This is a genomic window from Stutzerimonas sp. S1 (assembly GCF_025966695.1).
In the GTDB taxonomy this organism is placed as follows: Bacteria; Pseudomonadota; Gammaproteobacteria; order Pseudomonadales; family Pseudomonadaceae; genus Stutzerimonas.
The window spans coordinates 166,508-207,253 of the sequence record NZ_JAOEIY010000008.1; the positions used below are offsets into that span (position 1 = coordinate 166,508).

38 protein-coding genes and 1 tRNA gene (1 of these 39 running past the window's edge) are annotated in these 40,746 nt (G+C 63.3%); 12 read left to right on the top strand and 27 right to left on the bottom strand.

What is annotated here, in order from left to right; genetic code table 11:
- The 22 genes from N8H22_RS18430 to N8H22_RS18535 form a co-directional block, all read right to left on the bottom strand.
- Positions 1-270, bottom strand: the start of a protein-coding gene (locus tag N8H22_RS18430; protein WP_264591951.1) for a PP2C family serine/threonine-protein phosphatase. The gene continues 462 nt to the left of window position 1, outside the view; 270 of the gene's 732 nt are visible here — the first part of the coding sequence; its start codon is at positions 268-270; the stop codon falls past the left edge of the window.
- A complete protein-coding gene (gene tssM, locus N8H22_RS18435; protein WP_264591952.1) occupies positions 270-3,809 on the bottom strand; it encodes a type VI secretion system membrane subunit TssM in 3,540 nt (1,179 codons plus the stop codon). The genes N8H22_RS18430 and tssM overlap by 1 nt, the downstream gene beginning before the upstream one ends.
- A gap of 1 nt (position 3,810) precedes the next feature.
- Positions 3,811-4,692, bottom strand: a complete 882-nt coding sequence (icmH, locus tag N8H22_RS18440; protein ID WP_264591953.1) for a type IVB secretion system protein IcmH/DotU — start codon at positions 4,690-4,692, stop codon at positions 3,811-3,813.
- Positions 4,693-4,697: 5 nt separating this feature from the next.
- Positions 4,698-6,029, bottom strand: coding sequence for a type VI secretion system baseplate subunit TssK (tssK, locus tag N8H22_RS18445; protein WP_264591954.1), 1,332 nt, complete (start codon positions 6,027-6,029; stop codon positions 4,698-4,700).
- A gap of 2 nt (positions 6,030-6,031) precedes the next feature.
- A complete protein-coding gene (tssJ, locus tag N8H22_RS18450) occupies positions 6,032-6,514 on the bottom strand; it encodes a type VI secretion system lipoprotein TssJ (RefSeq protein WP_102820430.1) in 483 nt (160 codons plus the stop codon).
- 4 nt (positions 6,515-6,518) lie between these two features.
- Positions 6,519-7,715 carry a type VI secretion system-associated FHA domain protein TagH gene (gene tagH, locus N8H22_RS18455; RefSeq protein WP_264591955.1) on the bottom strand — a complete coding sequence of 399 codons (1,197 nt, stop codon included), beginning with the start codon at positions 7,713-7,715 and terminating at the stop codon, positions 6,519-6,521.
- A gap of 20 nt (positions 7,716-7,735) precedes the next feature.
- Positions 7,736-7,870 carry a type VI secretion protein gene (locus N8H22_RS18460; protein ID WP_264591989.1) on the bottom strand — a complete coding sequence of 45 codons (135 nt, stop codon included), beginning with the start codon at positions 7,868-7,870 and terminating at the stop codon, positions 7,736-7,738.
- A gap of 212 nt (positions 7,871-8,082) precedes the next feature.
- Positions 8,083-9,591, bottom strand: a complete 1,509-nt coding sequence (locus tag N8H22_RS18465; protein WP_264591990.1) for a sigma 54-interacting transcriptional regulator — start codon at positions 9,589-9,591, stop codon at positions 8,083-8,085.
- A 10-nt stretch (positions 9,592-9,601) separates the two neighbouring features.
- Complete coding sequence (gene tssH, locus N8H22_RS18470; protein WP_264591956.1) at positions 9,602-12,193, bottom strand: type VI secretion system ATPase TssH; 2,592 nt, start codon at positions 12,191-12,193, stop codon at positions 9,602-9,604.
- A gap of 11 nt (positions 12,194-12,204) precedes the next feature.
- On the bottom strand, positions 12,205-13,212 hold the full coding sequence (gene tssG, locus N8H22_RS18475) for a type VI secretion system baseplate subunit TssG (protein ID WP_106157174.1): 1,008 nt from the start codon (positions 13,210-13,212) through the stop codon (positions 12,205-12,207).
- On the bottom strand, positions 13,176-14,966 hold the full coding sequence (gene tssF, locus N8H22_RS18480; protein WP_264591957.1) for a type VI secretion system baseplate subunit TssF: 1,791 nt from the start codon (positions 14,964-14,966) through the stop codon (positions 13,176-13,178). Before tssF ends, tssG begins: the two co-directional genes overlap by 37 nt.
- A gap of 55 nt (positions 14,967-15,021) precedes the next feature.
- Positions 15,022-15,384 carry a hypothetical protein gene (locus tag N8H22_RS18485; RefSeq protein ID WP_264591958.1) on the bottom strand — a complete coding sequence of 121 codons (363 nt, stop codon included), beginning with the start codon at positions 15,382-15,384 and terminating at the stop codon, positions 15,022-15,024.
- Positions 15,371-16,015, bottom strand: a complete 645-nt coding sequence (locus tag N8H22_RS18490) for a DUF2931 family protein (RefSeq protein WP_264591959.1) — start codon at positions 16,013-16,015, stop codon at positions 15,371-15,373. The genes N8H22_RS18485 and N8H22_RS18490 overlap by 14 nt, the downstream gene beginning before the upstream one ends.
- Positions 16,002-16,655, bottom strand: coding sequence for a DUF2931 family protein (locus N8H22_RS18495; protein WP_264591960.1), 654 nt, complete (start codon positions 16,653-16,655; stop codon positions 16,002-16,004). The genes N8H22_RS18490 and N8H22_RS18495 overlap by 14 nt, the downstream gene beginning before the upstream one ends.
- Positions 16,652-18,580, bottom strand: coding sequence for a DUF2235 domain-containing protein (locus N8H22_RS18500; protein WP_264591961.1), 1,929 nt, complete (start codon positions 18,578-18,580; stop codon positions 16,652-16,654). Before N8H22_RS18500 ends, N8H22_RS18495 begins: the two co-directional genes overlap by 4 nt.
- Before the next feature lie 11 nt (positions 18,581-18,591).
- Positions 18,592-18,999 (bottom strand): type VI secretion system baseplate subunit TssE, encoded by a 408-nt coding sequence (tssE, locus tag N8H22_RS18505; protein ID WP_264591962.1) that lies wholly within the window; start codon positions 18,997-18,999, stop codon positions 18,592-18,594.
- Positions 19,000-19,003: 4 nt separating this feature from the next.
- Positions 19,004-20,482, bottom strand: coding sequence for a type VI secretion system contractile sheath large subunit (gene tssC / locus N8H22_RS18510; protein WP_008567242.1), 1,479 nt, complete (start codon positions 20,480-20,482; stop codon positions 19,004-19,006).
- A gap of 26 nt (positions 20,483-20,508) precedes the next feature.
- Complete coding sequence (tssB, locus tag N8H22_RS18515) at positions 20,509-21,015, bottom strand: type VI secretion system contractile sheath small subunit (RefSeq protein ID WP_008567243.1); 507 nt, start codon at positions 21,013-21,015, stop codon at positions 20,509-20,511.
- Between the two features lie 16 nt (positions 21,016-21,031).
- On the bottom strand, positions 21,032-22,591 hold the full coding sequence (gene tssA / locus N8H22_RS18520; RefSeq protein WP_264591991.1) for a type VI secretion system protein TssA: 1,560 nt from the start codon (positions 22,589-22,591) through the stop codon (positions 21,032-21,034).
- 357 nt (positions 22,592-22,948) lie between these two features.
- Complete coding sequence (locus tag N8H22_RS18525) at positions 22,949-23,851, bottom strand: D-hexose-6-phosphate mutarotase (RefSeq protein WP_264591963.1); 903 nt, start codon at positions 23,849-23,851, stop codon at positions 22,949-22,951.
- Positions 23,852-23,958: 107 nt separating this feature from the next.
- Complete coding sequence (locus N8H22_RS18530) at positions 23,959-25,302, bottom strand: sigma-54 dependent transcriptional regulator (RefSeq protein WP_264591964.1); 1,344 nt, start codon at positions 25,300-25,302, stop codon at positions 23,959-23,961.
- A 34-nt stretch (positions 25,303-25,336) separates the two neighbouring features.
- Complete coding sequence (locus N8H22_RS18535; RefSeq protein WP_264591965.1) at positions 25,337-27,100, bottom strand: ATP-binding protein; 1,764 nt, start codon at positions 27,098-27,100, stop codon at positions 25,337-25,339.
- Positions 27,101-27,461: 361 nt separating this feature from the next.
- Between N8H22_RS18535 and N8H22_RS18540 the strand changes: the two genes are divergently transcribed.
- Both N8H22_RS18540 and N8H22_RS18545 read left to right on the top strand, forming a co-directional pair.
- Positions 27,462-28,949, top strand: coding sequence for a SulP family inorganic anion transporter (locus N8H22_RS18540; protein ID WP_264591966.1), 1,488 nt, complete (start codon positions 27,462-27,464; stop codon positions 28,947-28,949).
- A gap of 14 nt (positions 28,950-28,963) precedes the next feature.
- Positions 28,964-29,815: a universal stress protein gene (locus N8H22_RS18545; protein ID WP_264591967.1), complete on the top strand. Its 852-nt coding sequence runs from the start codon at positions 28,964-28,966 to the stop codon at positions 29,813-29,815.
- 39 nt (positions 29,816-29,854) lie between these two features.
- On the opposite strand, the gene cfaB is transcribed toward N8H22_RS18545, so the two are convergent.
- Positions 29,855-31,036, bottom strand: a complete 1,182-nt coding sequence (gene cfaB, locus N8H22_RS18550; protein ID WP_264591968.1) for a C17 cyclopropane fatty acid synthase CfaB — start codon at positions 31,034-31,036, stop codon at positions 29,855-29,857.
- 146 nt (positions 31,037-31,182) lie between these two features.
- On the opposite strand from cfaB, the gene N8H22_RS18555 reads away from it, so the two are divergent.
- On the top strand, positions 31,183-31,557 hold the full coding sequence (locus N8H22_RS18555; protein WP_264591969.1) for a DsrE family protein: 375 nt from the start codon (positions 31,183-31,185) through the stop codon (positions 31,555-31,557).
- On the top strand, positions 31,554-32,018 hold the full coding sequence (locus tag N8H22_RS18560) for a glycine cleavage system protein H (RefSeq protein WP_264591970.1): 465 nt from the start codon (positions 31,554-31,556) through the stop codon (positions 32,016-32,018). Before N8H22_RS18555 ends, N8H22_RS18560 begins: the two co-directional genes overlap by 4 nt.
- 44 nt (positions 32,019-32,062) lie before the next feature.
- Here N8H22_RS18560 and N8H22_RS18565 read toward each other — a convergent pair whose 3' ends face one another.
- Positions 32,063-32,380 carry a hypothetical protein gene (locus tag N8H22_RS18565; protein WP_264591971.1) on the bottom strand — a complete coding sequence of 106 codons (318 nt, stop codon included), beginning with the start codon at positions 32,378-32,380 and terminating at the stop codon, positions 32,063-32,065.
- 485 nt (positions 32,381-32,865) lie between these two features.
- On the opposite strand from N8H22_RS18565, the gene N8H22_RS18570 reads away from it, so the two are divergent.
- The 8 genes from N8H22_RS18570 (at position 32,866) to N8H22_RS18610 (ending at position 38,400) form a co-directional block, all read left to right on the top strand.
- Complete coding sequence (locus N8H22_RS18570) at positions 32,866-33,501, top strand: hypothetical protein (protein WP_264591972.1); 636 nt, start codon at positions 32,866-32,868, stop codon at positions 33,499-33,501.
- A gap of 82 nt (positions 33,502-33,583) precedes the next feature.
- Positions 33,584-34,012, top strand: coding sequence for a hypothetical protein (locus N8H22_RS18575; RefSeq protein ID WP_264591973.1), 429 nt, complete (start codon positions 33,584-33,586; stop codon positions 34,010-34,012).
- Positions 34,013-34,822: 810 nt separating this feature from the next.
- Positions 34,823-35,044: a DNA-binding protein gene (locus N8H22_RS18585; RefSeq protein WP_138411637.1), complete on the top strand. Its 222-nt coding sequence runs from the start codon at positions 34,823-34,825 to the stop codon at positions 35,042-35,044.
- Positions 35,041-35,256, top strand: coding sequence for a hypothetical protein (locus tag N8H22_RS18590; protein ID WP_165594146.1), 216 nt, complete (start codon positions 35,041-35,043; stop codon positions 35,254-35,256). The genes N8H22_RS18585 and N8H22_RS18590 overlap by 4 nt, the downstream gene beginning before the upstream one ends.
- Complete coding sequence (locus tag N8H22_RS18595) at positions 35,249-35,635, top strand: hypothetical protein (RefSeq protein WP_264591975.1); 387 nt, start codon at positions 35,249-35,251, stop codon at positions 35,633-35,635. The genes N8H22_RS18590 and N8H22_RS18595 overlap by 8 nt, the downstream gene beginning before the upstream one ends.
- Positions 35,636-35,743: 108 nt before the next feature.
- Positions 35,744-36,034 carry a hypothetical protein gene (locus N8H22_RS18600; RefSeq protein WP_264591976.1) on the top strand — a complete coding sequence of 97 codons (291 nt, stop codon included), beginning with the start codon at positions 35,744-35,746 and terminating at the stop codon, positions 36,032-36,034.
- A gap of 57 nt (positions 36,035-36,091) precedes the next feature.
- On the top strand, positions 36,092-37,372 hold the full coding sequence (locus N8H22_RS18605) for a hypothetical protein (RefSeq protein ID WP_264591977.1): 1,281 nt from the start codon (positions 36,092-36,094) through the stop codon (positions 37,370-37,372).
- Positions 37,372-38,400 carry a tyrosine-type recombinase/integrase gene (locus N8H22_RS18610; protein ID WP_264591978.1) on the top strand — a complete coding sequence of 343 codons (1,029 nt, stop codon included), beginning with the start codon at positions 37,372-37,374 and terminating at the stop codon, positions 38,398-38,400. The genes N8H22_RS18605 and N8H22_RS18610 overlap by 1 nt, the downstream gene beginning before the upstream one ends.
- Positions 38,401-38,438: 38 nt before the next feature.
- Here the strand turns inward: N8H22_RS18610 and N8H22_RS18615 are convergent.
- From N8H22_RS18615 to N8H22_RS18625, 3 genes are all read right to left on the bottom strand, one after another.
- Positions 38,439-38,534, bottom strand: a tRNA-Sec gene (locus N8H22_RS18615).
- A gap of 8 nt (positions 38,535-38,542) precedes the next feature.
- Positions 38,543-39,583, bottom strand: a complete 1,041-nt coding sequence (locus N8H22_RS18620) for a tyrosine-type recombinase/integrase (protein ID WP_264591979.1) — start codon at positions 39,581-39,583, stop codon at positions 38,543-38,545.
- The coding region (locus N8H22_RS18625; RefSeq protein ID WP_264591980.1) for a hypothetical protein at positions 39,583-40,746 on the bottom strand (1,164 nt) is incomplete at its 5' end. The genes N8H22_RS18620 and N8H22_RS18625, both read right to left, overlap by 1 nt.

Consider the following 40,746-nt stretch of genomic DNA (forward strand, 5'->3'; position numbering starts at 1 on the left):
CAGTTCCTGACTGAGGCGGCGATTCAGCTCATGCAGGCAGCGCCGTAGCGCCAGCAGCCGCTCGGGCAGATCGCCGCCGCTGGAAAGCTCGGCCAGCTGCTCGACGATCAGGCGACTGGCCAGGGCGCCGTTCTGATGCCCGCCCATGCCGTCGGCCACGGCCCAGAGCCCGGCCTGTGGCAGGTCGAGAAAGGCATCCTCGTTGCGCGCACGCACCTTGCCGGTGTCGGTGCGCGCAGCGCTGCGCCAGCTGCACGCCGTTGCGCTCATCACAGCGTCGCCGGCAGCTTGAAGCCGCGCAGCAGCGCGAGGTCGAACGGATTCGGCGAGCGCTGCGCGTGCAGGAGGTAGTTGGCGCGCAGGCCGCCGAGGTCGGCCTTGAGCATCAACACGTCACGGCCGCTGTGGTAGTCGACCTGCATCAGGTCGATCAGGCGGAACAGCGACCAGGGCCCGGTGTTCTTCTCGATACCCACGCGGCGACCGCCGAGCTCTTCCACCACCAGGCTGGTGCGTCCGTCGTCGGCTTCGGCCGGCCAGCGGAATGCGGTCTGCACGATCGGGCCGTGGCGGTACTCCAGCTGCTGGTTGCCGAAGCGGAAGTCGGCCCGGCCGAGGCTCGAATCCAGCGAGTACGGCTCCAGCTTGAACAGGATCAGCGGCTCGTTGGGGTTTTCGGCGAAGAAGCTGCGGCGAATGGTCTGCGCCCGGCTCATCTGCGCGAGGAACTGCTCGGACAACGGCAGGCCGCGGCCATCGACTCGGCGCAGCTGGTACTGACCGGCGCTGCCGCTGACGAAGGGCTTGAGGTAGCGCTCGAAGAAGCTGTCCGCCAGGCCCTGGGCCTTGAAGAACTCGCGGAAGTCAGCGAGGGCGACGTCGCTGGCGCTGTGGGCGCTGAACGGATAGCGCGCGCGCAGGGCACCGCGATAGCTGGCATAGAGTTCGTTGCGATAGCGCTGGTTGAGGTAGTGATAGGCATCGCTGAGCACCAGCGACCAGCTGTCCTCGGCCAGCAGCCCCAGCCACTTGCCCAGCGGCTGCGGCAGCCGTGCAGCGCTGTTGCGCAGCTGGTTGATGGCGTCGCGTTGGCCGCCCATGCGTGCCTTGGCCATCTCGAAGGCGGCCTGTTCCGGTGCGCTGGCATGGGCCAGCGAGGCCAGCTGCAATTGCAGGGCGTCGAGGGCCTGCAGACTGGCGCTCAACTCCGGGCCGGCTGCGCCGTTTTCGTCCAGCAGCTGGTGCAACGGCGCGAAGCGCCGCTCCAGGGTCTTGCGTGCGGTGTCGGGTACGTTCTTCAGCAGCGCAGCCTGGGTCTGCTCCGCCGCGGCAGTGGCCAGTTTGGCCGCCTTGCCGAGCTTGCCACCGGCATCTTGCGCCGCTTCGGCCAGCTCGCCGGCCTCGGCGGCCGCTTCGGTCAGACCGGCGAAGCGGGTGTTCTCGCGTATTTCCAGCAGCAGTTGCAGCAGCGGCGAGTTGGCCGCGGTGAGCCCGGCGAGCTGTGCAGCACCCTGCGCCGCGCTGGCGGCCGGGAGAATGTTCAGCTGGGCGATCGCTTCGCTCCAGTGCGCGGCGTAGTCGCGGAAATACAGCTGCTCCATTTCCGTCAGCAGGCGGCTCAGGTCCTTGGCGCTGAGGCTGTCGCCTTCGCCCAGCACCCAGTTGTCGCGCAGAATCTCACTGACCAGATCGGCGCCCTGAGCGACGAACAGCTTGTGATAGCCGCGCTGGGTATAGAAGCCGGGAATCGCATAGTCGCCGCCGACGAACAGCGATGCCTGCGGACCGAGCTGCGTGTTCAGACGATAGTCGGGAAGGTTGCGCGCCTGATCGCGCAGCATGCGGTACACCACTGCCGCCAGCGATTCGCTGCGCAACTGGGCGCGGGCCTTGGCCACCAGTTTTTCGTTCAGCTGATACGGCGCGAAGGATTCCTCCAGCAGGCGCGCAAAGTGCGTGTTGAGCCCCTGCTGCGCCACGGCATTGCCCGGATGGCGCAGCGACCAGTCGGCGGCCAGCCAGTCCTTGAGAAACGCAGCATCACGGCGTTCGGCCAGGTTCAGCATGAGATAGGCGCGCAGGCTGCCGAGCAGTTGCTCGCGGTCGTTCAAGTTGGCGCGAATCTGCGCTTCCAGCTGCCGGCCGACACGTGGCAGCAGCAGTTTCTCCAGATCGCGGCGGTAGGCCTCGTGCAGCGTCGGGTCGACCGCCTCGCCCTGATACAGGCCGCCCCGGCGCAGCCAGGACACCTCGTCTTTCGGCGGGAACACCTCGGTCGCCGCATAGCTCGCGTCCAGAGCCTTGAGCGTGCGCAGAGCCTCGTCTCCCGCCTCGATGGACTTGCGCTCGCTGCCGAGTTGCTGGGCGATGCCGCGCAGCTGTTCCAGGCGCTCGTGGTTGCCCGAGAAGTTCAGCGCCCAGGCGCCGCCGATCAGCAGCAGGCAGCCGAAGGCGCCGGCATAGAGGGCACGCTGGCCCCAGTCGATGCGGCGCACCTCGCGTTGGTCGAGGCCCGCCAGTTCGGCTTCCGGGAAGATCACCCGGCTGAGCAGCTGATTGATGAAGCGCGCACGGCCGCTGCGGAAGGTTGGCAGTGCACTGCTGGCCAGGCCGAGCTGACGACCGATGCCGGCGGTGAGCGGGTCGAGACCTTCGCGCAGTTGCGGCGCGCTGGTCAGGTAGAAGCCGCGCAACTGGCTGGCACGCTGGTAACGGTTGCCAGCGAAGGCCAGTTCGATGAACAGGCTCAGATGCTCGCCGATCTGCCCCAGCTGATGGGGGAAGTCGAGGATGCGGCCACGGCGCTGGGTATCGCGCTCCTGATGCATGCGCAGGATCACCTGGCTGTTCAGCCGGCGCAGCAGTTCCTCGAACTCCTGGCGCACGACCTGCGCGTCGCTGCCATTCTGTTCCTTGCGGAAACTCGCGCCGAGCACCTGATCGCTTTCCTCCCGCGACAGCTGCTCGAAGAACTCGTCGAAACCGAGAATCCGATCGGCCTTGCTCAGCACCAGGTAGACCGGCACGTCCACGCTCAGACGTTGATGGATCTCATGCAGGCGCTGACGGGTCTGGCGGGCAAGGTTCTCCAGCTCCAGTTCACTGCCGCCCTGCAGCTGGTCCACGGGCAGGTTGACCAGCACGCCGTTGAGCGGCCGTGCACGACGCCTGCGCAGCAGACCGAGCAAAGTATCCCAGGCGCTGCCGTCGACGGCAGCGTCGGGCTGGGTCAGGTAGCGGCCGGCGGTGTCGATCAGCACGGCATGATCGGCGAAGTACCAGTCGGCATAGCGAGTGCCGGAGACGTCCTTGGTCAGGCGCTGCTGTTCGCTGCGGTTGAGCGGAAAGTCCAGGCCGGAGAAATCCAGCAGGCTGGTCTTGCCGCTACCCTGCGGGCCGATCAGCAGGTACCAGGGCAGCTCGCTGCGCCATTTCTCGCTGCGCCCGCGATAGAGGCTGGAGGTCTTCAGGGTGCGCAGCGCCTGTTTGAAGCGATGGCGCAACTCCTGTTGCTCTTCGCCGATCAGGCCGTCGCGGCGCAGTTGTTCCTGAACGTCCTGATCCTCGGCGTCGCGCTTCTTGCGCGCGCTGGCGCGCCAGCTGGCGAAGACCATGGCCAGGCCCCAGCCGAGAAACAGCACGCTGATGCTCAGCAGGCGGGCGGTCGCCGCCTCCCAGAATCGGTAGTCGTCGACTGCCAGCAACGGCCCGACGAACCACACCACGACCGCCAGCAGCAGGACCAGCAGTAGGCTCCAGACCCAGGTCCGGCGCAGCACGGCGCCGAGTTTGCCGAAGAACGTCTTCATCTCATTTCATCCCTGACAAGGTGGAGTCGCCGGCATCCATGTCCAGCGAGCGATAGGGTTGCAGCACGCTCTCTCGTTGTTCGCCGAGCACCCAGGCGAAACCGCCGTAGATCACCCCGAGGCACATCAGGGTGAACAGCGCGACCATCCACCAGGGCACGATGCGCACCAGGCGCCGGCGGGTGTCCTTGAGGCCCTCCCAATGCGGCGACAGCTCGCGCGGGATGTCGCCGCGCATCTGGCGGATCTGCCGGTAAAGGCTGTCGCGTACCGCTTCCAGTTCGAGCATGCCGCGCGGCAGCACGCGGTACTTGCCCTCGAAGCCAAGCGACAGGCAGAGGTACATCAGTTCGAGCATCGGCAGGTGCTTGACCGGGTTGCGCGATAGCCGCTCGAGCAGCTGGAAGAACTTCTCGCCGCCGAAGGTCTCGTTGTGAAAGGAGGACAGCAAGCTCATCTGCGACCATTCGCTCTCGTTGCCCCAGGGCGTGGTCACCACGGCCTCGTCGAGCACGGTGCAGAGCACGTAGCGCGCCGCCATTACCTGGCTGCTTTCGGCGCCGTCATGCAGCGCGCGATGCTCGAACAGCTTGATCGCGCTGCTCAACTGGCCGTGCAGGGCCTGCAGGTCTTCGCTTTCCAGGCTGTGCTTGAAACGCACCACTTCCGACAGCAGCGGCGAGGCGGCGGCCACCAGCGGGTTGAGGCTGATATTGAAGGTCTCCGCCGGGCGCAGGCGCGCAGCGTAGATCATCCGCTCTTCCAGCTGCTCGAAGCGCGGCGGGGTGTCGAAGTCGGTCAGCGTGCTCTGCGCCGGCGCTTCTCCCGCTCGATTGACGATGACCGTGCGCTCGTCCTGTCCGTAATCCATTTCCTTGATCATGTCGCTCAGTCCCTGACCGCCCAGAATTTCAGTTCGAGCCCGGCGAAGTCACCGGACACATGGAAGGCAAAGCCGCCGGAACGCTCCAGTTGCGCCTGGTCCTCGGCGTTGAGTTCCAGCGCGAAGTAGGTCTTGCCGGCATGGAAGGGGATCTGCCGCGGCGCCACCGGCAGCGGCTTGAGGCGGATGCCCGGCAGATGCAGGTTGACCAGCTGGCGGATGCGCTCCACCGGACCGATCTTCAGGTGCGCCGGCAGGCGGGTGCGCAGGGTTTCCGAATCGCACTGGGCGCTGGCGGCGAGCACGAAGGACGCCGTGCCGAGCAGCTTGTGGTCGTGCAGCGGCGATACCTGGATGCCGTACTGACGCTGCTGCAGCAGCAGTTCGATGGCGTGCTGCTCGAGCACCATCGACAGCACCTGGCGGATCGCGTCCATCAGCTTGCGGAAGCTCGCGCCCTGGTCGCTGTGCTGGTAGCGGCCATCCAGGCGCGGGCGCTTGCTCTCGCTGGAGAAGGTCGCCAGCTCGCCGAGCAGGCCAAGCAGGTCGCGGTAGATCTGCTCCGGATGCACCTGCTCCACGCCCAGGTAGTGGCGTAGCACCGGTTCATGACGGTTGATCAGCTGCAGCATCATGAAGTCGCCGACCTCCGCGCCACCGACCTTGCCGGTGGCGCTGATGCGCTCGGCAAGGGTGTCGCCGCGGTGGGCGAGCATGCTGATCACTTCCTTCAGGCAGGACAGCAGGTAGCCCGAAGCCTGGAAGTTGACGTAGGTCGGAATGAACTCCGGGTCGAGGCTGATGACCCCGTCCGGCGTGGTGTCGAGCACCTCGCACAGCTGCAGCTTCACGTAGGCCTGGTCGCTCTGCTGCTCGCCCAGCAGCAGGCGGAAATCCGGCAGGCCGGTGCTGACCTGGCTGGTGCTGCTGTCGCCGGCATTGGAATCGGCGACCTCCAGCTCATGGGCGGTGTAGCGCGCCAGCACGTCCTTCTGCTCGGGCCGGCGGGTTTCGATGTGGTTGCCGGTGACCAGCGGCAGCGCGAGATAGACCAGGGTGCTGCCGGTGTTCGGCGGGATGTCCAGGGCCAGTGGCTCGCGTTCGCTGCCCAGCTCGAACAGGGTGCCGTCCGGGAGGATGCCGCTGGCCTGGCTGAGCACCAGCTTGCCCATGTTGAGGAACTGGCGGTCGATCTCCAGGTTGAAGAAACCCCAGGCATAGCTGCCCAGCTTCTGGGTGCGCGCCTTGAGCTGGTGGTCGTAGTAGCGATCGCTTTGCTGGAAGTGCTGCGGGCGCAGCAGCATGCCTTCCTGCCAGACAACCTTGTGCAGGCTCATGCTTACTGTCCTTCTTCGGCGAGCGGATCGAACAGCGCGATGCCGCGCTCATCCAGGCTCAGGGCGACATGGGTGCGCTCCTGCGGCGGCAGGGCAATCACATAGCGCCAGCTGGCTTCCGGCAGGTCGCGGTAGGCGGCCAGCACGCCGACGTAGCGGCTGCCGTCCTGCACCGAGAGCTTTAGCTCGCGGCTTTCGCCGGGACGCAGTTCCAGTTCCTCGGAGGTCACCAGGTCCGGTGCCAGGGCTTCCTTGGGCCGCTGGTAGAGGGCGAAGAAGTCGCCGTTCTCGAACGCCACCGGATGCTTGAGCTCCAGCAGGCGCAGCACGATCGGCGACGGCCGGCCGTTGAGATCGGGGTTGAGGCGGTCGCTGCCGTGCAGTTCGAGGTCGAGCTTGGTCAGCTTGGAGTACGGCGACAGCGCCGAGCAGCCGCCCAGCACGAGCAGCGAGGCCAGCATGGCCAGGGTTATGCGACGAGGCATGGGATCATCCTTGATGGGTTGAATCGAGCGTGGCGATCAGGCGCACCTGCTCCTCATAGGTCTTGGCGAAGTCGCGGGCGAACAATCGCTCGCTCCAGTCGGCATCCTGGCCGAGGCTTTGATGCAGCCGGCGATAGGCGCGCCAGCGACTGCCGGCAGTGGCGATCAGCGGTTTGCGGCCTTCACGTTCGAAACGCAGCGCCAGCTGCTCTGGTGCCAGCTGCTCGAACATTGCGTGAACAGCCGCGCGGCTGGCCGCCAGCAGTGCCACCTGATGCGCCTGCAGGTCGCGGAAGGCGCGGCCGATGGCCTGTTCGGCCGGCAGCTGGCCGGGCTTGCCGCCGCGCAGCAGGGCGCTCAGGGCCTCGCCGGCATCGGCGCTGTGCTTGAGCGGGTTGTTGCCGGCGCTCTGCACGGTGGTCAGCGCCAGGCGCAGCTCGTTCTTCAGCTCGCTGCGGGTGCGCAGGCTCTGCTGCAGGCCGCCGACGCTCTGCTTGAGCAGGCGGGCGGCGTTCAGCGCCAAGGCCTGGCGCTGCTCCTCGTCGAGGTCGTCGAGTTCGATGCCCAGCGCTTCGCCGAAACGTGTCCAGAATCCCTGTGTCAGTCGTTCGGGCTCGGCTTCGTGCTTGGTTTCGGGCGCCGCCTGCGGCATGACCAGCTCCGGCAACGGCAGGCTTTCCATGTCGATGCGTGCGTAGTCGCGCTGCTGGGCCTGGCGCTGTGGCGCAACCAGGGCGAGGTCGAGGTCGTCGACTTCGGCGTAGATGCGCTCCTGCTGGTCCATGGCGACCAGCGGATCGAGGTCGAGAAAGGCATCGTCGGGGATGATGCTGCCGGCCGGCTGCGGGCGGCCGATGTCCCCTTCGAACAGCGCCGGGTCCTGGATCAGCCGCGCGCGGATCTCGAAGTCGCCCAGGCAGTAGACGCTGCCATGCTCGATGCGCTGCGGCTGGCCCTTGACTAGGCTGGCGCCACTGTCCTTGAGCTGGATGCCGTTGCTGCTGGTGTCGGTGAGGAAGAACGCCCCATCGCGGTAGCTGATCATTGCGTGGCGCCCGGAGAGGACGCGCTTGCGGTCGGGGATCACCCAGTCGCAGCCTTCTGCGCGGCCGATCACGCCGCCGGCCTGCTTGAAGGTTTTGGTGGTCAGCAGACCCGGCACGAATTGCTGGGCGCCTACCATATCGAAGACCAGTTCCATGGTCGTGTCGCTCCTTGCGGTTATTGGCCGCGATTCAAGGCTTGCGGGTCGCCCAGCGGACGATATTGGTCATCGTTGAATTTGTAGTTGCCGGTGCAGCCGGTGAGCAGGGCTGCGGCGATGAGCGAAACGAGGGCGTAATAGCGCACGGGCACGCGATTTCCTCCTTGAAGTCGTGTGTGGGGAGCGAGGTGCGCCTGGCGGCGCGACACGGGCGGCACATTGAAGTTCAGTTGTGGTGTTTGGCAGGTGACCCGGTTCACAGAACATCCGCCGGATGCTGCCGAAACGCGCAGACGGTCAGATATGCCCGCGCGGTTGCGGATGCCGGCGCCGATGCGGCGCGTGCCTGGGCGTCCGTGCTGCATCAGAGATCGGCCGGGCTGATATTCAGCCGTTCCATGCGATACAGCAGCGTGCGCCGTGGCAGGCCTAATTCGCGGGCGGCCTGACTCTGGTTGCCGCCGTTCTTGCGCAGGCAATCCATGAGCAGGCTGCGTTCGACCCGCTCCATGCGTTCGCGCAGGTTCAGGCTGCTGTCCAGGCTCGCTTCCACATGCAGATTGAAGTGCTCCGGCAGCAGCTCGCCGCCCTCGCAAAGCAGCACGGCGCGCTCCACCAGCCCCTTCAATTCCCGCACGTTGCCGGGGAAGGCATAGCCTGCCAGGCGTTCGAGCGCGGCGTCGGACCAGCGACACAGATCGCGCTGGAGGAAGGCGCAGGCCTTGTCGGCGAAATGCCGGGCCAGGCGCAGGATGTCCTCGTCACGCTCGCGCAGCGGCGGCAGTTCGATGGGGAAGTGCGAGAGGCGGTAGAACAGATCCTCGCGAAACAGGCCGTTTTCCACCTGGCTGCGCAGGTCACGGTGGGTGGCGGCGACGATGCGCACGTCGACCTTGTGGGTTTCGGTGGAGCCCAGCGGGCGCACTTCGCCTTCCTGCAGCACGCGCAACAGCTTGGCCTGCAGCAGCAATGGCATGTCACCGATCTCGTCGAGGAACAGCGTGCCGCCGTTCGCCGCATCGAGCAGGCCGCTGCGGTCGCGGTCGGCACCGGTGAAGGCGCCCTTGCGGTAGCCGAACAGCTCACTTTCCAGCAGCTGCTCAGGCAGCGAGGCGCAGTTCTGCACGATGAAGGACTTGCTGCGGCGAAACCCACAATCGTGAATGGCGCGCGCCACCAGTTCCTTGCCGGTGCCGGTTTCTCCCGTGAGCAGCACGTTGACCGGGCTGTGCAGCACCTTGCCGATCAGCTGGTAGACCGCGCGCATGCGCGGGCTGTCGCCGATAAGGCCGTAACCGCTGGCGCACGGGCTGACTGTAGCGGCAGGTGGCGTGGTGCTGCCGGGCGCGCGCAGGCGTTGGAGCAGATGCAGCTGGGCGAGGCCGAAGGCGCCGAGTTGGGCCAGCGAACCGCTGAAGCCGTGCAGCTCGCGCGATTCGGTACTGGCCGTGAGTAGCAGGCCGGCGACGCGCTGCCGCTCGTCCTGCAGCGGCAGGCAGAGCAGGCTGCGCCAGGGAGCCGGGCTGTCCGGCAGAAAGCCCGAGGCGTGCAGGCTGCTGTCCAGTTCGCTGAGACAGAGGGTCTGGTTCTGGCACAGGCAGTATTGCAGTAGCTGTTCGCCGTCATAATCGCTCGGCAGGCTGGTGGCTTCGCGTGGCTGCAACAGGCCGTTGTGCCACTCGGCCGAGAGCGTCAGGCGGGTATGGGTGGCGTCCAGCAGATAGAGCTGGCTGAGCTGGCAATCGCTCAGCTGCGCCGCGGTTTCCACCAGCCCACCGAGCAGGCTGTCGGCGTTCGCCGCGCGCGCCAGTTCGGCGAAGCGGCCCAGCAGGGCCTCGGCATAGCGCAGCGGCTGTGGCACCTGATTGAACATTGCGGACATCTCAGGCGAACTCACAGACTAGTGCACCCTCGCCATCCAGCGTGGCATGTACCCGCTGCAGCGGCTCGCCACTGGCCATGGCATCGAGCAGGCGGTCCACCACCAGCGGTTGCAGGTGCTGCTCGATCAGATGGTCGATCAGGCGTGCACCGCTGTCGCTGCCGCCGCAGCGCTCGGAAAGGTGCGTGACCAGCGCCGGGCAATGGCTGAACTGCAGCTGGCGACGCTGCAGCCGCTCACCGAAGCGCGCCAGCTTGAGCGCAACCAGCTCGTCGAGCACCTCACCAGCGATCGGGTAATAGGGCACCACGCGCATGCGCCCGAGCAGGGCCGGCTTGAAGTGCTGCGACAGCTGCGGACGGATGGCGAGTTCCAGATCCTCGGCCGCCGGTCGCTGCCCGGCGGTGCAGAAACTGGCGATGCGCTCGCTGGCGAGGTTGCTGGTCATCAGGATCAGGGTGTTGCGGAAGTTGATCTCGCGGCCTTCACCGTCATTCGCCACGCCCTTGTCGAAGATCTGGTAGAAGACGTTCATCACATCCGGATCGGCCTTTTCCACCTCGTCGAGCAGGATCACTGAGTAGGGTTTCTGCCGTGCCGCTTCGGTGAGCATGCCGCCTTCGCCGTAGCCGACATAGCCGGGAGGCGCGCCGATTAGGCGGGAAACGCTGTGCTTCTCCTGGAACTCGGACATGTTGATCACGGTGAGGAAGCGCTCGCCGCCGTACAACAGGTCGGCCAGGGCGAGGGCGGTTTCGGTCTTGCCGACGCCGCTGGGGCCGACCAGCAGGAACACGCCCACCGGCGCGTCGGGCTTGTTCAGCCCGGCCGCTGCCGCGCGCATGGCACGATCCAGCGCCTCCACGGCCTGTTCCTGACCGCGCACCCGGGCGCGCAGATCGGCGGCGAAGCTGGCGACCTGGGCGTTGTGCTCCCGGGCCAGCTGCGCCAGCGGCACGCCGGTCCAGTGACTGATCACCTCGGCCACCAGGCGCGGGCAGACCTCATGGCTGACCAGTCGCTGCTCGGCCTGGGCTGCCGCAAGTTCGGCCTGCACGGCGCGCAGCTCGGCCTCCAGTTCATCGAGCGATGTGGCCACGCGGTCCTCGATCGCATCGCCGCGGGCTTCGGCGGTGCGTTTGCGCAGGTCGAGCAGGCGCTCGGCGAGCAGGCGCTGCCTGGTCCAGCGGGATTCGAGCAGCTCGATCTCGTCCCCCGCCGCGATCAGCCGTTGCTCCAGCCGCTCCAGGGCAGCCGTGTCGACCGGCAGGCCGGCGGCCAGATCGCGGCGCATGGCTTCACGCTGGCGCTCGCCTTCGGCGATTTCGCCACGCAGGCGTTCCAGCGCCTCGGGCGCGGCGGCGAGGCTGATGCGCACCCGCGCGCAGGCGGTATCCAGCACGTCGACGGCCTTGTCCGGCAGCTGCCGGCCGGCCAGGTAGCGCGCCGACAGCTCGGCGGCGGCCGTGACCGCATCGTCGCGCAGGTAGATGCCGTGACTCTTTTCGTAGACCGGCGCCAGCCCGCGCAGGATGGTGACGGCTTCCGGAACGCTCGGTTCGTGCAGTTGCACCGGCTGGAAGCGCCGGGCCAGGGCCGGGTCCTTCTCGAAGTATTTCTTGTACTCGCTCCAGGTCGTTGCAGCGATGGTGCGCAGCTCGCCGCGTGCCAGTGCCGGCTTGAGCAGGTTGGCCGCATCGCCGCTGCCGGCCTGGCCGCCGGCGCCAATCAGGGTATGGGCCTCGTCGATAAACAGGATGATCGGCTTCGGTGAACCTTTCACCTCGTCGATCACGCCCTGCAGACGGCGTTCGAATTCGCCCTTTACGCTGGCGCCGGCCTGCAGCAGGCCGAGGTCCAGGCAGAGCAGCTCGACGCCCTTCAGTGCCGCAGGCACTTCCCCGCTGACGATGCGCAGCGCCAGGCCTTCGACGATGGCGGTCTTACCGACCCCGGCTTCGCCGACCACGATCGGATTGTTCTTCCGCCGCCGGGCAAGGATGTCGATCATCTGGCGGATCGCCGAGTCGCGGCAGAGCACCGGATCGAGCTTGCCGTCACGGGCCTGTTGGGTGAAGTTGTGGGTAAAGCGCGCCAGGTTCGACTCGCCACCGGCAGCAGGTTTGCCAGTGCTGCCTTGCGACTGCTGGCTGAGGGCGAAGTCGCGCAGGCGCTCGGCATCCAGCCGGGCCAGCAATGGCTGGTAATGACTGCCTGCATAGCGCAGCGGATTGCGCAGCAGGGCGAGAATCAGCGCGGCCTGGTCGATCTGGCTCTGCGCCAGCTCCAGGCTCGCCACCAGCAAGGCATCCTGCAGCCATTGCACCAGTTCGGTGGAAAACACCGGGTTGCGCGACTCGCTGTGCTCGCCGCGCGGTTGCAGCGCCTGGGTCAGTGCGCCGGCATCCACCTCGGCATCCTGCAGCGCCCGCGCCAGCAGCCCTTCGGAACGCTCGAGCAGGCCGAGCAGCAGGTCCTCGACGAGGATCTTGCTGCCGCCACGTACCACGCAGCGTTCGGCTGCGCCTTCCAGATCCTGTTTACTGGGGGCATCCAGGGCTTGCACCAGTTGCTGTAAGTCGACGTTGATCATGTCCATCTTCCTTAATGAGTCTTGCTGCCCAGGGTGACCAAGCCGTCGGCGCGTTCGCGTCCGAGCCAGCTGGTCCAGCCGAGGCGGCAGTTGTTGTCGGCGCCGATGCGCAGTTCACGGATCTCGTCCGGGCGGAGCTCCAGGCGCAGGTCGTAATCCAGCGGATCGCGCAGGGTGAAGCGCACCAGCGCACAGAGCGGCTGGTAGCCGCTGCCAATGGGCAGGAATTCGTGGAAGCGATTCCAGTCCAGCTGGCGGATATGGATGCGGAACTTGCCGCCGCGGTCGCGGACCCGCTCGCCGAGCACCAGGCTCTCGCCCAGCTGGCTGTTGGCCTGGCCGAGGCGGTTGCGTTGTTCGCCGAGGATTTCCACCTGGCGCTCCAGGCATTGTTCGATGTTCAGCTCGGCGTGCTTGAAGTAGTAGCGCAGTACCGATTCGATCAATGCCGCTGAATGTGCGCGCAGGCTGAGCAGGCCGAGATAGGGCAGCAGGCGCTTCCAGTTCAGTTCCGGCGCGCTGCGGATGGCCTCGCCGCTGAGCCCGACCAGGGCGAACAGCTGCTCCGAGAAGGGGTCATGGGCGCCGCTGGTGAAGCGAGCGCGGTATCGGTACTTTTGCCAGATCGGCAGCAGCAGGCGCTGTAGGCGGTTGTTGAACAGGTCGAGGAAGTCGCGGGTCGGGTTGCCGTCCTCGCTGTCGCCAAGTGCTTGTTCGCCGTAGAAGGCCGGCAGCGGCGAGCCGGCGCCGAAAAGACTGACCAGGTTGATGCGCAGGCGCGCGCGCCACTCGCCGTGCTCCTGGAAGAACTGCACCTGCTCGATATCACTGCCGGGAAAGCCCAGGCTCGGATTGGCCTGGAATTCCAGGCGCTCGTAGAGCGCCTCGTCATCCAGACCGGGATTGAGCTGGCGCAGGCGATCGAGCACCAGCAGCACACCCTGGAACAGGCTGTACTCGCGGATGCCGCGGTTGAGCGGTTTCAGAGCAGCGGTTGCTGACCCATGCGCGGCGTCCATTGGTACACCTCTCCCTGTGTGCTCTGTACGCGCAGCTCGTGATACGAGTTGAGGCTGGCGTAGAGGGCGAAGAATTCGTTGAGCACCGAGGCGAAGAGGAACAGATCGCCCTCACCGATGAAGCCGTCCTGGTTCATGGTCAGTTCGGTACGTACGCCACGCACCGGCAGCCCGCGATGCAGGCGATCGACGTGCTGGTGGGCGATGTGAGTCAGGCCGCCGAGGCGCCGCCGGCTGACGTTCTCGGCGTGCTTGTCGTAATAACGTGGTAGGTCGTAGGTCTCGAGGATCACCTTGAGCGCCTCGACGTTGGCCAATGACAGGTAGTTCAGCGACATGTTGCTGATCAGTTTCCACAGATAGTCGCGCTGCAGCGGCGGCGCGTAGCTCGGGGTGACCGCCGAGATATTGCGGAAGCTGAGGAACTCCGGGGTGTCTTCGCTGGGCTTGCAGATGTCGCCGAGCTTCAGTTGGCGCGGCAGGTTCTGGTTGGTGCAGGTCAGCTCGATGGACAGCGTCTCGTGCTGGTCGAGGTTGCGCAGTCCGAAGCTGAGCCAGGTTTCCTGTCCTTCTCCGAGCAGCGAAGGTTGCTGGCGCACGCTGTAGTGCGGCCGCGCCACTGGCACATCGAAGCTGGCGTCATGCTCGAAGGACTCGAACGGTACGTATTCTTCGTAGCCCATGCCGCCGGGTTTCCAGCCGGTCACCCGATCCACCGAGAACACGCCGCATTGTTGCGTATCGTACTCGGCTGGCAGCAGCAGGTACTGGTCCTGCTTGCCGTCCAGGCGGATCGGGATGGCATCGTGCGGGAACAGGTTGACCACCGGCGTGCAGTACAGGCGCACGTTGTCCAGCGTCGGACGTATGCGCTGCACGCCGGCCTTGCGAATGTCGAAGCGCAGCTCCAGGCCGCGGGCCTGCTTGAGCAAATCTTCGGGGATGCGCTGAATGATCTCCAGGCCCTTGAGGTCGACGAAGAGAAACTTGTCCGGGAAGGCGAAATATTCCTGCAGGTAGCGATAACCGCGGAATGTATTGAGCGGGTAGGGGATCAGCGCCTCATCCTCGGCGAATCCCACCGGTTCGACCTGCTTGGCGTTGAGCTGCAAGGGCGTCAGCGGTCGGCCATCCGTACCGGTCAGCGGATGACCCTGCGCGTCCAGCGGCACCAGCTCGATGCCGCCCAGATGCCGCAACAGGCTCAGGTAGAGCAGCTGGCTGATATAGGGCTCGCCTGCCAGGTGCAGGCGCAGATGGTTGAGACCGATCTCGCAGAGATGGCCATCGGCGCTCATCTGCAAGCGCAAGCTGAGCAGCGCCCCGGTGCCCTTGACCGAATACTCCAGCGCCTGCAACGCCAGCGGCAGCACCTCGGTGGCGTAGGCGGTACGAAAGCAGCAACTCACGCCCTGCACCGGATTGGATTCCACCGGCGTATTGCGCGGCACCGTTAGCGCCGGGCCGGGTCGCTTCAGCGGATCGAACTGCAGCATGCTGAAGGCCGGCAGCGGGCGCATGTAGTTCGGCCACAACAGATGCATCAGCGAGTGGGTCAGCTCCGGCAGCTCGTCATCGAGCTTCTGCCGCAGCCGCCCGGTGAGAAAGGCGAACCCTTCGAGCAGCCGCTCGACATCCGGATCGCGCCCGGCCTGCCCGAGGAATGGCGCCAGCGCCGGGCTGCGCTCGGCGAAGCGCTTGCCCAGCTGGCGCAGGGCGGTGAGCTCGCTCTGGTAGTAATGGTTGAAAGACATGTCTAACGATTCATCCTTGTCGTTTCGTGTCCGGCGCGCTTGCGCGGCGGGGCTTCTAGCGTCGGCGATAGCATCCCGTGGAGGTGTCCATGTTCACGAGCAGGCAGTTGCCGTGTGGCTTCAGCCTCATCCCGTCGAAAAAGGCCCTCGGCCCGCGTTCGCGCAACTCGATCTGCCCGTCCACCATTGCCCAGTGCCCTCGACCCTGGATGTCGAGGCTGCCGTAGTAGAGCACCGCCTCGAACGTGCCCTGTTCCTGGAGCAGCAGCTGTGAGCCCATTTCCATCACACCGATCAGTTCGTAACGCCCGGCCAGTTCTCGCGGCGGCGGGGAAGTGTTGGTGCAGGCGGCCAATATCAGCGCGAGGGCGGCGAGCGCCAGGCGGGCGCAGCGTGAGGAGGGTTTACCACGAGCCATAGGGCACCCCGTGTTGCTCGATATAGGCCTTGGCCTCATCCGAGAGGAAGTAATAGTGCCCATCGGACTTGCCGCCGTATGGTCCGACCTTGCTGATAGCCGCCTCGAAGCGGCCGATTTCGATGGAGTCCAGGCAGGGGCCGCCGACCCAGGCCTTGGCGATACCGCCGGGGGCCAGGCCGATGGTGATGACCTTGCGATACATGCCCTCGACGATGCGCTTTTCTCCAAGACAGTAAGGAGCATGTGGCTTGAGCATTTCCTCGCGCACCCATTTGGGAATATTGATGCGTACGTTGTAGGTCTGCGGCTCGACCAGCGATTGCCAGCGCACGAAGATGATTTCCGGCAGGTCGATACCGGGCAGGTTCTTGCCCTTGCCTCCGGATACTCGATCAGGCCAGCCGGAGGAGCTGCCGGTATAGGAAACGATACCGCTATAGACTTCGCTGTAGGCCAGCCCACGGCGATCGATCACGTCCACGCTTTCGACCCAGACCTCCATATGTTCGGGAGCGCCAAGTCCGACGAACCAGGCACGATAGGGCAGTCCGGGCTGGCCCTGGCTGGTGGCACAGCCGCCGAGTAGAAGCAGGGCGCAGGCGAGGAGGAAGGTTTTACCAGGAGCCATAGGGCACCCCGTGTTGCTCGATATAGGCCTTGGCTTTGTCGGAAAGCGGACGATGTTCTCCGTTGGATTTCCCGCCGTATGGTCCGACCTTGCTGATAGCCGCTTCGAAGCGACCGATTTCAATGGGCTCCAGGCAGGGGCCGCCGACCCAGGCCTTGGCGATACCGCCGGGTGCCAGACCGATGGTGATGTCGTGTCGGTACAAACCGTCGATCACCCGCTTGTCCGCCTGGCAATAGGAGGAATGCTGCTCGAGCATTTCTTCGCGTACCCATTCTGGGATGTTGATACGCACGTTGTAGGTCTGCGGCTCGACCAGCGATTGCCAGCGTACGAAGATGATTTCAGGCAGGTCGATGCCCGGCAGGTTCTTGCCGGCGCCGCTACCTACGCGCTTTGGCCACCCTCGTGGATTGCCGCTGTTGTTGGAGGGGGACTGGATTGCCACGATGCCGCTATGCACTTGTTCATAGGCCAGTCCTCGGCGGTCGATCACGTCCACGCTTTCCACCCAGACTTCCATATAGTTGGGCGCCAGCAGCCCAACGTACCAGGCATTAAATGGCAGCTTTGGCTGACTCTGGCTGGTGGCACAGCCGCCGAGCAGGAATAGTGCGCATGCAAGCAGGAAGGTTCTCATTCGGGGTAACCCTGTTGCGGCTTGTTGTTATAGGTCAGGCGGACGTTGGGGGCTGGCTTGCTGATCAGCAGGCCACTGCTGGGCGTCCAGTGAGCTGAGAGGTGGATATAGCGTGACCAGAGCAGGCGCTCGTCCTCTTCGTCCAGGCCGTATCGGCTCCCTTGGGCATAGGCCAACAGGTGACTGGCAGTCTTTTGAAGCTCAGCGGGTATTGCGGTTGTGCTTTCCTGTTCGTCGATAAAGTCGAACGGAACGCCGTATTGCACAGCCAGCTCTCGCATTACTCTCAGATAGATAAGCGACAATTCGCCACGAACCTGCCGTTTGATGGGCAGCAGGCCGTAGACCACGTCCTCCGGCGGCCGCTTGAAGCCGCGCTCGTGAAAGACAGGTTTACGACTGGGCCAGACCTTGGGTTCCTTCAGCGCTTCGTCAGGCAGGCCGAGGGCCTTCCATTGGTGATATTGCCGCCAGGTCTCGCGCGAGGCATGGGTCTGTTCGGGTGGCGTATTGGCCGGCACTGTGGAGCTGAGCGGACGACTCAGCAGCAGGCGCTCGAGCATTAGGGGGCGGTAGCCGCCGCCAATATCCGAGTGCGCGCCGGGCAGGCAGATTTCCTGGTGATCCGGGGCGACCCTGTTGAGGGCGAAGTTCCAGCGCTTCTCGTCGCGGGCGGTCAGTTGCAGCACCTTGCGCGCGCAGCCGGGCGGCAGATAAAGGTTGATGCCGGGGTTGAGGTGGTTGGCTGGTTCATAGTCGCCGTTCAGCGGGTCGATCACGGCAGCCACGGTATCGAACAGGCCGATAAAGTTGATACGGGCATGGGCAGCCCAGTCGAAGTTGTCGACCAAGCCGAACTGGCCGGGTTGCAGGGGGCCTGCCAGTACGCCGCCGCCGGGCTTGAGCAGTTCGTTGGCGAAATGCCGGGCCGCCGCTGCACCGCGGCTGAAACCGAAGATATCGAACTCCAGAGTGTCGATTTGCAGGTCGGGGGTGTTTTCCAACAAGCGGCGCAGTTGCTTGACGATTTCATCGGGGCTCTTTCTCACTCGCGCCTGTATTCCGGTGTCGCCCCGCCCGGTGATCTGCCCATAAAGCGAGTCGGCTTCGCCACTGCTGGTGCCGATACCTTCCATATAGATACGGACAACAGCGGATTCGGCATTGGTTGCTAGAGGTTGGTCGGTATCGTCCCGATACAACCCATACAACCGTGCCACATTGCTTGGCGCATTGCCGTAGCTGCCGTCGGGAGCCTGCGTGAAATAGCCGTCACCGTTGCTGCCGCTGAAACCATGGCTTTGGCAGTACTCGATGACTTCCTGCAGGGTGCGCTCGCCCACCAACTGCAGATCGTCCTGGCGACATTGCTCGGTGACGGCGGCGTTGGCCAGGTTGTTGCCGGTGCCGTCGAAGAACACGCCGATTCGCAGGGTGATGCCCTGGCGCGCCTGTTGCTGCGGCTGCTCGACCAGCTCCTCTTCCTCATCTTCTTCTTCCAGGCCCAACGGCGCGAGGTCCCCCGGCTCTTCCTGCCAGGCGCGGGCTATCGGTTCAGATGAGCGAAAGGCCTCGGCGGCAGCGGCCGCCGCAGTAACTGCCTTGGCAATTCCAAGGGCAGCGGGGGCAAGGAAGGGGGCCGCGTTGTGGCTGCTGCCGATGACCACGGTCCCCGAACCCGCGGTCACGGTATTGCCATGACTCCCCACACTGCCCACCACCGCAGCCGGTTTGCCGTCGATCAGCACATTGGGAATCACTGCGCTGGCCATCGCGCCGCCGCAGGCGGAGGCGTCGCCTTGGCGCGCGGCCGGCAAGCCGTCGAACAGCACGTCGGGTGAGCCGACGGCGATGGGGTTGGTGCCATGGCCTGTCTTCGGACAAGCAGTGGGGTCGCCGAGGCGGGCTGCGGGTTTGCCGGACATCCGTTGTCTCCTTACTGGACCTTGACCTGTCCGCTGCCATCCAGGCTGGCGGAGAAGCTGACCTGACGTTTTAGACGATCTACTTCGAGCAGGCCTTCGATGGTGAAGGCGAGGGTCAATGGATCGTGGGTGCGCGGCAGCGACAGCACGCGAACCTGGGTCAGCCTGGGTTCGTACGCTTCGATGAAGCGTTCGATAGCGATACGCGCCTGCTGCAGCGAGTCGTGCAGCGACAGGCGCATATCGTTGAGATCGGGCAACCCGTAGTCGGGCAGCGTTTGCACGCTGCCCGCTCGGGTGCTGAGCATCTTGGCCAGATGGGCAGCCACCGAGGCCATCGCCGCGACTTCGCGGCTCCAGCCGGAACGTCGCGCGGCGTCACCGCCGAGGCGTTCGAAGAGGCTGCCGTATCCGTTCAAGTGCTTACTCCTTGTCCAGCTTGCCGACCAGCGACAGGGTGAAATCCGCGCCCATGTACTTGAAGTGCGGACGCACGCTGAGGCTGACGCGATACCAGCCCGGCTCGCCCTCGACATCGCTGACGTTGACCTGAGCTGCACGCAGCGGACGGCGGCTGCGTACTTCGGAGCTCGGGTTCTCCTGGTCGGCGACGAACTGGCGAATCCACTTGTTCAGTTCCAGCTCGAGATCGGTGCGCTCCTTCCAGGCACCGATCTGCTCGCGCTGCAGCACCTTCAGGTAGTGCGCCAGGCGGTTGACGATGAACAGGTAGGGCAGCTGGGTGCCGAGCTTGTAGTTCAGCTCGGCGGTCTTGCCTTCCTCGCTGTTGCCGAAAAACTTCGGCTTCTGCGCCGAGTTGGCGGAGAAGAATGCGGCGTTGTCGCTGCCCTTGCGCATGGTCAGGGCGATGAAGCCTTCTTCGGCCAGCTCGTACTCGCGACGGTCGGAAACCAGCACCTCAGTCGGGATCTTGGTCTCGATCTCGCCCATGCTCTCGAAGTGGTGCAGCGGCAGGTCTTCCACTGCTCCACCGCTCTGTGGGCCGATGATGTTCGGGCACCAGCGGAACTTGGCGAAGCTGTCGGTCAGGCGGCTGGCGAAGGTGTAGGCGGTGTTGCCCCACAGGTAGTGCTCGTGGCTGCCGGCGACGTTTTCCTTGTAGACGAAGCTTTTTACCGGATTGTCTTCCGGGTCGTAGGGATTGCGCAGCAGGAAGCGCGGCACGGTCAGGCCGACGTAGCGGGCATCTTCCTGTTCGCGGAAGCTCTGCCACTTGGTGAACTGCGGGCCTTCGAAGTGATCCTTGAGGTCCTTCAGGTCCGGCAGGCCGGTGAAGCTTTCCAGACCGAAGAATTTCGGGCCGGCAGCGGCGATGAAGGGCGCGTGGGACATGCTGGCGACGCTGGCGACGTACTGCATGGTCTTCACGTCGGGCGCGCTGGGGTCGAAGAAATAGTTGGCGATCAGTGCACCGACCGGCTGGCCACCGAACTGGCCGTACTCAGCGGTGTAGATGTGCTTGTACAGGCCCGACTGGACAATCTCCGGGCTGTCCTCGAAGTCGTCGAGCAGGTCCTGCTTGGAGGCGTTGAGCAGCTCGAGCTTGATGTTCTCGCGGAAGTTGGTGCGATCGACCAGCAGCTTGAGGCCGCGCCAGGAGGACTCTAGGGCCTGGAACTGCGGGTGGTGAAGGATCTCGTCCATCTGCTGGCTGAGCTTGGCGTCGATCTCCGCGATCATGCGGTCGACCATGGCCTTCTTCACCGGCTCGTTTTCGTTTTGCGGCTTGAGCAGTTCTTCGATAAAGGCCGAGACGCCGCGCTTGGCGATGTCGTAGGCCTCGTCGTCCGGTGTCAGGCGGGTTTCGGCGATGATGCGGTCGAGGATGCCGCCTTCGGCGAGGTGGTTGCCGTGCTCGACGGCGGCTGCGCTAGTGGTCATGTAGATGTGCTTCCTTGTCGGTGATATCAGGCGTCCAGCTTCTCTTTGGCCGCCAGGCCCAGTTCGCCGAGTACGCGGTCACGCGAATCGTCATCGGCGAGTACGCTTTCGATGGCCTTGCGGAAGGCCGGGGCATTGCCCAGCGGGCCTTTCAGGGCGACCAGGGCGTCGCGCAGTTCCATCAGCTTCTTCAGCTCCGGGACCTGCTCGACCAGATTGGCCGGGTTGAAATCCTTCATCGAATTGATGCGCAGCTGCACGGCCAGCTCGTCATCGGTCTGCTCGTCCTGCAGACGGTTCGGCACGCCGAAGGTCAGGTTCAGTTCCTGCTTGGCCAGGACCTCGTCGAAGCTGTTCTTGTCGATGGCGATGGGCTTGCGGTCTTCGATCTTGCGGTCGTCGGCGCGCTGGGTGAAATCGCCCAGCACCATCAGCTTGAGGGGCAGCTCGACCTCTTCCTGAGCGTTGCCGGTGGCCGGCTTGAACGTGACGTTGATGCGTTCCTTGGGTGCAACCGAGCCTTCTTTGGCCATGGTGTTCTCCTTTGCGTTAATCCAGCACCACTTCGAGATCGAGGTGGCACAGCCTGCGGTAAATCTCATCCTTGCTTTCACGCACGGCGTGGTTCTGCGGCAGCAGCTCGCAACAGCTGTGCAGTAGGCGCAGTACCTCGAGGGCGAGATCGGGTTCCCAACTGCCCAGGCCGCTGGCCTCGAGCTGCTGGTCGAGTGCTTCGAGCTGGGTTTTGGCCAGCTCGTATTTCTTGGCCTGGTAGCACAGGCGGGCGAGGCTCAGCTGCCAGAAGAAACGCTCGCGGCCGCCTCGGGCGCGTGCCAGGCCCTGTTTGAGCTGCTGTACGGCAGGCTTGAGGCCTTCCTTGCGCAACAGCGGCAGCGCTTCCTGCAACGCCAGCTCCCAGCTCGGCTGTACGCCGCCCACGGCAGGCGGTTCTTCCTGTCTCGCGGCGGCAGGCTGCACATGGGGCAGGACCTGGCCGCTGATCCAGGCGCGGGTTTCGGCGTCGGCGAACGGGGTGCCGTCGTGAAAGCGCAGCTCCTCCAGGCGCGGCAGGCGTTGCAGGAACAGTGCGAGCTGAATCTCCACCTCGCGCATGGCCTGTTCGGCCGCCAGCTCCTGCAGGCATTCCCAGGCCAGGCGCTGGCCGTCCAGCCAGAACGGCGCACGCGAGGTGCTGTTTTCCAGGTCCACCAGCAGGTCGGCGTACTGCCCCTGAGCGAAGCGTTCGCGATAGCTGGCCAGTTTGTCGGCGGGTACGCCACGTAGCGCGGTGATCTGCTCGCTGTTGTGCTCCGGCAGGCTGTCGATGCTCAGCCAGAGCAGGGTTCGCGCCAGGCGCAGGGGGCGCAGATCGCTGGTGCGCTGCTTGAGCCACCAGGCGGTCAGCGGGCGCGCCTGCTCCTGCAGGTTGCGCACGGCCTTGAGCGCTTCCTTGTCGTTTTCGATCGGTGAACCGGGAGCGAAGACCTGGCTGGCGACCTGCTTGACCTGCGCGATGGCCGCGCCGACCGTACCGGGCTGCGCTTGTCCCTGGCTGGCACGCTTGACCATGCCGTCGAGCTGACGGCACAGCGGCAGCAGCAGCGGTGCGTCTTCGCCCAGATGGCCGGACAGGCACTGCTCCAGCGCATGCAATTGCTCGGCGAGGCTGCGAAACAGTGGCAGCTGTTCGCCAACCGGGACGTCTTCGGAAAAGGTCTGTTCCAGCCGCGGCAGCAACCAGTTGATGGCGGCGGCGCGGGTGCGCGGCTTGCGTGGATGCAGCTCGGCCCAGTGATTGCTGCACAGGTACTGCAGCAAATTCAGCCCCGCCTGTAGCCCGGCGAAGGACTCGCGCTGGAACAGGCTCCAGGTCAGCCAGGCGGCGGCGCGCAGGTCCTTGGACTGCGAGGCGAGCAACACCTCGCTGCCCTCGCGGACCTTTTGCCAGTCGATGCCGGTAGTCTGGTGCAGCGCGCCGGCCTTGGCCAGTTCGGTTTCCAACGACTCGAACTCGCTGCTGTAACGAATATCGTCACCGGCGAAATTGCTGTCATTGACCGGCTTTCTGGCGAGTTCCAGATAATGCTGGCTGAGTGCGCTGGCATGCATGGGGTCTTCCGTGACGCTCAAGTTCTATCCGTGAACTTTTGAAACGCGTCTTCATATATTGCAAGGCGCGTTTCTCGAGAGGGGTGTGCAACTTCTTGCGCACTTTTGTTGCGCAAGTAATTGCGCAGCAACCTCATGGGGTGGGCATCCTAGGCGCATGGAATGTGCCATTCAAGGCAGAAAATGTGACCCGACTAACATAGAAAAATATTAATCGGGTTAATGCGGAACTATTTGAAAGGGGGCCGAAATGAACGCCGCGCGCAACAACTTACGCTGTACGAGATGCGATAACTTCATGTGCGAAATGACTTACAGGCAAATAGCTACTGCATCACGGACGGTTCGGAAAAGTTGTTATAACGCGCCCTTTATTGCCTGAACTTTCAAGCCAATGCGATGGGTTTGGCCGGGCTGCAGTGCTACGGCATCGTCCATCACGTTCGCCGTTTCGATGCAGAGCATGCGTCGCCAGGCATCATCGGCGAAATTCGATAGGCGTTGTGCCTTGGCGATCCACGGGTTCCACAGCACGGCCGACGAGGAGCCGCTGCTGGTGAGCTGAATGCGCCGGTCCCAGCCCTCATCAATCAGGGTGAGGGTGTCAGGCAGCTCGAGGTAGATGCGGTCGGTCTCGCCGTTGAAATGCAGAGCGCCGTGCTGCTGGCGCTGTTCCCACTGCTCCAGGGTTTCGATATAGGGCCGGTCGGCGAGGCCTGCAACCTCAACCCGCTGGATGTCGCTGACGGCAAAATAGCTGTGCAATGCCTGACTGATGACCACCGGTTGATTGTCGCGGTTGTGGCTGCTCAGCGTGAGCTGCAGGTCGTCGGCGAGGCGGACCTGCAGCGTGAGTTCTACTTGGTGTGGCCAGCCCGGCAGTTGCCCGAGCGCCTGCGGGCAGTGGAACTCGAGTACGGCGGCATCGCCTTCGCTGCGCTGTTCGCGCAGTAGCCAGGGCAGCGCACGCACCAGACCGTGGAAAGGTGCGGCTTGTTCGCCATGGTAGCTCGCCTGCACGGCCTGCGGATTGCGCGCCAGGTCGCCAAACCAGGGCCAGCAGATCGGCACGCCGCCGCGTACCGACTGACCGTGCTGGAAGGCGGCTTCTTCGCTGAGCCAGATGATCGGTGGCGCCTCGCCCTTGCGGTAGCTGAGGATCTGCGCGCCCTGTTCGGCGATCAGCAGTTCGTCATCGCCACGGCGGATGCGCCAGCAGGCGAGTTGGTCCATTTCGATGCGTTGGATGTCGATAGGCATGGGGCTCTCTGGGATGTTCTGTGCAATGAGGCGGACCTTTCTGACTACGCCGCGGCCGTGGGATTCCGCTGCCCGGGCGGCCGGCAGGGGTGCGGCAGCGCGATGGATCAGCCGTCGCTGCTGCCGGCCGGCAGGTAATCGCCGCGACTCAGGCCGTGACGCTGCATCTTCTCATTGAGGGTGCGGCGCGGTAGCTGGAGCAGGGCCATGACCTCGGCGATGTTGCCTTTGCATTGGTGTAGGGCGTTGTGCAGGCATTGTGCTTCGAAGGCTTCCATCTGCTCGGCCAGCGACTGGCCGCCGCTGCTGGCGGGTGCCGGTGTACTGAGGCCAAGGGCATGGCGTTCGGCGGCGTTGATCAGCTCGCGCACGTTGCCCGGCCAGTCGTGCGCGAGCAGCTGGGTCAGCTCACCCGGTGTCACCGGCGGGGCGGCACGGCCGTGGCGCTGGGCGGCCTGGCTTACGAAATGCTCGAACAGCAGTGGAATGTCCTCGCGACGCTCGCGCAGCGGCGGAATGTGCAGCTCGGCGACGTTCAGCCGGTACAGCAGGTCCTCGCGGAAGCGGCCGCCGCGCACCTCTTCCAGCAGGTCGGGCTTGGCTGCGCTGATTACCCGCAGGTCGACCTCGATGCTGCGGTTCGAGCCCAGGCGTTCAAGGGTCTTCTCCTGCAGCACGCGCAGCAGCTTGACCTGCTGGGCGAGTGGCATGCTCTCGATCTCGTCGAGGAACAGCGTGCCGCCAGCGGCGTGTTCGATGCGGCCGATGCGCTTGCCCTGGGCGCCGGTGAAGGCGCCGCTCTCATGGCCGAACAGTTCGCTCTCGAAGATGGTTTCTGGAATCGCCGCGCAGTTCAGGGCGACGAAGGGGCCAGCGGCGCGCGGACTGAAATCGTGCAGGCAGCGTGCGACCTGCTCCTTGCCGCTGCCGGTTTCGCCACGGATCAACACGTTGACGTCGGTGCCGGCCAGCTCCAGTACCTGCCGTCGCAGCGCTTCCATGGCGCGGGAGACGCCGAGCAGCTGCGACTCGATGCGGCCTTTGCGGGTGAACTGTTCGCGCAGCTGGCGGTTCTCGCAGACCAGCCGGCGCTTGTCCATGGCGCGGCGCACGCTGTCGAGCAGGCGTTCGGGGGTGAAGGGTTTTTCGATGAAGTCGTAAGCGCCCTGGCGCAGCGCCTGCACCGCCATCGGCACGTCGCCGTGACCGGTGACCATGATCACCGGCAGGTCGGCATCCAGCTCCACCAGCCGCTCGAGCAGACCGAGGCCGTCGAGATCGGGCATGCGCACGTCACTGATCAGTACGCCGGGAAAGTCCCGGCCGACTGCGGCCAGCGCCTCGCGGGCGCGGGCGAAGGTGCGCACGCTGAAACCGGACAATTCCAACCACTGCTGCACGGCCTGACGGATCGCCGCCTCGTCGTCGATGAAGACTACCTGCCCGCTCATTGCCCGATCCTCGCTTGGCATACGCTGCGGCAGTTTACTCGGCGGCGTCGGCCTCGGCAGCCGGCAATGTCAGGGTGAATACCGCACCTTGCCCGTCGTTGTGGGCCTCGAGGCTGCCGCCGAAGTCGCGGACGATGCCGTAGGACACCGCCAAACCCAGCCCGAGCCCCTGGCCCACCGCCTTGGTGGTGAAGAACGGCTCGAACACCCGATCCAGATGCTCGGCAGCGATGCCACCGCCGTTGTCGGCAACGCTCAGCTGCCAGCTATTGCCGTTACGTTGGCAGACGATGCGCAGGCGCCGCTGCGGCCGTTCGGTCATGGCATCCAGAGCGTTGTGCAGGAGGTTGATCAACACCTGTTCGAGGCGGATGGCATCGCCGCTGACCTCGGCCTCGTTCGGCACCTGACGGAACACCTCGACCTGCTCGCTGCGGATGCGTGGCGCCAGCAGCTGCAGAGCCTGCTCCAGCACGTCGGTCAGACGCAGGCGCTGGCGCAGGCCGGCCGGGCTCTTGCGGGCGAAGGTCTTCAGATGGCCGGTCAGCGCGGCCATGCGCTCCAGCAGCCCCTCGACATGCCCGAGCCCTTTGCGTACTTCGTCTTCCCGTCCGTTATCGAGCAGCAGGCGCAGGCTGGCCAGTTGCATGCGCAACGCGGTCAGCGGCTGGTTGATTTCGTGAGCGAGGGCCGCGGACATTTGCCCCAGCGCGGCCATGCGTGCGGCGTGCACCAGCTCGTCCTGAGCGGTGTGCAGTTCGCGCGTGCGTTCGGCTACCAGGTGCTCCAGTTCGCTGCGGCTGCGTTGCTCGACGCGACGGGTCTTGCGCCGCTGGGCCAGATAGAGCAGCAGGAAGGCCAGGGTCATCCAGACGCCCGCGGCAGCCAGGCGATAGCTGCGCACGCTGGCGATCACCGATTGCGGTTCCAGCAGCAGGTGCAGGGTCCAGTCTTCGGCCGGTAATTCGAGGCGTTGCCAGAGATAGTCATGACGGCCGTCCGGGCCTTCGACCTGGCGTCGCTCGCTGTGTTCGTCGATGCGCTGCAGTTGTTCGCTGTAGAGCGGCTGCAGGGTTTGCTCGGCGTAGCGACGGGCATCGACCAGGCGGCTACGCACTTCGTCGCTGAGCGGACGCAGGTGGCGGAAGCGCCAGGCCGGGCGGTTGGTGAGGATGACGATGTCCAGCGAGTCGGCGATCAGCAGGATGCCCGGCTGGCTGACCCAGTCGCGCTGCATGTCTTCCAGCTCCAGCTTGACCACCAGTACGCCGAGTACCTCGCCGGTGGCATTCTTCACCGAGCTGGAGAGAAAGTAGCCAGGAATGCCGGTGGTGACGCCCACGGCGAAGTAGCGCCCGCTGTCGCGCTCCAGGGCGTCGCGAAAGTACGGGCGGAACGCATAGTTGTTGCCGACGAAGCTGCTCCAGTCGCGCCAGTTGCTGGCGGCGATGGTTTCGCCGCTGCGGTCGAGCAGGTAGAGCACCGAGGAGCCGGCGGCCTGGTTCTGCTGCTCGAGCCGCCGGTTGAGTTGTTTGCGCAGGCGCTGGTCGGCAGGCGATGCGAGCAGCGCCTGGATGTCGCTGTCCAGCGCCAGCAGCGCCGGCACCGAGCGGAAGCGTTCGACCTGGGTATGGATGGCCTGGGCGTAGAGTTCCAGTTGGCCGCGGGCTTCCTGGCTGCGTTCGGCCCAGGCACGCTGCTCGGCAAAGCGCCCGGCCCAGTACATGCTGAGCAACAGACCGAGAAGGATCAGCGCAACGATCAGGATTACGCGCAGGCGGCTGGGCAGGGCGGACATGGAAGGCTCGTTTCGGCTATCGGGCGATAGTAAGCCAAAGCGCAGTGGATGCGCTGCCAGCCTGCACGCGGCGCTGCGGTCGCACCGCGTGGCGCGTTCGGGTATCCTCCGCGGCCCTGAATCGCTCCGTGCCTTGCGAGGCGTCCGACGAGAGCTCGAGTACCCATGACCTGGCTGTCTAGTCCGCCATAGCGCTCCGCTCCCTCGCGTCACTTTGCGACTGCCTGTCATGCGGCGGTCTTACGCTGCTGTCCGTGCGTTTCGCCGAGTGACAGCCGAATCATTCATACACAGAACGCGCCTTGTATTGCTGCTGCCCGCCCGTGGCCAGCATGGTGGTGCTTTTGCTCTGGATAGTCCGATGCTGCAATCGATCAAACAGAACTGGTTTTCCAACATCCGTGGGGATGTGCTGTCCGGCCTCGTCGTCGCCCTGGCGCTGATTCCCGAAGCCATCGCTTTCTCCATCATCGCCGGGGTCGATCCGCGGGTCGGCCTGTATGCCTCGTTCTGCATCGCCGTGGTGATCGCCTTCGTCGGCGGCCGCCCGGGGATGATCTCGGCCGCCACCGGCGCCATGGCCTTGTTGATGGTGACCCTGGTGCGCGAGCACGGCCTGCAGTACCTGCTGGCGGCGACGCTGCTCTGCGGCGTGCTGCAGATCGGTGCCGGCTACCTGCGGCTCGGCTCGCTGATGCGCTTCGTTTCGCGTTCGGTGGTCACCGGCTTCGTCAACGCGCTGGCGATCCTGATCTTCATGGCGCAGCTGCCGGAGCTGACGGACGTCACCTGGCACGTCTACGCCATGACCGCCGCGGGTCTGGGCATCATCTACCTGTTCCCCTATGTGCCGAAGCTCGGCAAGGTCATTCCCTCGCCGCTGGTGTGCATCCTCAGCATGACCGCCGTGGCGATGTATTTCGGCCTGGATATCCGCACCGTCGGTGACATGGGCGAGCTGCCCGATACCCTGCCGGTCTTCCTCTGGCCGGAAGTTCCACTCAACTTCGAAACCCTGGCGATCATCTTCCCGTATTCCGCTGCGCTGGCCGTGGTCGGCCTGCTGGAGTCGCTGATGACCGCGACCATCGTCGACGATCTCACCGACACCTCCAGTGACAAGAACCGCGAGTGCAAGGGCCAGGGCGTTTCCAACATCGTCTCCGGCCTGTTCGGCGGCATGGCCGGCTGCGCGATGATCGGCCAGTCGGTGATCAACGTGAAATCCGGCGGCCGCACCCGGCTGTCGACGCTGATCGCCGGCGTGGTGCTGTTGCTGATGGTGGTGTTCCTCAGCGACTGGGTCGGTCAGATTCCCATGGCCGCGCTGGTGGCGGTGATGATCATGGTGTCGATCGGCACCTTCAGCTGGGATTCGCTGCGCAACCTCAAGCACTATCCGCTTTCCACCAACATCGTCATGGTGGTCACCGTGGTGGTGGTGGTCTTCACCCACAACCTGGCCTACGGTGTACTGGCCGGCGTATTGCTCGCGGCGATGTTCTTCGCCAACAAGGTGGGGCACTACATGAGCATCGACTCGGCGCTGGATGCCGACGGCAGCGGCCGTCGCTATCAGGTGGTCGGGCAGGTGTTCTTCAGCTCGGCCGACAAGTTCACTGGCGCCTTCGATTTCAAGGAAGCGCTGAGCCGGGTGACCATCGACCTGTCCCGTGCGCATTTCTGGGACATCACCGCGGTCTCGGCGCTGGACAAGGTGGTGCTCAAGTTCCGCCGCGAGGGCACCGAGGTTGAGGTGCTGGGTCTCAATGAAGCCAGCGCGACCATCGTCGATCGTTTCGGCGTGCACGACAAACCCGACGCCATCGACAAGCTGATGAGCCACTGACCAGGAGAGCAACAATGACCCACGTAATGGCCTGTATCGACGGCTCTCCGCAAGCGGCTGCGGTCTGCGACTGTGCCGCCTGGGCCAGTCAGCAACTGGGCGCGCCGCTGACGTTACTGCATGTGCTGGATCGGCAGCAGTATCCGGCGTCGGGCGATCTTAGCGGAATCATCGGTCTGGGCAGCCGCGAGTTTCTCCTGCAGGAACTGGCGACGCTGGACGAGAAGCGCGCCAAGCTGGCACTGGAAGAGGGCCGCATGATGCTCGACGCGGCACGTCAGCGGGCGATTTCCGCGGGGGTCGCCCAGCCCGAGTGCCGGCAGCGGCACGGCGATCTGGTCGAGACCCTGCGCGACCTGCAGAACGAGACGCGGCTGCTGGTGGTCGGTCGCCAGGGCGAACACAGTGGCGATGCCATCCAGCACATCGGCAGCCAGCTGGAGAGCGTGATTCGCACCATGCATCGGCCGATTCTGGTCACGGTCGGTCAGTTCACGCCGCCGCGCAGCCTGATGCTCGCATTCGACGGCAGCGCCACGACGCTCAAGGGCGTCGAGATGCTGGCCGGCAGCCCGCTGTTCCGGGGTCTGCCCATTCACTTGGTGATGGTCGGCAGCGACAGCAGCGAAGCCCGGGCACAGCTGGAAGGTGCTCGCGATGCGCTGACCGCTGCCGGCTTTGAGGTGCATATCGCCATTCGTGACGGCGAAGTCGAGCCATCCCTGCACGCCTATCAGACCGAGCACGGTATCGACCTGTTGGTGATGGGCGCCTACGGCCACTCACGCATTCGCCAGTTCTTCGTTGGCAGCACCACCAGCAACATGATCCGCACCACCCGCACGCCGCTGCTGTTACTGCGCTGATCGGTACCCGCCGGCACCCGTCGCGGGCGCGGCTGGCAGTTAGCTGTACAGGTCCGCCCGGCTCCAGGGCAGCTCGTGGGAGCCATCCGGCAGCGGCTTGCTGGCGAGGATCTGGTGCAGGTTGATCCAGTTGTGGCGAAAGCCGTAGGCACAACCGGCCAGATAGAGGCGCCAGATGCGCAACGCGCGTTCGGGCACCATCTGCTGTGCCTGCTCCAGCTGCGCTTCCAGACGCTCACTCCAGAAGTCCAGCGTGCGCGCGTAGTGCAGGCGCAGGCTTTCCACATCGACGATTTCCAGCCCGGCCTCGCTGATGCTGCTGCTGATGCCCACCAGATGCGGCAGCTCGCCGTGCGGAAAGACGTAGCGGTCGATGAACTCGCCGGCACCATGCCCGACCGGGCGACCGTCGATGTGCCGGGCGGTGATGCCGTGATTCATCACCAGCCCGCCCGGACGTACGGCGTCGAACAGCCGCTGGCAGTACAGCGGCAGGTTGGCGTGGCCGACGTGCTCGAACATGCCGACGCTGACGACCTTGTCGAAACGGCCATCCTGCGGCAGATCCCGGTAATCCATAAGCTCCAGGGTGATCTGCTCTTGCAGTCCTTCGGCGGCCACCCGTTCGCGGGCCAGTTCGAGCTGTTCGCGGCTGAGGGTGATGCCGAATACCTTCGCGCCGAACTCGCGGGCGGCATAGCGAGCCAGGCCACCCCAGCCGCAACCGACGTCCAGCAGTCGCTCGCCAGGTTTGAGCCGCAGCTTGCGGCACAGGTGACGCAACTTGGCCTGCTGCGCCTGTTCGAGGTCTTCACTGCCGGTTTCGAAATAGGCGCAGGAATAGACCATGTCCTTGTCCAGCCAGAGCCGATAGAAGTCGTTGGACAGGTCGTAGTGGTAGGAAATGGCTTCGGCGTCGGTCGCCTTATCGTGCGCCTCGCGCGAAGGCAGCGGAAAGTCGTCCTCGCCCAGCGCCCGGGTAATCACATCGCCGATGCGGATCACCTCGTTGACCGGCCCCTGCAGGTCGATCTGGCCTTCGACATAGGCGGTGCCGAGCAGATCGAGGCTCGGTCGGGCCAATTGAGTCACCAGACTGGGGTCCTTGATCACCAGGGTGACGCAGGGGGATGGCCCGATATCGATGTCGTTACCGTCCCACAGGCGCAGACGCAACGGCAGACCGAGTTCTCTCAGGGCCGGAAGCAATGTCGCGAGCATGCTTGGATCTCCTGTCATTCCATCGAAGAAATCGTAGTCCAACAAATTGAAACTGTAGGCTATGGTCGTGATAGTTTCAGCCCATGTGCCTAACGGCAGCGACTCGCCTGCAAACGAGCTATTGTTGCCGTCTTATGGAGTGGCTTATGGATGCATCCTCACCTCAGCGAGTCCTGATCCTCGTGACCAGCGGGCCCAGCACGCCGGCGCGCTGCGCGGCGCCGTTCCACATCGCCACGCTGCTGGCCTGCATGGATGCCGAGGTCACCCTCTATCTGACCGGCGAAGGTACCCAGCTGGCGCGCCGTGAGGTGGCCAATTCGCTTCGCGCGGTGATCGATGGCGAGCCGGTGTCGCACTTCATTCGCCAGGCCAAGCAGGCTGGTGCGCGGCTGTTGATGTGTCGGCAACCGGGGGTGGTGATCGAGGCGACGACGCTGATCGACGAGCTGGACGAGATTTCCAGTGGCGGGGAGCTGGCCCAGATGATTTTGGAGTTCGAACGGGTGCTGAGCCTATGAGACTGCATGGTTTGGACTTCCCCGATGCATTGCTCTACGCGCCCGAGCACAGCCTGTGGCTGCGCGAGGAGGATGACGGCAGCGTGACGCTCGGGCTGACCGCCTACGGCTGCGCCCTCTATGGGCAGATTTTCGCCTTTACCCCCAAGCGCGTCGGCGCGCGCATCGAGCGTGAACGCAGCTTCGGTGTGGTGGAATTCGCCAAGGCCGCTTCCTCGGCGCGCAGCCCGCTGGCAGGCGAGCTGAGCGCAGTGAACGAAGCGCTGTTGCAGCGTCCAGCCCTGATCAATCAGGACTGCTACGGCGAAGGCTGGATGGTGCGCATACAGCCGTCGGACTGGTCCGCGGTGCGCGGCGAATTCCTCCGCGGCGAGGCTGCGCTGGAGGCCATCGAAGAGCGCATGCGGCTGGACAATTTCGACCCGACCAATGCCCACGTCCAGGCACTGCAATGGAAGTGAACCGCTAGCGAAGGGCGGCCGGGCAAGTCCTGCGAGTGCAGCTGTCAGCATTGTTTCGGTGGCGGGTCGTCAAGGCAGCTCAGGCAGGCCTGGTCGATCGCTCGATCCACTTGCTGGATGCAGAGGTCGATTGCCACGTTGCGCGTGCGCTTGTCCGACCATTGGTAATCGGCCAGCGTTTCGATCAGATCTTGATAGCCATTTTCGTTGACCAGCATGCCTTGCTGTACCGTCAAGGTGTGGCCCTTGAGGCTCAGTCGAACCGGATCTCGGCCGGTAATGGATGCACCGGCGGCGAGCAGGCAGTCGACATGGTCGCGCAGCGCATGAAAGACGCGGCGCTCGTCGGGAGTGTTACTCACAAAGGGTCTCTCCTGTCCTTGGAAAGAAAACGCCGATTGTGATGTGCTTCTCATAAAAAATCGATAGCGCTTTGCCACTGACGGCGCGAGCTGCGATCAGGGGCGGCCGAGCGCTGGTCGTTGCCGGTGAGACCGCCGACTCGCAACCGGCCACTCATGACACGTCCGCCAGAGGGTTTGGCATGCGAGACGGAATTGGCGGAAGGCAGTGGGAGTCGAACTCGTTTTTTTTGCTTGCAGTAACCCGCTGTCTTCGGCTTTTCTAGGCTTGCCGGCCTAGCTCGATTGCATTGTTCCGCTGTGACTGGCAGTGATTTCGACACTTTTTCGACATCGGTACGCTGTCGCTGTTGCACGCTGTATCGAAGAGGTTGGCTACAGTATTATTGATGACTTAAAAGAAGCTGGGTTTCCGTGTAATTTGCTATTCGGTATAGTTGACTAAAATTAAGTGCCGATTTTTTGTTGTTTGCGGAAATAATAATATGCCTGATCCTGAAATTAAGGAGTGGATTTCTTTAATAAAAGATTCCCTCTTGGCGCTCGCTGCGCTGGTGACGATAGGCTTAGGGGTTCATGGGGTCCGGGTATGGAAGCGAGATTTGGTTGGAAAGGAGGTGTATTCTGCTGCTCGAGAGCTAGTTAAGCAAAGTCATGTTATGTCTAGTGCCGTAATTAAACTTCGCATGCCAATTAGCTCGATAGAAGAAAAGGTGTTCACTCCGGAGGAAATTGGGGGGATGACTGAAAATGAGCGTTGGCGAATTTCAGAGCTTGAAGCCTATCAGAAGAGAATTGAGGAATATGTTCTGAAGTTGGAGGAATTTCAATCCGCTAGGCTTGATCTAAGAGTACTGATTGGCTCGAAAGCGCACGATATTTACCTGCCGTTTAGCAGGCACCTTACAGATATCATTCATTTGGTTAATGATTATCTGGAAATAATACGAGATTTTTCAACGCCAGCGAGCCCTGATACACCGAATGTTATCGAAGCGAGACAGGCGCTTTATTTAGCTGAGTATCTAGATGACGATTATTCGCAAGCATTAGATATGGCGCGTGAAAATGGTGAGCGGTGCCTTCTTTCTTATCTTCATCGAAAAGGAATATATAATTAGGGTTCTCGCCGTTAGAACGTCTGATCGCATCTCTAATGCTGTAAAATAAAAATAGTGCAGATTGATAAATATGGATTCTTAAATGAAATGGATGGCAGAACACTTTCTATCGCCTTTGCTGGCTGCGGTAGTTGCGTTGGTGGGGAACTATTATTTGTTTCATAAGCCTGTGCTTAGCAAGGATTACACTCAAATTGGTGTCCAGATAGTTATGGAAAAAGATAGTCCAACGTATATGAGGAAATTTGGCTATCAGTTAATCCAGGAGAACTCGCCTATAAAAATTCCTGATGCAGAAAAGGAGGAAATGCTCGATAAGTTGCTGAGAAGCATTCCTGCAAATTTTGATTCTGCAGAAGGAATGACTTTTGGTGAATCCTTTGCGAGGCTTATCGTATACACAAGATGGGCTGCAGAAGTCAGAAGTCTATGTGAAGCATGCATTAGCAAAGAGCGCTTCGAAAACGACTATACAGATACTCTCTTGGAGATCAGAAAAGTTAGCGACTAATCTAGCTAGCCAGTTGATGCTATCGCATTAATCGGCACCCCGCTTCCAGTGCAGGAGATTTAAAATGGAAAGTGTAGAGAGCAAACTAGGCTATTATCCCAAGTGTCCGTACTGTGAAAAGGATGATGGCTTTGACGTTACAATGTGTCCGCATACAGTTGGGGCGGGAGGGGTATGCGAGTTGGTTAGCTGCAAAAGTTGTCATAAGTTAATTAATGTTTCCTGCCCTCCTGTCGACCTGAATAGTTAGGTGGAATAACAAGGCAGCATAACAAGTAGCTTATTTTCGCTCGCTGTGGGGCGGTCTAAACCGCCCCTTGGCTTGCCGTTACCCCTGAATTGCTTTAGTCATACTTGGCTCCCTGCGCTCGGGCATACCATCGCCTAGTTACTGTCCGTGTGATTGCTATCCCGCGCTGGGTTGGCTCAAGTTTCGGTTGGCTTCGTCGTAGTCGGGGCTGGTCTGGCCGATCTCCGGGGCAATCTGCCCGCTTGCAATCCAAAACGCATATTGAGGGAACATCTTTACGATGGCCTCTATGTCTTCTTCGTTTGCACGTCTCTTGCCGTTTCGCAGGTGATACCAGCTGCTTCGGTCGATACCCGTCAGCTTTTCGAGCTTAGGCGCCGAGAGCCCTTGGCTGTCCCAAACGGATATCAATCTCTCTCTTATCATTCCGAAAACGTCTAAAAAGCTTGCACATAGTGGTGGTTTCTATGTGAAGGCTAGCCTATATTCTTGTCCGTGCCTTGCACTATTTGTAATGCATCTAATGCTGGATATAGCAGAACAAAGCGGAGATCACGGGAATGCTACCACCAGAAGGGATCGACTCCCAGAAGCTGCACGGCGCCCCGCCCCTGATGCCGTGGCCGAAGTTCGCCGAGTGGATCGGCATGGGCGACGAACCCATCGTGGTACGCACCTGGCTGGAGCGTGGCTACCTGCCTTCGCAGAAGGTCGGCAAGCGCACGATGGTCAACGTGGCCCTGCTGCATCAGCAGCTTCTCGAACAGGAGTGGACGCTATGAGCAAGGCAGACGACAGCCTCGACCTGTGCAGCCTCAAAACCTTCGCCGAAATGAGCGGCGTATCCGTCGAAGAGGTTGCCGACTGGGCCGCCACCGGCACCATCCCGACCATGCGCCTCGCGGACTTCCGCATGGTCAACCTCGCGCGCCTGCGGGCCGACCTGAAGAAAGGCAAAAAGGAATTCAAGGAAGGGGACTACAGCCATGCATAAGCCCGTCACCCTGGATGCTGAAGCTGCCAAGGCTTACATCGGCCAGTCCGTGCTGCTGGAGCTGTACATGGACGAAGGTGAGCCGCCTTACTGGTGTTGCGTGCACATCGTCGGCGTCGTGCTGGCGAAGGAAGGCGTCTGGGATTACCCATATTTCATGGCGGTGAGCTTCGTCGACGACGGGCGCACGCCAAGCGAAATCCCCTTCGTGGACATTCTTACCATCAGGGCGATGCGGTACCGCGACCGGCACGGTTCCGGCAACGTACTGGGCCGCGTCGCCCTCCCTAACGCTGAAAGGTCAGGGGCCGCGCTCCCGGCTCGTCGGGACAGCTTCACCGTCCCGTCGAACGGAAGCACGGGCGCAGCGCACCCTTGACCCTGCACGACCATGACCAGCCTATCGCGAGGAGTGTGGGGTAGCTTTTCCACCCCACGCTCCCGAGCCCTCGGCGGCAAGAGCGGGATGACAAGGGCGGCGCCCTTGGTGTTCTTCGCTCTGTCGCGCCGCGCCTATCTCTGCCTGCCGCACCTGCTTCTCGGGCTGGCCTGCCTCGCGCTCTGCATCGCCCTGGACGGCACGCCGCCGCCCGACCATCCCTACCTGCCGACCTTCATCCAGGAACAACCCTGCCCGGACGATCCGACCGAAGCGTTTTCCGACGCGGTTACCGCATGGCCAGCCAAAAGCGCGCGCACGCCTGCACAGCTCTACGCGGAGCGTAGCGGGCGCGTGGCCTGTGCCGGCGTGCGCGCGCCCCCGCTGACGTCCCTGTAACACGTCAGATAAACGAAGGTTGAGAACCGCATTAATCAGCATTAGGAAGTGAACGAAATGGCTAAACCAAAAGATTTTCTCCGTCTGGACATGCTCGCCCGTGAAGATCGCAACGGACGTCTGTTCGTCGATCCGGGCACGGCGGCAATCGTCGATCTGTCCAAGGTCCGTTTGCTGCGCTGCGGCGTCGATACGGTCCGCCAGCTGTATCGCGGGCTGATCCGCCCCGAGATCATGGCGCTGTTCGAGAAGCCGGGCGCAATGGTCGAGTTTGCCGGGGAGATCTGGCACGCCGGACGAGTGGGCCGGGACTCGGGCTACCAGTACAAGCTACAGAACGCCGACCTCGGGTTCGTGCTGCTGATCAAGAACTTCAACGCCAAGCTGGAGCAGATCGGCCCGCACCTGAAAATCGAAGTGTCTCCGCACGCCATCGATGCGCTGTCGCCGGAACGGCTCCAGGAACGCATGGACTACTACGCTGCAGCCGTGATGACCCACCGCGAACGCAACCAGTGTGCGGTCCATCTGGCGTTGGACCTCCAGGGCTGGAAACCTCCGGTGGATCTGGTGGCACGCCTGCACTGCCGGGCCAGAACGCACCGGGATATTTCGGGCATCAATCAGGTGGAGTGGGCGACGAAGTCCAGCGTCTACGGGCGTGGGGAAACGTCCATGTTCGGCTCTGCCGGTGGCGTCCAGCTGTGTATCTACAACAAGACCGAGCAGGCCCGCGCAACGGACAAGCTCGACTACTGGGAAAGCGTCTGGCGTCGCCGGGATTCGTTCGATGCCAAGGACCCGGAGAACTACAACCCGGCCCAGGACGTATGGCGCGTCGAGTTGCGTTATCACCATTCGATCATCCAGCAATTCGCCAGCGGCTCGACCGATGTTAAGACCGGCCAAGCCATCGATACGGACTCCTTCGCCGCCTTCTCGGGCCATCTGGACGGCCTGTGGCGCTATGGCCTGAGCCAGTTCAAGTTGCTCGCCCGGCCCGGCTACTTCGATCCGATCTGGACACTGATGCGCGACGATGCGCGGGTCGATCTGCCGGTCGATTCCTTGGTCGATGAAACCGAGTACAAGCGCTACTACAAGACGAGTCGGGGGTTCTCGGGGAAGAACGTGGAGCTGTTCCTGGGAAACTTCGTAAGCCTGCTGGCACGGGAGCGAGTGGGCGCTAAGAAAGCATTCGAGACCCTGAAGCAATGGGATTGCTGGCCGGTCATCCGTGATCACTATGCCGCCAAGGATATGAGCGAGCGCGACCTGTACAAGCACATTAAAGACCTGCTGCAGGAACGCCATGTGAGGTGGGGGCGCGCTATCTGATGGCGATCCAGCAAACCGACGATGGCCGCTGGAAAGTCGATGTAGAGCCGATCAAGGGCAAGCGCTTCCGCAAGACGGTGAAGACGAAGGCCGAGGCGTTGCGATTCGAGGCGACCTGTCGTGCCAAGGTGATCGACAAGCCGGACTGGACGCCAAAGCCACGGGACCGACGCAGACTGCTGGAACTGATTGGACGCTGGCGGCTGCTGCACGGCCATGCGCTGAGCGACATTCACCGCACGGAGCTGGTACTGAACCGCATGGCCCGCGAAATGGGCAATCCGGTAGCCAGCCAACTGACCGGCGCGACCTACACGGCCTACCGGGCGGCTCGTCTCGCCTCGGGCACAAGCGGCAAGACGGTGAACAACCAGCTCGGCTACCTGTGCTCGGTGTTCAACGTGCTCCGCCAGCTCGGCGAGATCGACTATGAAAATCCGTTGGCCTCGGTAAAGCCGCTCAAGCTCCAGGAACGCGAACTGACGTACCTGAGCGACGCGCATATTGACCAGCTGTTTCGAGCGATCCAGGACCATTGCCGGACGCCGCATACCTATATGGTCGCGACGATCTGCCTTGCCACTGGCTGCCGCTGGGGAGAGGCGCAAGCGCTCCGACCGGAACGGGTGCGAGACGGACACGTGCTGTTCGTGAATACCAAGGGCAAGCGCCGACGCTCCGTGCCGATCGATCAGGCATTGCATGACCGCATCCACCAGCACTTCCAGGAACACGGCCTGTTCACCAACTGCCGCGACAGTTTCGACTATGCCGTCAACATGTCAGGACTCAAGCTCCCGGCCGGACAGAAAAGCCACGTGCTGCGGCACACCTTCGCTTCGCATTTCATGATGAACGGCGGCAACATCCTCACGCTGCAAAAGGTCCTGGGCCACGCCTCGCTGAACATGACGATGCGTTATGCGCACCTCGCGCCGGACTATCTTAAGGACGTGATTACGCTCGGCCCGATTCGGGGTTTTCGACACTTCTTCGACACCCAAGCCGAAGCCGCTCCGGTCGAGTAGCTGGAGGCCGCGTAGTTCGGGGCTTTCAGAGCGGGAATTGGCGGAAGGCAGTGGGAGTCGAACCCACCCGGGAACGGCTGCCGCCCCCAACCGGGTTTGAAGCCCGGCCGCACCACCGGGTGCGATTGCCTTCCTTATTGATTTACAACGGATTTTCCTGCGCCTGTTGAGGCTCGGAAGAGGGAGTGTCGAAGAAGTGTCGAAAATCCCTAGCAGGACCAAACGCTAACACGTCTTGCAGATGATCGGGCGACAGGTGCGCGTAACGCATCGTCATCGCCAATGACGAGTGACCCAATATCTTTTGCAGAGTCAGGATATTGCCACCGTTCGCAATGAAGTGGGAGGCAAAGGTATGGCGCAAGACGTGCGACTTTTGGCCAGCAGGCAACCCCAGTTCCGCACGCGAAACAGCTTCATCGAACCGATCACGGCAGTTAGAGAACGCGCCATGCTCTCGAAGGTGCTGCCGTATCCGATCAGCTAGCTTGGGATCAATCGGCACGACCCGCCGACGCTTCGACTTCGTGTTGACGAACTGGAGCATCCCCTCGCCAACCCTGCTGATCGTCAGCCCTTGTGCTTCACCCCATCGGCAGCCAGTGACCAAACAGATCATGGCGATCAGCTCGACATGCGGGTGCGTCATGCTGCGCAGCACTTGGAAGAGTCGGTCGATCTGCTGAGCGTCGAGGTAGGACAGTTCCCGCTCTTGCAGCCGGATCGCGCGGAGCAGGGCGAGAGGGTTCTCGAACTCGATTTCACCGAGTCGCCGCAGCTCATTGAACAGCGCACGCAGGTAGGAGAGTTCATTGTTCAGCGTCTTAGGGCTGATGCCTGACGCGATTCGCTTCGCGCGGTATTCCGCGAAGTCCGTCGCCGTGAACGTGATCGCTACCGGGTCCCGCAGGCGTTCAACCATGCGATCCAGGATGACGCGACGGCCTTCGTAATCGGCCAGCGATCCACCGTGCAGGCGACCCCAGCAATCCACCAGCTCGGAGAGGCGGCGGCGATCCTTTGGCTTGGGTGACCACTGCGGGCTTTCGATCAGCTTGGATCGACAGGTTGCCTCGAAGCGCTGGGCCTCGCCCTTGGTCTTGAACGTCTTGCGGAAGCGCTTGCCCTTGATCGGTTCAACATCGACCCGCCAACGACCGTCCGGCAGTTGCTGAATCGCCATTAGACAGCTCGCCCCCACCTCACATGCCGCTCTTGGAGCAGGCTCTTAATGTGCTTGTACAGGTCGCGTTCGGTCATATCCTTCGAGGCGTAGTGATCGCGAATCACCGGCCAGCATTCCCATTGCTGAAGCGTCTCGAATGCCTTCTTAGCGCCCACCCGCTCCCGTGCCAGTAGGCTTACGAAGTTTCCCAGGAACAGCTCCACGTTCTTGCCCGAGAAGCCGCGCGAGGTTTTGTAGTACCGCTTGTACTGCGTTTCATCGACCAGGGAATCGACTGGCAGATCGACCCGCACATCGTCGCGAATCAGCGTCCAGAGCGGTTCGTAATAGCCAGGGCGGGCGAGCAGCTTGAATTGCCCCAGGCCATAGCGCCACAGCCCTTCCAGATGCGCCGAGAACGCCGCAAACGAGTCCGTATTAATGGCCTCGCCGGTTTTCACATCCACCGAGCCGCTAGCGAATTGCTGGATGACCGAATGGTGGTAGCGCAGCTCGACGCGCCACACTTCTTGAGTCGGATCGTAGTTGTCCGGGTCTTCAGCATCGAACGAGTCCCTGCGACGCCAGACGCTTTCCCAGTAATCCAGCTTGTCTTGGGCGCGAGCCTGAAGGGTCTTGTTGTAGATGCCGAGTTGTACGCCACCGGCAGAGCCGAACAGGAACGACTGACCCTTGCCATAGGTGGCAGCTTCCATAGTCCATTGGATTTCTTTGATGCCGGAGATATCGCGGTTGGCGCGTGCGCGGCAGTGCATGCGGGCAGTCAGGTCGGCGGGAGGCGTCCAGCCTTGCAGGTCCAACGCCAGATGGACGGCGCACTGGTTGCGTTCGCGGTGCGTCATGACTGCCGCTGCGTAATAGTCCATGCGTTCTTGCAGACGTTCCGGCGACAGCGCGTCGATGGCGTGCGGCGACACCTCGATTTTCAGGTGTGGGCCGACCTGTTCGAGCTTGGCATTGAAGTTTTTGATCAGCAGGATGAAGCCGAGGTCGGCATTCTGGAGCTTGTACTGGTAGCCGGAATCCCGACCCACCCGGCCCGAATGCCAGATCTCACCGGCGAACTCGACCATCGCGCCCGGTTTCTCGAACAGCGCCATGATTTCCGGGCGGATCAGCCCGCGATACAGCTGGCGGACCGTATCGACGCCGCAACGCAG

What these genes read in the sequence shown, in the direction of transcription:
- N8H22_RS18540 (WP_264591966.1), top strand. Translation starts at nt 27,462, where the DNA reads ATGCTGCAATCGATCAAACAGAACTGGTTTTCCAACATCCGTGGGGAT.
- N8H22_RS18585 (WP_138411637.1), top strand. Translation starts at nt 34,823, where the DNA reads ATGCTACCACCAGAAGGGATCGACTCCCAGAAGCTGCACGGCGCCCCG.
- N8H22_RS18490 (WP_264591959.1), bottom strand. Translation starts at nt 16,015, where the DNA reads ATGGCTCCTGGTAAAACCTTCCTCCTCGCCTGCGCCCTGCTTCTACTC.
- tssG (WP_106157174.1), bottom strand. Translation starts at nt 13,212, where the DNA reads ATGGACGCCGCGCATGGGTCAGCAACCGCTGCTCTGAAACCGCTCAAC.
- N8H22_RS18545 (WP_264591967.1), top strand. Translation starts at nt 28,964, where the DNA reads ATGACCCACGTAATGGCCTGTATCGACGGCTCTCCGCAAGCGGCTGCG.
- cfaB (WP_264591968.1), bottom strand. Translation starts at nt 31,036, where the DNA reads ATGCTCGCGACATTGCTTCCGGCCCTGAGAGAACTCGGTCTGCCGTTG.
- N8H22_RS18620 (WP_264591979.1), bottom strand. Translation starts at nt 39,583, where the DNA reads ATGGCGATTCAGCAACTGCCGGACGGTCGTTGGCGGGTCGATGTTGAA.
- tssJ (WP_102820430.1), bottom strand. Translation starts at nt 6,514, where the DNA reads ATGCCTCGTCGCATAACCCTGGCCATGCTGGCCTCGCTGCTCGTGCTG.
- tssK (WP_264591954.1), bottom strand. Translation starts at nt 6,029, where the DNA reads ATGAGCCTGCACAAGGTTGTCTGGCAGGAAGGCATGCTGCTGCGCCCG.
- N8H22_RS18595 (WP_264591975.1), top strand. Translation starts at nt 35,249, where the DNA reads ATGCATAAGCCCGTCACCCTGGATGCTGAAGCTGCCAAGGCTTACATC.
- N8H22_RS18570 (WP_264591972.1), top strand. Translation starts at nt 32,866, where the DNA reads ATGCCTGATCCTGAAATTAAGGAGTGGATTTCTTTAATAAAAGATTCC.
- N8H22_RS18575 (WP_264591973.1), top strand. Translation starts at nt 33,584, where the DNA reads ATGAAATGGATGGCAGAACACTTTCTATCGCCTTTGCTGGCTGCGGTA.
- tssC (WP_008567242.1), bottom strand. Translation starts at nt 20,482, where the DNA reads ATGACCACTAGCGCAGCCGCCGTCGAGCACGGCAACCACCTCGCCGAA.
- tssM (WP_264591952.1), bottom strand. Translation starts at nt 3,809, where the DNA reads ATGAAGACGTTCTTCGGCAAACTCGGCGCCGTGCTGCGCCGGACCTGG.
- N8H22_RS18560 (WP_264591970.1), top strand. Translation starts at nt 31,554, where the DNA reads ATGAGACTGCATGGTTTGGACTTCCCCGATGCATTGCTCTACGCGCCC.
- N8H22_RS18525 (WP_264591963.1), bottom strand. Translation starts at nt 23,851, where the DNA reads ATGCCTATCGACATCCAACGCATCGAAATGGACCAACTCGCCTGCTGG.
- tssB (WP_008567243.1), bottom strand. Translation starts at nt 21,015, where the DNA reads ATGGCCAAAGAAGGCTCGGTTGCACCCAAGGAACGCATCAACGTCACG.
- N8H22_RS18500 (WP_264591961.1), bottom strand. Translation starts at nt 18,580, where the DNA reads ATGTCCGGCAAACCCGCAGCCCGCCTCGGCGACCCCACTGCTTGTCCG.
- N8H22_RS18535 (WP_264591965.1), bottom strand. Translation starts at nt 27,100, where the DNA reads ATGTCCGCCCTGCCCAGCCGCCTGCGCGTAATCCTGATCGTTGCGCTG.
- N8H22_RS18610 (WP_264591978.1), top strand. Translation starts at nt 37,372, where the DNA reads ATGGCGATCCAGCAAACCGACGATGGCCGCTGGAAAGTCGATGTAGAG.
- icmH (WP_264591953.1), bottom strand. Translation starts at nt 4,692, where the DNA reads ATGATCAAGGAAATGGATTACGGACAGGACGAGCGCACGGTCATCGTC.
- N8H22_RS18495 (WP_264591960.1), bottom strand. Translation starts at nt 16,655, where the DNA reads ATGAGAACCTTCCTGCTTGCATGCGCACTATTCCTGCTCGGCGGCTGT.
- N8H22_RS18465 (WP_264591990.1), bottom strand. Translation starts at nt 9,591, where the DNA reads ATGTTCAATCAGGTGCCACAGCCGCTGCGCTATGCCGAGGCCCTGCTG.
- N8H22_RS18555 (WP_264591969.1), top strand. Translation starts at nt 31,183, where the DNA reads ATGGATGCATCCTCACCTCAGCGAGTCCTGATCCTCGTGACCAGCGGG.
- N8H22_RS18530 (WP_264591964.1), bottom strand. Translation starts at nt 25,302, where the DNA reads ATGAGCGGGCAGGTAGTCTTCATCGACGACGAGGCGGCGATCCGTCAG.
- tssF (WP_264591957.1), bottom strand. Translation starts at nt 14,966, where the DNA reads ATGTCTTTCAACCATTACTACCAGAGCGAGCTCACCGCCCTGCGCCAG.
- tagH (WP_264591955.1), bottom strand. Translation starts at nt 7,715, where the DNA reads ATGGAACTGGTCTTCGATATGGTAGGCGCCCAGCAATTCGTGCCGGGT.
- tssH (WP_264591956.1), bottom strand. Translation starts at nt 12,193, where the DNA reads ATGATCAACGTCGACTTACAGCAACTGGTGCAAGCCCTGGATGCCCCC.
- N8H22_RS18590 (WP_165594146.1), top strand. Translation starts at nt 35,041, where the DNA reads ATGAGCAAGGCAGACGACAGCCTCGACCTGTGCAGCCTCAAAACCTTC.
- N8H22_RS18605 (WP_264591977.1), top strand. Translation starts at nt 36,092, where the DNA reads ATGGCTAAACCAAAAGATTTTCTCCGTCTGGACATGCTCGCCCGTGAA.
- N8H22_RS18485 (WP_264591958.1), bottom strand. Translation starts at nt 15,384, where the DNA reads ATGGCTCGTGGTAAACCCTCCTCACGCTGCGCCCGCCTGGCGCTCGCC.
- tssA (WP_264591991.1), bottom strand. Translation starts at nt 22,591, where the DNA reads ATGCATGCCAGCGCACTCAGCCAGCATTATCTGGAACTCGCCAGAAAG.